General features: G+C 69.7%; 41 protein-coding genes (1 of these 41 only partly in view). 23 read left to right on the plus strand and 18 right to left on the minus strand.

Annotated features, from left to right (window positions below; translation table 11 throughout):
• Window positions 1-486 carry the beginning of an endopeptidase La gene (gene lon, locus ADK41_RS15175; protein ID WP_030834152.1) on the minus strand. Its footprint begins 1,929 nt before the window's first position, so 486 of the gene's 2,415 nt are visible here — the first part of the coding sequence; it begins with the start codon at window positions 484-486; its stop codon lies off the left edge, out of view.
• 151 nt (window positions 487-637) lie between these two features.
• On the opposite strand from lon, the gene ADK41_RS15180 reads away from it, so the two are divergent.
• The 7 genes from ADK41_RS15180 to ADK41_RS15210 all read left to right on the plus strand — a co-directional run bounded on the left by ADK41_RS15180 (window position 638) and on the right by ADK41_RS15210 (window position 10,105).
• The gene (locus ADK41_RS15180) at window positions 638-1,327 is read left to right on the plus strand and encodes a spermidine synthase (protein ID WP_030834150.1); all 690 of its coding nucleotides are present in this window, start codon (window positions 638-640) and stop codon (window positions 1,325-1,327) included.
• A gap of 124 nt (window positions 1,328-1,451) precedes the next feature.
• Entirely contained in the window at window positions 1,452-2,192 is a 741-nt protein-coding gene (locus ADK41_RS15185; RefSeq protein ID WP_030834147.1) for a response regulator transcription factor, read from the plus strand.
• Window positions 2,189-3,286, plus strand: coding sequence for a HAMP domain-containing sensor histidine kinase (locus ADK41_RS15190; protein ID WP_030834144.1), 1,098 nt, complete (start codon window positions 2,189-2,191; stop codon window positions 3,284-3,286). The genes ADK41_RS15185 and ADK41_RS15190 overlap by 4 nt, the downstream gene beginning before the upstream one ends.
• Before the next feature lie 306 nt (window positions 3,287-3,592).
• Window positions 3,593-7,396 carry a multifunctional oxoglutarate decarboxylase/oxoglutarate dehydrogenase thiamine pyrophosphate-binding subunit/dihydrolipoyllysine-residue succinyltransferase subunit gene (locus tag ADK41_RS15195; protein ID WP_030834141.1) on the plus strand — a complete coding sequence of 1,268 codons (3,804 nt, stop codon included), beginning with the start codon at window positions 3,593-3,595 and terminating at the stop codon, window positions 7,394-7,396.
• 78 nt (window positions 7,397-7,474) lie between these two features.
• Window positions 7,475-7,654, plus strand: a complete 180-nt coding sequence (locus ADK41_RS15200) for a DUF6104 family protein (protein ID WP_003992906.1) — start codon at window positions 7,475-7,477, stop codon at window positions 7,652-7,654.
• Window positions 7,655-8,193: 539 nt separating this feature from the next.
• A complete protein-coding gene (locus ADK41_RS15205; protein ID WP_030836090.1) occupies window positions 8,194-9,066 on the plus strand; it encodes a DUF4097 family beta strand repeat-containing protein in 873 nt (290 codons plus the stop codon).
• 1 nt (window position 9,067) lies between these two features.
• A complete protein-coding gene (locus ADK41_RS15210; protein WP_030836092.1) occupies window positions 9,068-10,105 on the plus strand; it encodes a helix-turn-helix transcriptional regulator in 1,038 nt (345 codons plus the stop codon).
• 148 nt (window positions 10,106-10,253) lie between these two features.
• Here ADK41_RS15210 and ADK41_RS15215 read toward each other — a convergent pair whose 3' ends face one another.
• The 4 genes from ADK41_RS15215 to ADK41_RS15230 form a co-directional block, all read right to left on the minus strand.
• Complete coding sequence (locus ADK41_RS15215; protein ID WP_030836095.1) at window positions 10,254-10,817, minus strand: Clp protease N-terminal domain-containing protein; 564 nt, start codon at window positions 10,815-10,817, stop codon at window positions 10,254-10,256.
• Window positions 10,817-11,026, minus strand: coding sequence for an HTH domain-containing protein (locus ADK41_RS15220; protein ID WP_030219802.1), 210 nt, complete (start codon window positions 11,024-11,026; stop codon window positions 10,817-10,819). Before ADK41_RS15220 ends, ADK41_RS15215 begins: the two co-directional genes overlap by 1 nt.
• A 107-nt stretch (window positions 11,027-11,133) precedes the next feature.
• A complete protein-coding gene (locus tag ADK41_RS15225; RefSeq protein WP_030836098.1) occupies window positions 11,134-12,099 on the minus strand; it encodes a zinc-binding dehydrogenase in 966 nt (321 codons plus the stop codon).
• A gap of 165 nt (window positions 12,100-12,264) precedes the next feature.
• Complete coding sequence (locus ADK41_RS15230) at window positions 12,265-13,503, minus strand: NAD(P)-dependent malic enzyme (protein ID WP_030836100.1); 1,239 nt, start codon at window positions 13,501-13,503, stop codon at window positions 12,265-12,267.
• Window positions 13,504-14,086: 583 nt separating this feature from the next.
• Here ADK41_RS15230 and ADK41_RS15235 point away from each other — a divergent pair.
• The 3 genes from ADK41_RS15235 to ADK41_RS15245 are packed head-to-tail and all read left to right on the plus strand — an operon-like array spanning window position 14,087 to window position 16,811.
• On the plus strand, window positions 14,087-15,052 hold the full coding sequence (locus tag ADK41_RS15235; RefSeq protein ID WP_030836102.1) for an ABC transporter substrate-binding protein: 966 nt from the start codon (window positions 14,087-14,089) through the stop codon (window positions 15,050-15,052).
• Between the two features lie 32 nt (window positions 15,053-15,084).
• Window positions 15,085-16,053, plus strand: coding sequence for an amino acid ABC transporter permease (locus tag ADK41_RS15240; RefSeq protein WP_030836104.1), 969 nt, complete (start codon window positions 15,085-15,087; stop codon window positions 16,051-16,053).
• Entirely contained in the window at window positions 16,050-16,811 is a 762-nt protein-coding gene (locus ADK41_RS15245; protein ID WP_030836106.1) for an amino acid ABC transporter ATP-binding protein, read from the plus strand. The genes ADK41_RS15240 and ADK41_RS15245 overlap by 4 nt, the downstream gene beginning before the upstream one ends.
• A gap of 60 nt (window positions 16,812-16,871) precedes the next feature.
• Here ADK41_RS15245 and ADK41_RS15250 read toward each other — a convergent pair whose 3' ends face one another.
• The gene (locus ADK41_RS15250) at window positions 16,872-17,642 is read right to left on the minus strand and encodes a class I SAM-dependent methyltransferase (protein ID WP_030836108.1); all 771 of its coding nucleotides are present in this window, start codon (window positions 17,640-17,642) and stop codon (window positions 16,872-16,874) included.
• Between the two features lie 100 nt (window positions 17,643-17,742).
• On the opposite strand from ADK41_RS15250, the gene ADK41_RS15255 reads away from it, so the two are divergent.
• Window positions 17,743-18,393, plus strand: a complete 651-nt coding sequence (locus tag ADK41_RS15255) for a CGNR zinc finger domain-containing protein (RefSeq protein ID WP_030836111.1) — start codon at window positions 17,743-17,745, stop codon at window positions 18,391-18,393.
• Here ADK41_RS15255 and sodX read toward each other — a convergent pair.
• Entirely contained in the window at window positions 18,276-18,710 is a 435-nt protein-coding gene (sodX, locus tag ADK41_RS39320) for a nickel-type superoxide dismutase maturation protease (RefSeq protein ID WP_030836114.1), read from the minus strand. The genes ADK41_RS15255 and sodX overlap by 118 nt on opposite strands.
• Before the next feature lie 146 nt (window positions 18,711-18,856).
• On the opposite strand from sodX, the gene sodN reads away from it, so the two are divergent.
• The gene (gene sodN / locus ADK41_RS15260) at window positions 18,857-19,252 is read left to right on the plus strand and encodes a superoxide dismutase, Ni (RefSeq protein ID WP_004983535.1); all 396 of its coding nucleotides are present in this window, start codon (window positions 18,857-18,859) and stop codon (window positions 19,250-19,252) included.
• 7 nt (window positions 19,253-19,259) lie between these two features.
• Here the strand turns inward: sodN and ADK41_RS15265 are convergent, their stop codons facing one another.
• The gene (locus ADK41_RS15265; protein WP_030836117.1) at window positions 19,260-20,414 is read right to left on the minus strand and encodes a tyrosine-type recombinase/integrase; all 1,155 of its coding nucleotides are present in this window, start codon (window positions 20,412-20,414) and stop codon (window positions 19,260-19,262) included.
• 21 nt (window positions 20,415-20,435) lie between these two features.
• Window positions 20,436-20,939, minus strand: a complete 504-nt coding sequence (locus ADK41_RS15270) for a helix-turn-helix transcriptional regulator (protein ID WP_030836120.1) — start codon at window positions 20,937-20,939, stop codon at window positions 20,436-20,438.
• Between the two features lie 120 nt (window positions 20,940-21,059).
• On the opposite strand from ADK41_RS15270, the gene ADK41_RS15275 reads away from it, so the two are divergent.
• The 6 genes from ADK41_RS15275 to ADK41_RS15300 all read left to right on the plus strand — a co-directional run bounded on the left by ADK41_RS15275 (window position 21,060) and on the right by ADK41_RS15300 (window position 28,777).
• Window positions 21,060-21,254 carry a helix-turn-helix transcriptional regulator gene (locus ADK41_RS15275; RefSeq protein ID WP_030836123.1) on the plus strand — a complete coding sequence of 65 codons (195 nt, stop codon included), beginning with the start codon at window positions 21,060-21,062 and terminating at the stop codon, window positions 21,252-21,254.
• A gap of 787 nt (window positions 21,255-22,041) precedes the next feature.
• A complete protein-coding gene (locus ADK41_RS15280; protein WP_420706787.1) occupies window positions 22,042-23,226 on the plus strand; it encodes a DUF3631 domain-containing protein in 1,185 nt (394 codons plus the stop codon).
• A 322-nt stretch (window positions 23,227-23,548) separates the two neighbouring features.
• Window positions 23,549-24,106, plus strand: a complete 558-nt coding sequence (locus ADK41_RS15285) for a hypothetical protein (RefSeq protein ID WP_030836130.1) — start codon at window positions 23,549-23,551, stop codon at window positions 24,104-24,106.
• A complete protein-coding gene (locus tag ADK41_RS15290) occupies window positions 24,096-25,778 on the plus strand; it encodes a relaxase/mobilization nuclease domain-containing protein (protein WP_030836132.1) in 1,683 nt (560 codons plus the stop codon). The genes ADK41_RS15285 and ADK41_RS15290 overlap by 11 nt, the downstream gene beginning before the upstream one ends.
• Before the next feature lie 696 nt (window positions 25,779-26,474).
• The gene (locus ADK41_RS15295) at window positions 26,475-28,358 is read left to right on the plus strand and encodes a hypothetical protein (protein WP_030836135.1); all 1,884 of its coding nucleotides are present in this window, start codon (window positions 26,475-26,477) and stop codon (window positions 28,356-28,358) included.
• A complete protein-coding gene (locus ADK41_RS15300; RefSeq protein WP_030836138.1) occupies window positions 28,355-28,777 on the plus strand; it encodes a hypothetical protein in 423 nt (140 codons plus the stop codon). Before ADK41_RS15295 ends, ADK41_RS15300 begins: the two co-directional genes overlap by 4 nt.
• A gap of 345 nt (window positions 28,778-29,122) precedes the next feature.
• Here the strand turns inward: ADK41_RS15300 and ADK41_RS15305 are convergent, their stop codons facing one another.
• From ADK41_RS15305 to ADK41_RS15320, 4 genes are all read right to left on the minus strand, one after another.
• Window positions 29,123-29,704, minus strand: coding sequence for an HAD domain-containing protein (locus tag ADK41_RS15305; RefSeq protein WP_030836143.1), 582 nt, complete (start codon window positions 29,702-29,704; stop codon window positions 29,123-29,125).
• A 30-nt stretch (window positions 29,705-29,734) separates the two neighbouring features.
• A complete protein-coding gene (locus tag ADK41_RS15310; protein WP_030836144.1) occupies window positions 29,735-30,427 on the minus strand; it encodes a class I SAM-dependent methyltransferase in 693 nt (230 codons plus the stop codon).
• 1 nt (window position 30,428) lies between these two features.
• Window positions 30,429-31,340: a phosphotransferase gene (locus tag ADK41_RS15315; protein WP_030836146.1), complete on the minus strand. Its 912-nt coding sequence runs from the start codon at window positions 31,338-31,340 to the stop codon at window positions 30,429-30,431.
• Window positions 31,341-31,421: 81 nt separating this feature from the next.
• A complete protein-coding gene (locus tag ADK41_RS15320; RefSeq protein ID WP_030836148.1) occupies window positions 31,422-32,171 on the minus strand; it encodes a hypothetical protein in 750 nt (249 codons plus the stop codon).
• A 227-nt stretch (window positions 32,172-32,398) separates the two neighbouring features.
• Between ADK41_RS15320 and ADK41_RS15325 the strand changes: the two genes are divergently transcribed.
• Entirely contained in the window at window positions 32,399-33,754 is a 1,356-nt protein-coding gene (locus tag ADK41_RS15325) for a hypothetical protein (protein WP_030836150.1), read from the plus strand.
• A 93-nt stretch (window positions 33,755-33,847) separates the two neighbouring features.
• A complete protein-coding gene (locus ADK41_RS15330) occupies window positions 33,848-34,291 on the plus strand; it encodes an NUDIX domain-containing protein (protein WP_234319155.1) in 444 nt (147 codons plus the stop codon).
• Between the two features lie 251 nt (window positions 34,292-34,542).
• On the opposite strand, the gene ADK41_RS15335 is transcribed toward ADK41_RS15330, so the two are convergent.
• On the minus strand, window positions 34,543-39,645 hold the full coding sequence (locus ADK41_RS15335; RefSeq protein ID WP_199822425.1) for an ATP-binding protein: 5,103 nt from the start codon (window positions 39,643-39,645) through the stop codon (window positions 34,543-34,545).
• Window positions 39,646-40,020: 375 nt separating this feature from the next.
• On the opposite strand from ADK41_RS15335, the gene ADK41_RS15340 reads away from it, so the two are divergent.
• The 3 genes from ADK41_RS15340 (at window position 40,021) to ADK41_RS44060 (ending at window position 41,284) form a co-directional block, all read left to right on the plus strand.
• The gene (locus tag ADK41_RS15340; protein ID WP_030836157.1) at window positions 40,021-40,443 is read left to right on the plus strand and encodes a helix-turn-helix transcriptional regulator; all 423 of its coding nucleotides are present in this window, start codon (window positions 40,021-40,023) and stop codon (window positions 40,441-40,443) included.
• Between the two features lie 9 nt (window positions 40,444-40,452).
• Window positions 40,453-40,881 carry a VOC family protein gene (locus ADK41_RS15345; protein WP_030836160.1) on the plus strand — a complete coding sequence of 143 codons (429 nt, stop codon included), beginning with the start codon at window positions 40,453-40,455 and terminating at the stop codon, window positions 40,879-40,881.
• 196 nt (window positions 40,882-41,077) lie between these two features.
• Complete coding sequence (locus ADK41_RS44060) at window positions 41,078-41,284, plus strand: hypothetical protein (protein ID WP_051843643.1); 207 nt, start codon at window positions 41,078-41,080, stop codon at window positions 41,282-41,284.
• Here ADK41_RS44060 and ADK41_RS15355 read toward each other — a convergent pair.
• The 4 genes from ADK41_RS15355 to ADK41_RS15365 all read right to left on the minus strand — a co-directional run.
• A complete protein-coding gene (locus ADK41_RS15355; RefSeq protein WP_037805296.1) occupies window positions 41,281-41,523 on the minus strand; it encodes a hypothetical protein in 243 nt (80 codons plus the stop codon). The genes ADK41_RS44060 and ADK41_RS15355 overlap by 4 nt on opposite strands.
• 9 nt (window positions 41,524-41,532) lie before the next feature.
• Window positions 41,533-41,763 (minus strand): hypothetical protein, encoded by a 231-nt coding sequence (locus ADK41_RS43155; RefSeq protein ID WP_078662211.1) that lies wholly within the window; start codon window positions 41,761-41,763, stop codon window positions 41,533-41,535.
• A 440-nt stretch (window positions 41,764-42,203) separates the two neighbouring features.
• A complete protein-coding gene (locus ADK41_RS15360; protein ID WP_051843644.1) occupies window positions 42,204-42,641 on the minus strand; it encodes a hypothetical protein in 438 nt (145 codons plus the stop codon).
• A gap of 3 nt (window positions 42,642-42,644) precedes the next feature.
• On the minus strand, window positions 42,645-43,331 hold a 687-nt coding region (locus ADK41_RS15365; protein WP_209438648.1), incomplete at its 5' end, for a cytochrome c oxidase subunit I.

Genomic DNA, 43,331 nt, shown 5'->3' on the forward strand with positions numbered 1-43,331 from the left:
CGCGGAGACGTCGTCGATGGCCTGGACGCGGTCGACGACCTGCCAGGCGCCGCGCTTGCGCAGCCAGGCGGTGGCGAGCGCCTTGTACTCCTTGACGAGTGCGTCCACCTGCCCCGGCAGCGGCTCGGGCACGCTCTCGTCGATGCGGGTGCCCTCCACCCACAGCGCCGCGCCCGGCCCGGTGGTCCCGGCACCGATCCGCACACGGCCCCGGCCGCGGATCAGGGCACCGGGATCGCCGTCGGCCAGCCTGCCGACCTGCTCGACCGTGCCCAGCACGCCGGTACCGGCGTAGGTCCCGTCGACGCGTGGCACCAGCAGCACCCTGGGCTTCCCCGAGGCCGTCCCGGCGGCGGCCTGGGCGGCCTCCACCGCGGCGCGCACCTCGGAATCGCTCAGGTCCAGCGGAACCACCATCCCGGGCAGCACGACCTCGTCGTCGAGCGGCAGTACAGGCAGGGCGAGCGATGTGGACTCAGCAGCCATGATCTCCCCTTCGGCAGTCAAGTTGAGCTATGCCGACTCAATGCAGCTGAGCCGCCGAATGTTCCCGAGGACGCGTTCGCTCTGAGCGATCATCGTCCCGGGGCGCCGAAGCCCCCGGCCGCCGCGTAAACGGAGCTGCCAGGATGAACGCATGTCCACCCCGTACGACATTCCCGAACCCCCCGAAGTCCTGGACCGCCGCGAGGGCCCGTACGGCGAGGTCGTGCTGCGCAGGCACGGCGACCTGCTGCAGATCATCGCCAACGGCTGCTTCCTGATGGACACCTCCGACGGCCGTTCGGAACGGCGGCTCGTCGACGCCGCCCTGGCCGCCCTCGACGCGCGCGCGGTGGACCCGCACGTCCTGATCGGCGGCCTCGGGGTCGGCTTCTCGCTCGCACACGCCGCCGGGCAGCCCCGCTGGGGACGGATCGCCGTGGTGGAGCGCGAACCGGCGATCATCGAGTGGCACCGCACGGGGCCGCTGGCCGGGCTCTCCGCGCGGGCCCTCGCCGACCCGCGCACGGCGATCGTCGAGACGGACCTCGTCCGTTACCTCGATGAGACGTCGGACACGTTCGACGCGCTCTGCCTCGACATCGACAACGGGCCCGACTGGACCGTCACCGAGGACAACGACGGGCTCTATTCGCCGTCCGGACTGGCCGCCTGCGCAAGGGTGTTGAGACCGGGTGGAGTGCTCGCCGTGTGGTCGGCGAAGCCGTCCCCGGAATTCGAGGGAACCTTGCGGAATGCCGGGTTCCAACAGGTGCGTACCGAAGAGATCCCCGTTGCCCGGGGCGTTCCGGACGTCGTGCACCTCGGCGTCCGCCCTGGATAGCAAAGCCGAGGTGACTCCCCGTACGCTGCTGCCCTGACGCGGTCATTCAAGCGTCAATCGCAGTGATGCGCAGACGACGGATCACCCCACGGATTCCGGAAAAAGCACACCTCAGGGGCGGGCGATGGAGCAGACACAGACCTCCCACAACGGCACGGCCACGGCCACTCCCGGCGCCCAGCGCCGGGTCCTGGTGGTCGAGGACGACGCGACGATCGTGGACGCCATCGCGACGCGCCTGCGCGCCGAGGGATTCCTGGTGCAAACGGCGGGCGACGGCCCGTCCGCGGTGGACACGGCGGAGGCCTGGCAGCCCGACCTGCTGATCCTCGACATCATGCTGCCGGGCTTCGACGGTCTGGAGGTCTGCCGGCGCGTGCAGGCCCAGCGGCCGGTGCCGGTGCTGATGCTCACCGCGCGCGACGACGAGACCGACATGCTGGTCGGGCTGGGCGTCGGCGCCGACGACTACATGACGAAGCCCTTCTCCATGCGGGAGCTGGCGGCACGCGTGCACGTGCTGCTGCGCCGCATGGAGCGGGCGGCCCTCGCCGCGACGACCCCGCGCAGCGGCATCCTGCGCCTGGGCGAACTGGAGATCGACCACGCGCAGCGCAGGGTGCGGGTGCGCAGCGAGGACGTCCACCTGACGCCCACCGAGTTCGACCTCCTGGTGTGCCTGGCGAACACCCCCCGCGCGGTCCTCTCCCGCGAGCAGCTGCTGGCCGAGGTCTGGGACTGGGCGGACGCCTCCGGCACCCGCACGGTCGACAGCCACATCAAGGCGCTGCGCCGGAAGATCGGCGCCGAGCGCATCCGCACCGTGCACGGCGTGGGCTACGCCCTGGAGACGCCGACGCCATGAGCGACGGTCCGGCCGGACGCAAAGGCCCCGGGGCGCGGCAGCCCTGGGGCGGTGTGCGCCCGTTCTCGATCAAGACCAAGCTCGGCGCGCTGGTCGTCGTCTCGGTCCTGATCACCACCGGTCTTTCGGTGATCGCCGTGCACACCAAGACGGAGCTGCGCTTCATCACGATCTTCTCGATGATCGCGACGCTGCTCATCACGCAGTTCGTGGCGCACTCGCTCACCGCGCCGCTGGACGACATGAACGCCGTGGCCCGCTCCATCTCGCACGGCGACTACACCCGCCGGGTGCGCGAGAACCGCCGTGACGAGCTGGGCGACCTGGCCCAGGCGATCAACGTCATGGCCGACGAGCTGGAGGCCCAGGACCGCCAGCGCAAGGAGCTGGTCGCCAACGTCTCGCACGAGCTGCGCACCCCCATCGCGGGCCTGCGCGCGGTGCTGGAGAACATCGTCGACGGCTTCACGCAGGCCGATCCCGAGACGATGCGCACGGCCCTGAAGCAGACCGAGCGCCTCGGACGCCTCGTGGAGACGCTGCTCGACCTGTCCCGCCTGGACAACGGCGTGATCCCGCTGAAGAAGCGGCGGTTCGAGGTGTGGCCGTATCTGTCCGGGGTGCTGAAGGAGGCCAACATGGTCGCCTCGGCCCGGGCGGGCATGGCCTCCGGATCGGGCAGCCACACCCGTACGGACGTCCATCTGCACCTCGACGTGTCGCCGCCGGAGCTCGTCGCGCACGCCGACCCCGAGCGCATCCACCAGGTCGTCGCCAACCTCATCGACAACGCGGTCAAGCACAGTCCGCCGCACGGCCGGGTGACGGTCCGGGCGCGACGCGGGGACCGGCCGGAGTCGCTGGAGCTGGAGGTGCTGGACGAGGGGCCCGGCATTCCGCGGACCGAGTGGCACCGCGTCTTCGAGCGGTTCAACCGGGGCAACGTCAACCGGCCGCACGGTCCGGGCAGCGACGGCGGCACCGGTCTCGGCCTGGCGATCGCCCGCTGGGCCGTGGATCTGCACGGCGGCCGGATCCGTGTGGCCGAATCCGAGCGGGGCTGCCGCATTCTCATCACTCTTCCGGGAGAGTGATCCACACTAAGTTGACGTAAAGTTCGAAGCGGAGCCGCACGATCCATCCGTGTTCGCACTGACGGACACGTGTGATCAGGCAGAGGCCCGCGTGAGCTGCGCGCCAGGGCCCGGCCGAGCGATCCCTGATGCGGCCCGTAGAATCAAAACCAGGGTTGTTTCCCGCCATTTCCCGCCCCGAAACACCCGCTGCAATGTGACTTACGCGACGATGAACGGGCCCGGCCTGACCTTCTCGCTCTCGGGGGCGTAGCCTTTATTTCCGCTGTCCATCATCTTGCGAAGCGGAAGAGGGCGGTTGACGCCGTGTCGCCACAGTCCCCCAGTAACTCGAGCATCTCGACCGACACCGACCAAGCGGGTAAGAACCCCGCTGCGGCCTTCGGTGCCAACGAATGGCTCGTCGACGAGATCTACCAGCAGTACCTCCAGGACCCGAACTCGGTGGACCGAGCCTGGTGGGACTTCTTCGCCGACTACAAGCCGGGCGCGCCTGCGACCTCGGCTCCGGCGGGTACCGCGGCCGCGGGGGCCGCGGGAACCACCACCCCCCCGGCGCAGCCGGCCGCTCCGGCCCAGCCCGCCGCGCCCGCTCCCGCGGCCGCGCGGCCCGCCGCCGCGCAGCCTGCCGCCCAGGCGCCCGCCGCCCCGGCGAAGGCTCCCGCCCCGGCGAAGGCCGCCGCGCCCGCCGCCAGGCCGGCCGCCGCGAAGCCCAAGGCCGAGCCCGCCGCCGAGGCGAAGACCGGTCCCGAGCAGGTCACCCTGCGCGGCCCGTCCGCCGCCGTGGCGAAGAACATGGACGCCTCCCTGGAGCTGCCCACGGCCACGTCCGTGCGCGCGGTCCCGGTGAAGCTGCTGTTCGACAACCGCATCGTCATCAACAACCACCTCAAGCGGGCCCGGGGCGGGAAGATCTCCTTCACGCACCTCATCGGCTACGCGATGGTGCAGGCCATCAAGGCCATGCCGGCGATGAACCACTCGTTCGCCCGGGTGGACGGCAAGCCGACCCTGGTGAAGCCGGAGCACGTCAACCTCGGTCTGGCCATCGACCTGGTGAAGCCCAACGGCGACCGCCAGCTGGTCGTCGCGGCCATCAAGAAGGCCGAGACGCTGAACTTCTTCGAGTTCTGGCAGGCCTACGAGGACATCGTCCGTCGCGCCCGCGACAACAAGCTGACGATGGACGACTTCACCGGCGTCACGGTCTCCCTGACCAACCCCGGCGGCCTCGGCACCGTCCACTCCGTGCCGCGCCTGATGCCCGGCCAGTCGGTGATCATGGGCGTCGGCTCCATGGACTACCCGGCGGAGTTCCAGGGCACCTCCCAGGACACCCTGAACAAGCTCGGCATCTCCAAGGTCATGACGCTCACGTCGACCTACGACCACCGGGTGATCCAGGGCGCCGCCTCCGGCGAGTTCCTGCGCGCGGTCGCCAACCTCCTGCTCGGCGAGAACGACTTCTACGACGAGATCTTCGAGGCGCTGCGCATCCCCTACGAGCCGGTCCGCTGGCTCAAGGACATCGACGCCTCCCACGACGACGACGTCACCAAGGCCGCCCGCGTCTTCGAGCTGATCCACTCCTACCGGGTCCGCGGCCACGTCATGGCCGACACCGACCCGCTGGAGTACCGCCAGCGCAAGCACCCCGACCTGGACATCGTCGAGCACGGCCTCACCCTGTGGGACCTGGAGCGCGAGTTCGCCGTCGGCGGCTTCGCCGGCAAGTCCCTGATGAAGCTGCGCGACATCCTCGGCGTGCTGCGCGACTCGTACTGCCGCACCACCGGCGTCGAGTTCATGCACATCCAGGACCCCAAGCAGCGCAAGTGGATCCAGGACCGCATCGAACGCTCGCACACCAAGCCGGAGCGCGAGGAGCAGCTGCGCATCCTGCGCCGGCTGAACGCCGCGGAGGCCTTCGAGACCTTCCTGCAGACGAAGTACGTCGGCCAGAAGCGCTTCTCCCTGGAGGGCGGCGAGTCCGTCATCCCGCTGCTGGACGCGGTGCTGGACTCGGCCGCCGAGTCCCGCCTGGACGAGGTCGTCATCGGCATGGCCCACCGCGGCCGGCTGAACGTGCTGGCCAACATCGTCGGCAAGTCGTACGCGCAGATCTTCCGCGAGTTCGAGGGCAACCTCGACCCGAAGTCGATGCACGGCTCCGGCGACGTGAAGTACCACCTGGGCGCCGAGGGCACCTTCACCGGCCTGGACGGCGAGCAGATCAAGGTCTCCCTGGTCGCGAACCCCTCGCACCTGGAGGCGGTGGACCCGGTCCTGGAGGGCGTCGCCCGCGCCAAGCAGGACATCATCGGCAAGGGCGGCACGGACTTCACCGTCCTGCCGGTGGCCATCCACGGCGACGCGGCCTTCGCGGGCCAGGGCGTGGTGGCCGAGACCCTGAACATGTCGCAGCTGCGCGGCTACCGCACCGGCGGCACGGTCCACGTGGTCATCAACAACCAGGTCGGCTTCACCGCCGCCCCGGAGTCGTCGCGCTCGTCGATGTACGCGACGGACGTGGCCCGCATGATCGAGGCCCCGATCTTCCACGTGAACGGCGACGACCCGGAGGCCGTGGTCCGCGTCGCGCGGCTCGCCTTCGAGTTCCGCCAGGCGTTCAACAAGGACGTGGTGATCGACCTCATCTGCTACCGCCGCCGCGGTCACAACGAGTCGGACAACCCGGCCTTCACCCAGCCGCTGATGTACGACCTGATCGACAAGAAGCGCTCGGTGCGCAAGCTGTACACCGAGTCCCTCATCGGTCGCGGCGACATCACCCTGGAAGAGGCCGAGCAGGCGCTGCAGGACTACCAGGGCCAGCTGGAGAAGGTCTTCACGGAGGTCCGCGAGGCCACCAGCCAGCCCGGCTCCATGGAGTCCTCCGACCCGCAGGCCGAGTTCCCGGTCGCCGTGAACACCGCGGTGACCACGGAGACCGTCAAGCGGATCGCCGAGTCCCAGGTCAACATCCCCGACCACATCACCGTCCACCCGCGTCTGCTGCCGCAGCTGCAGCGCCGCGCGACGATGGTCGAGGACGGCACCATCGACTGGGGCATGGGCGAGACCCTCGCCTTCGGCTCCCTCCTCCTGGAGGGCGTCCCGGTCCGCCTCGCGGGCCAGGACTCCCAGCGCGGCACCTTCGGCCAGCGCCACGCGGTCATCATCGACCGCAGCACCGGCGAGGAGTACACGCCGCTGCAGTACCTCTCCGAGGACCAGTCGCGGCTGAACGTCTACAACTCCCTGCTGTCCGAGTACGCGGCGATGGGCTTCGAGTACGGCTACTCGCTGGCCCGCCCCGACGCGCTCGTGCTGTGGGAGGCGCAGTTCGGCGACTTCGTCAACGGCGCGCAGACGGTCGTGGACGAGTTCATCTCGTCGGCCGAGCAGAAGTGGAACCAGACCTCCGGTGTGGTCCTGCTCCTCCCGCACGGCTACGAGGGCCAGGGCCCGGACCACTCCTCGGCCCGCCCGGAGCGGTTCCTGCAGCTCTGCGCCCAGAACAACATGACGGTCGCGATGCCGACCTCGCCGTCGAACTACTTCCACCTCCTGCGGTGGCAGGTGCACAACCCGCACCACAAGCCGCTGGTCGTCTTCACGCCGAAGTCGATGCTGCGCCTGAAGGCCGCGGCCTCGAAGGCGGAGGAGTTCACCACGGGCCAGTTCCGCCCGGTCATCGGCGACGCCTCGGTCGACCCGGCCGCGGTGAAGAAGGTCGTCTTCACGGCCGGCAAGGTCTACTACGACCTGGAGGCCGAGCGGCAGAAGCGCGGCGCGACGGACACGGCGATCATCCGCATCGAGCGCCTGTACCCGCTGCCGGGCACGGAGCTCCAGGCGGAGATCAAGAAGTACCCGAACGCCGAGAAGTACCTGTGGGCCCAGGAGGAGCCGGCGAACCAGGGCGCCTGGCCCTTCATCGCGCTCAACCTGATCGACCACCTCGACCTGGCGGTCGGCGCCGACCTCCCGCACGACGAGCGTCTGCGCCGCATCTCGCGGCCGCACGGCTCGTCGCCGGCGGTCGGCTCCGCGAAGCGCCACCAGGCCGAGCAGGAGCAGCTGGTGCGCGAGGTCTTCGACGCGTAACCGGCAGCCGTACGCGCGGGCCGCACCCCTCTCACGGGGGTGCGGCCCGCCCGTTTTCCCGCACCTATCCTTGTCCCCATGTACTTCACGGACCGTGGCATCGAGGAACTGGAGAAGCGGCGCGGGGAGGAGGAGGTCACCTTCGAGTGGCTGGCCGAGCAGCTGCGCACGTTCGTCGACCTCAACCCCGACTTCGAGGTCCCGGTGGAACGCCTGGCCACCTGGCTGGCCCGCCTGGACGACGAGGACGACGAGTAACACCCCACGGGGGGGCGGCACCCCCGCCCCCCACCCCCCACCACCACACACCCGCCCACCGCGTCGGCCGCGGGCCGCATCGGCCGTCTGCCGCGCCGGCCGTCTGCCGCGCCGGCCGCGGGCAGTCACCGCCGCCCCCACACTCCGCGGACAACCACCGCCACCCCCGCACTCCGCAGGCAGTCGTGCCGCCCCGCACTCCGCGGGCAACCACCGCCACCCCTGCACTCCGCGAGCAGCCGCCCCCGCACTCCGCGGGCAGTCGTGCCGCAGGGCGGCACGGGTGGGCGCGACGGCACCCCGCAAGCGCCGGGCCGCGCGAACACTCCCCGGCCCGCACCAGCACGGGGCACCCCATGAACGCCGGGCCGCGCACCCCAGCTCAGCACCAGCGCGCCGGGTCGACTTCGACCACTCCGCAAAAAGACCGGCCACCAGAACGAGTGTCTTGACTTTCCCCTGCCGCGATATATCGTGAATCACGTAAGACGCGATATGCCGCGTCATCGTCGACCGCTTCGTTCCCAGGAGGTCCCCCCATGCCCGAGTGGTCCGTCGCGGAACCCACGAAGCTCACCTTCGACACCCCCGTGAGCGACCTGCACGTCCGCATCGTCAACGGCGCCGTGAACATCGTGGGCACCGACGAAGGCCCCGCCCACCTCCAGGTCTCCGAGATCGAGGGCCCGCCCCTGGTGGTCACCCAGAAGGACGGCATCCTCACGGTGGCCTACGACGACCTCCCCTGGAAGGGCTTCCTCAAGTGGCTGGACCGCAAGGGCTGGCGCCGCAGCGCGGTGGTCTCCCTGGCCGTCCCGGCCCGGACCCGGGTCGAGGTGGGCGTGGTCGGCGCCGGCGCCGTGGTCTCCGGCATCCGGGGCCCCGCCGCGGTGAAGGGCGTCGCCGGCGACACCACCCTGGTCGCCCTGTCCGGCCCGGTCCGCGCGGAGACCGTGTCCGGGAACGTGGAGGCCCAGTCCGTCACCGGCGACCTCCGCTTCGCCTCCGTCTCCGGCGACCTCACCGTCGTCGAGGGCTCCGGCTCCTCCGTGCGGGCGGACACGGTCGGCGGATCCATGATCGTCGACCTCGATCCCGACGGCCCCGCCGACGTCAGGCTGACCAGCGTCTCGGGCGAGATCGCCATCCGGCTGCCGTATCCGGCGGACGCCGAGGTGGAGGCCAACACCGCGAGCGGCGCGATCTCCAACGCCTTCGACGACCTCCGGATACAGGGCCAGTGGGGCGCCCACAAGCTCACCGGCCGTCTGGGCGCGGGCAGCGGCAGGTTGCGCGCCACCACCGTCTCCGGCTCCATCGCCCTGCTGCGCCGTCCGGCCGGGGAGGACGAGCCCGAACCGCGGGACGGCTCGGGGGACAATGCCGGTACGACCGACAAGAAGGTGCTCTGACATGCCTCCCGTCTTCGCCCACGGACGCCTCCGCCTCTACCTGCTGAAGCTGCTGGACGAGGCCCCGCGTCACGGCTACGAGGTGATCCGCCTCCTCGAGGAGCGTTTCCAGGGGCTGTACGCACCGTCGGCGGGCACGGTCTACCCGCGGCTGGCCAAGCTGGAGGCGGAGGGCCTGGTCATCCACACCACCGAGGGCGGCCGCAAGGTGTACTCCATCACGGACGCCGGCCGCGCCGAGCTGTCCGACCGCAGCGGTGAGCTGGCCGATCTGGAGCTGGAGATCCGGGAGTCGGTCGCCGAGCTGGCCGCCGAGATCCGGGCCGACGTCAGCGGCGCGGCGGGCGATCTGCGCCGCGAGATGCGGGCCGCGGCCGGCAAGGCCCGCCAGAGCCGTACCGGCGGGGCCGCGCCCGAAGAGAAAGGCCCTTTCGGCGACTTCGGGGTCTTCGGCGACAAGGACGCCTGGCAGGCGGCCAAGGAGGAGATGCGCCGCGCCAAGCAGGAGTGGAAGGAACAGGCCCGCCGCGCCAAGGACGAGAGCCGCCGTTCCCGCGAGGAGGCGCAGCGCGCCCGCCGCCAGGCCAAGGAGGCCCAGGACAAGGCGCAGGAGGAGGTGCAGCGCATCGTGCGGCAGGTCCAGGAGCAGGTGCAGGGCCACTTCGCCCGGGGCGACTGGCCGACGGGTCTGCGCGAAGGCCTCGGTGAGCTGGCCAGGGAGATGGGCGAGTTCGGCAAGGACTTCACCTTCGGCCGCACCGGCGCGGGGGCCTCCGGCAAGGTCTCGGAGCCGTCGTACTCCCGGACTCCCGAGGACTTCCCCGCCGACTGCACCCCGTCCTGGGCCCACGAGGACGCCTCGGACTCCACCGGTGACCCGGCCCGCGACCTGGACCGCCTGCTGGACCGCTTCCGGGACGACATCCGTGACGCGGCCCGCGACCACGGGGTCACGTCGGACCAGCTCCGCGACGCCCGCCGCCATCTGTCCACGGCGGCGGCCCACATCGGGGTGATACTGCGCACCCCGAAGCAGTAGCCCTCCCGACCGGACCCGCGCCGGCCCACCCGAACCGGGCCGGCGTCCCGGGGTCTCCCACCCAGGTGTGCTCCTGACGAGCCCGGCAGAGGCGCACCGGGCCCGACCGGACCCTCCCGGGTCCCCTCGGGTCGGCCCTGCGCCGATGTCAGCCCGCCTTGGCCTCGCCGCTCCCGTACAGCACGCGGGTCACGGACTCGTACGTCACGCCGTGGTCGGCGAGGACCTCGGCGGGGACACCGGGGCGGACGGTGAGGGCGAGCAGAAGGTGCTCGTCGCCGATGCGGCGGTCGCGCAGGGCGGTGGCGGCGCGCAGGGCGCCCGTGAGGGCGTCCTTGGCCGCACGGTCGAAGGGCCGGTGTCCCGACCTCCGACCCCCGGCCTTCCGGTCTCCGGACAGCGCCCCGGCCCCGTGCACCTCCTCCACCCGCGCCACGATCTCCGGCACGTCGATGCCGAGCCCGGCGAGGGCGTCGGTCTCGGCCTGTGTCAGCCCGGCCCGTCGCCGGGCCTCCCCCAGCGCCGCCCGCACCGACTCCCGCCGTTCACCGGCGCCGAGGGCGGCCAGAGCGAACGAGGCCCGGCTCCCCTCCCGGTCGAGCAGAGCCAGCAGCAGATGCTCGGCGCCGACCCGCTCGGCTCCCGTCTCCTCCGCGTGCCCGACCGCCCCCTTCACCACGTCACGGGCGTCCTTCGTGAACCGCTCGAACATCAATGCCTCCCGTACTTCTTGTGCACGGCCTGCCTGCTGACTCCGAGCTCGGTGGCGATCTCCTGCCACGACCAGCCCTGATGGCGCGCGTTGCGCACCTGCACGGTCTCCAGTTGCTCCAGCAGCCGGCGCAGGGCGGCGACGGCCCGCAGGCCGACCCGTGGATCGCGGTCGCCCGCACGCTCGGCGAGGTCGGTTGCCTCAGTCATGATGTCAACGTACGTTGACACCTCCTTGTCGTCAACCCCGGTTGACATGCCGACGGCCGGCCCGGAGAGCCGGGCCGGCCGTGAGAAGGGCGGGTGGAACCCCGCCGTCAGGGATTCGTGAGCACGATCTTGCCGAACTGCCCCCCGGACTCCATCCGCTCGAAGCCCTCCCGCGCCCGGTCCATGGGCAGCGCCTCGTCGATGACGGGACGTACACCGGTGGCGGCGCAGAAGGAGAGCAGGTCCTCCAGCTCGTCCTTGGTGCCCATGGTCGACCCGACGACCTTGAGCTCCAGGAAGAAGATCCGGGTCAGCTCGGCGTGCGAGGGCCGGTCACCGCTGGTGGCGCCGGAGATCACCAGTGTGCCGCCGGGACGCAGCGACTTCACCGAGTGGGACCAGGTGGCGGCCCCCACGGTCTCGATCACGGCGTCGACCCGCTGCGGCAGCCGCGCCCCCGGCTCCACGGCCTCCACGGCCCCGAGCTCCAGCGCCCGCTTCCGCTTGGCCTCGTCCCGGCTGGTGGCGAAGACCCGCAGCCCCGCCGCCCTGCCGAGCACGATCGCGGCGGTGGCGACGCCGCCCCCGGCCCCCTGCACCAGCACGGAGTCCCCGGGCCGCACCCCGGCGTTGGTGAATAGCATCCGGTACGCGGTCAGCCAGGCGGTCGGCAGACAGGCGGCCTCCTCGAAGGAGAGCTCCTTCGGCTTGGGCAGCACGTTCCAGGTGGGCACGGCGACCTGCTCGGCGAACGTGCCCTGGTAGCGCTCGGTCAGGATGGACCGGGGCTCCTCGGGGCCGACCCCGTGTCCGCTCTGGCCGATCACGGAGTGCAGGACGACCTCGTTGCCGTCCTCGTCGACGCCGGCGGCGTCGCAGCCGAGGATCATCGGCAGCTTGTCCTGCGCGAGGCCCACGCCCCGCAGGGACCAGAGGTCATGGTGGTTGAGGGAGGCGGCCTTGACCGTGACGGTGCTCCAGCCGGGCCGGGACTCGGGAGCGGGACGCTCTCCCAACTCCAGACCCGCGAGCGGCTGGTCGCGGTCGATTCGGGCGGCGTAGACGGCGAACATGACCTTGACGATAGGTTCCCCGCCCCGCCGAAGGAACCATGCCCCGCTGTGAGACACGCCCTCTTGCCACCCGGCGGGTCCCGCCACCCGGGCGGCCCGGGCCCCCGGAAGAGGGAATCGGCCCCGTCCCGCCCGGGGACGGGGCCGACCGGCGCTCCGCGCGGCTCAGCGGCGGGCGACGCCCTCCGCCCGGGCGGCCGCGGCCACCGCCGCCGTCACCGCGGGGGCGACCCGCTCGTCGAACGGGGACGGGATGACGTAGTCGGCGGCGAGATCGTCGCCGACCACCGAGGCCAGCGCCTCGGCCGCCGCCAGCTTCATCCCCTCGGTGATCCGGGAGGCCCGCACCTGCAGCGCCCCCGCGAAGATCCCGGGGAACGCCAGCACGTTGTTGATCTGGTTCGGGAAGTCCGACCGTCCGGTGGCCACGACCGCCGCGTACTTGTGCGCGACCTCCGGGTGCACCTCCGGATCGGGGTTGGCCATGGCGAAGACGAACGCGCCCTCGGCCATCGACGCCACCGCCGGCTCCGGCACCGTGCCGCCGGAGACGCCGATGAAGACGTCGGCGCCGGCCAGCGCCGACTCCAGCGGCCCGGAGAGGCCGGCCTTGTTGGTGAACGACGCCAGCTCCGCCTTGACCGGCGTGAGGTCCTCGCGGTCCCGCGACACGACGCCCTTGCGGTCGGCCACGGCGACGTCGCCGATCCCGGCCTCGATCAGCATCCTGGCGATCGCCACGCCCGCGGCGCCCGCACCCGAGATCACGGCGCGCAGATCGCCGAGGGCCCGGCCGCTCAGCCGCGCGGCGTTCCGCAGCGCGGCCAGCGTCACGACCGCCGTGCCGTGCTGGTCGTCGTGGAAGACCGGGATGTCCAGCCGCTCCTGCAGCCGCTTCTCGATCTCGAAGCAGCGGGGCGCGGAGATGTCCTCCAGGTTCACCCCGCCGAAGGACGGGGCGAGCCGGACCACGGTCTCGACGATCTCGTCCACGTCGGTGCAGTTCAGGGCGATCGGAACGGCGTCCACGCCGCCGAACTGCTTGAAGAGGATGGCCTTGCCCTCCATCACCGGGAGGGAGGCCTCGGGCCCGATGTCACCGAGCCCCAGCACGGCCGTGCCGTCCGTCACGACGGCGACGACCTGCGACTTCCACGTGTAGTCGTGGACGAGGTCCGGCTGCTCGGCGATCGCGCTGCACACCTTCGCGACGCCGGGCGTGTACGCCAGGGACAGATCGTCCTTGTCACGGATCGGCACGGTGGCCTGCACGGCCATCTTGCCGCCGCGGTGCAGCGCGAACGCCGGGTCGAAGGAATCGAGGGGCTCGGCCCCGTCGTCCTGCCCTGTACGACCGTTCCGGCTTTCGCTGTCGCTGCGAGGATTGACAATCTCCGCTGCCACTTGGTTTTACCCCTTAAGTGTTCATGGTTTGAGGGTTGCCACTCCTGGTGAGGGGTGGGCGGGACCGCGCAAGGCCCGGAGGGTTGACACGTACGGGCCGAACACGACGGGCGCGCCGCACACGCGCCCTGATCCCCGGATGAGGGGTGTGAAGAACCTTCTTACCGGACGGACGCCGTCGGCGACGAGTCCATAACGCGAAGGTCACATGCCGAGGCCCCGCGTTGTCGCTCGATATCAGGACAAGGCCGAGGGGAAGTAGGAGCAAGCCCACAACCACGGCAAAAAACACGACGTACGGGTCCGCATCCCGGGATACGCCGGAGATCTTCCGGCCGGAATGGATGATTCCCGCAGACTGTCCGGCCAGATGTCCCGGAGTGGTGCGGTTCGGGTGTCGCCCGTTATCCGATTTTGACATCGCGAGTCCCCTGAATGGCGCAGTCCAAATGGCAAGATGCCGTAATCGCACGAGGTCGCGACACTCGAAGGCGTGTGTTCCCGTCGACCTGCGGCGCTGCCGATACCCGTCGGCAGTGGCCCACCCATCGGCATCTCCACCCATCCGCCGGAGGAACCCACCATGACCGCAAGCACCACCCGTCGTACCACCGCCGCGCGCTCCCGTCTTGCGGCGGCCGGCGCGATCGCGGTCGCAGGCGCGCTGCTTCTCACCGGCTGCGGTGACCAGACCGACGACAGCGGCAGCGCGGGCGCCAAGGAGACGGGCAAGTCCAGCTCGGCCCCCCTGTTCGACAAGCTGCCCAAGAAGATCCAGGACGCGGGTGTCCTCAAGGCCGGCACCAACGCCGAGTACGCCCCGATGGAGTTCCAGGAGGGCGGCAAGATCGTCGGCGTCGACCCCGACCTCGCCGCCGCGCTGGGCGAGAAGCTGGGCGTCGAGGTCGAGTTCACCTCGGGCTCCTTCGACGGTCTGATCAGCTCGCTGAACTCGGGCCGCTACGACATCGCGATGTCGTCCATCACGGACAACAAGCAGCGCCAGGAGGGCCTGGACGACAAGGGCAAGAAGCTCGGCCCGGGTGTCGACTTCGTCGACTACTTCGTCGCCGGCACCGCCGTGTACGTCCAGAAGGGCAACCCGAAGGGGATCAACTCCATCGAGGACCTGTGCGGCCGGCCGGCCGCCGTGCAGCGGGGCACCACGTACGAGAAGGCGCTGCAGACCCAGTCCCGGAAGTGCACGGACGCGGGCAAGAAGAAGATCACGATCCAGTCGTTCGAGAACGACACCGAGGCCCAGACCCGCGTGAAGTCGGGCGGCGCGGTCGCCGGCGTCAACGACTACCCGGTCGCGGTCGACCTGGCCCGCAAGGCGGACGGCGGCAACGCCTTCGAGATCGTCGGCGAGCAGGTGGACGCCGGTCCGTTCGGCATCGCGGTGAACAAGGACAACAAGCAGCTCACCGAGGCCCTGGAGGCGGCCGTCAACGCGATCATCGAGGACGGCACGTACAAGGAGATCCTGGCCAAGTGGGGTGCCGAGACCGGCGCCATCGACAAGGCCGTGGTCAACGGCGGCGAGTGACGGTCCCCGGCACGTACTGAAGGGCGGTCACAGTGACTGACAAATTCGACAAGGAGACGGACGGCGCCCGGTCGGCGGCCGCCGTCTCCAAGGACAGCGGGGCCGCCGTGCCGCCCGCGGCGATCAAGGCCATCCCGGTCCGCCACTACGGCCGGTGGGTCAGCGGTGTCGTCGTGCTGGCGCTGGTGGCCCTGCTCGTCAACGCCTTCGCCACCGCGGAGAAGATCCAGTGGCACGCCGTCGGCGACTACGTCTTCGACGGCACCGTCCTCGCCGGCGCCGGGCGCACCCTGCTGATCAGCGTCCTGGCGATGGTCATGGGTGTGGTCCTCGGCGTGATCCTCGCCGTGATGCGGCTGTCGAAGAACCCGGTGACGAGCTGGGTGGCCTGGATCTACATCTGGTTCTTCCGCGGTACGCCGGTCTACGTGCAGCTCCTGCTGTGGTTCAACCTGGCGCTGATCTTCCCGATGCTGAACCTCGGTCCGATCTACAAGGACGAGATGGTCGACGTCATGACGCCGTTCATGGCGGCCCTGCTGGGCCTGGGCCTGAACGAGGCGGCGTACATGGCGGAGATCTGCCGCGCGGGTCTGACGGCCGTCGACGAGGGCCAGACCGAGGCCGCGCACGCGCTGGGCATGAGCCACGGCAAGACGCTGCGGCGCATCGTGATCCCGCAGGCGATGCGGGTGATCGTGCCGCCGACCGGCAACGAGTTCATCAACATGCTGAAGACCTCGTCGCTGGTGTACGCGGTGACGTACAACGAACTGCTGCGCGCCACCTCGACGATCGGCTCCACGTCGTACGCCGTGATGGAGATGCTGTTCGTGGCGTGCATCTGGTACCTGGTCATCACCAGCGTCTTCAGCGTCGGCCAGTACTACCTGGAGCGCCGCTTCGCGCGCGGCTCGTCCCGGAACCTGCCGGCGACGCCGTGGCAGAAGATCAAGGTCAATCTGATGGCCTTCAGCCGCGAGAGGAGCAGCACGGTATGACGGCCATGGTGAAGGCGGAGGGCGTCCACAAGTCCTTCGGCCCCGTCGAGGTCCTCAAGGGCATCGACCTGGAGGTGCGGACCGGCGAGGTGTTCTGCCTCATCGGTCCCTCCGGCTCCGGCAAGTCCACCTTCCTCAGGTGTATCAACCACCTCGAGAAGATCAACGCCGGGCGTCTGTACGTCGACGGCGAGCTGGTCGGCTACCGCCAGAAGGGCGACAAGCTGTACGAGCTCAAGGACAGCGAGGTCGCCCAGCAGCGCCGGGACATCGGCATGGTCTTCCAGCGCTTCAACCTGTTCCCGCACATGACGGCCGTCGAGAACGTCATGGAGGCGCCGGTCCAGGTGAAGGGCGTGAGCAAGGCGCAGGCCAGGGAGCGCGCGACGCAGCTCCTGGAGCGCGTGGGCCTCGGCGACAAGGCGAGGAACTACCCCTCGCAGCTCTCCGGCGGCCAGCAGCAGCGCGTGGCGATCGCGCGGGCGCTCGCGATGGACCCCAAGCTGATGCTCTTCGACGAGCCGACCTCGGCGCTCGACCCGGAGCTGGTCGGTGACGTCCTCGACGTCATGCGCGACCTCGCCGAGTCCGGTATGACGATGGTCGTCGTCACCCACGAGATGGGCTTCGCCCGCGAGGTGGGCGACAGCCTGGTCTTCATGGACGGCGGTGTGGTGGTCGAGTCGGGCAACCCGCGCGACGTCCTGACCGACCCGCAGCACGAGCGCACGAAGGCGTTCCTGTCCAAGGTGCTCTGAGCGGACACGCGAAGGGGCGGTACGGCCGGGTCCGTACCGCCCCTTCGCGTTCCCCTCCGGTCACCTCAGCGCCAGCAGCAGGGTGTCCGACGGCGAGCACCACACCGGCCGTGCCTCGCCGAACCCCTTCTCGCGCAGCACGCGCGCGTGCCAGGCGGGCGGCGGCATGTCTCCGTCGGCGTGCTCGCCGTAGATCTCGAACCGGCGGGCCGTCGGCTCCGCGAGGACCGGGTCCTGGGCGGCGAGCCGCCACCACTGGGCCCAGTCGAGGGCGCCGTCCCGCTTCGCCCGGTCCATACGGGCGTGGCGCAGGGCGCGCTCGGCCGCGTTGATCCGGGGCGTCGCGTCGTCGACCATGTGGTCCGCGTTCATGAAGACACCGCCGTCGCGGACGAGCCCCGCGATGTGCCCGTAGAGGTCCGCGAGGGGGTCCCGGTGCAGCCAGTGGAGGGCGGTCGCGGTCAGCACGGCGTCGTAGGAGTCGTACGGCAGTTCCGCCGGCCACTCGGGGTCCTTGAGGTCGGCCGTCACGAAGGAGACCCGCCCGTCCCCCTCGAACGTGCCCTCCGCGATGGCGAGCAGCGCCGGGTCCAGGTCGACGCCGGTGCTGGTGGCGTCCGGGAACCGGTCGAGCAGCCGGGCGGTGATGCTGCCCGTGCCGCAGGCGAGGTCGAGCACGCGCGGCGAGGTGCCGACGAGGGCCTCCACCATGTCGAGCATGACCCGGAAGCGCTCCTCGCGGTCCGGCATGTACCACTCCTGCTGCCGGTCCCAGCTCTCCTGCCAGGCCCGCCAGTCGGCGGCGGCCGTGGTGGTGTCCGCGTCCGTCATCGAGCGTCTCCCTCACGTACGTCCCGTAATACCCTGGATGCGCGATCGTCCATTACAAGACCGCGCTCCTGACGATAGAGCTCCTACGTAAGGACTACAAGTGGAACTGGCCTATTACTCGGACTACGCCGTGCGTCTCGTCAACACCGAGGAACCGGCCCGGGGAAAGGACACGCTGACCTCGGTCGAGGCCGTCCGCGATCTGTTCGGCGCCAACCAGTCGGCGGCCCGGCGCACCACCGACGCCGACGTGACGCGGTTCCGCTCGGTCCGGGCCAGGCTCCGCTCGGTCTTCGAGGCGGCGGACGGCGGCGACGAGACCCTCGCCGTCGACCTGCTGAACTCGCTGCTGCTGGAGTTCCCGGTCAGCCCGCAGATCTCCGGCCACGACTTCCGCGACGACGACGGCCGCCCGCTGTGGCACATGCACCTGGCCGACCACCCGTCCAACGCGACCGCCGGCTACGCCGCCACCGCCGCGATGGGCCTGGCCTTCCACCTCACCGAGTACGGCGTGGACCGCCTCGGCCTGTGCGAGGCGTCGCCCTGCCGCAACGCCTACCTGGACACCTCCACCAACCGCTCCCGCCGCTACTGCTCCGACCGCTGCGCCACCCGCGCCAACGTGGCCGCCTACCGCGCCCGCAAACGCCTGGAGGCCGACCGGCCGGAGAGCACGGGCCGGGCCGACGACAGCGCCCAGCCCACCACGGCCAGCGGCGAACGCCGCTCGGAGCCGCGCGGCCGGTAACGGAACCGGACCCGGCCGAGCACCAGCTCGTCGGGCACCACCCCGTAGTCGGTGCTGTCGCCGCCCGCGAACGCGTTGTCCCCGAGCACCCACCAGCCGCCCTCGCGCCGCTCGGCGGCCCGCTTGACGACGAGCAGGTCCTGCTGGAACGGATGCCGCAGCACGATCACGTCCCCGCGTTTGACCCGGGCGCCGTAGTGCACCAGGAGCCGGTCCCCGTGGTGCAGCGTGGGCACCATGGACGGCCCGGTCACCTCGGCCACCCCGAAGGGGAGCGGCGCCCTCGCCCGTTCGGCGTCCTGCGACGGCTCCGGCATCACCCGGCACCTCCCCGGTTCGTCCTCCACCAGTCCCAGTCTCACCCCGGACTTTTGTCCTAAGCCCGCGGGGGCACCCGCGAAAAGCCCTCCGTCACGGAGTAATGTCCAGTGTGAGAAGACGATCACGAGGAAGGAAACGCTCCATGCTTTCCCGCCTGTTTGCCCCCAAGGTCAAGGTCAGCGCCCACTGCGACCTGCCCTGCGGCGTGTACGACCCGGCCCAGGCCCGCATCGAGGCGGAGTCGGTGAAGGCCGTCCAGGAGAAGATGGCCGGCAACGACGACCCGCACTTCCAGGCCCGCGCCACGGTCATCAAGGAGCAGCGCGCCGAGCTGGCGAAGCACCACGTCTCCGTGCTGTGGAGCGACTACTTCAAGCCCCCGCACTTCGAGAAGTACCCGGAGCTGCACCAGCTGGTCAACGACACCCTGAAGGCCCTCTCGGCCGCCAAGGCGTCCACGGACCCGGCGACCGGCCAGAAGGCCCTGGACTACATCGCCCAGATCGACAAGATCTTCTGGGAGACCAAGAAGGCTTGATCTTGAATCATGCCGCCTGACCTGCGGTTTCCTTGATCGCACGGTCTTCCGGTCCGCACCCGGTCCGCAGTCCGCCGAGCACGGCGTCCATGACGGACCGGGTGCGGTCTTCTTCACCCGGCCACAGGTGGGCGTAGATCCGCAGCGTGATCACAGCGGACGCGTGGCCAAGGACGATCTGGACCTGCTTGACGCTCGCCCCGCCGGCGATGAGCGCGGAGGCGTAGAAGTGCCGCAGGTCGTGGGTCACCATGTGCGGCAGCTCGATAGGCTTCCGGCCCTCACGTTCGGCTGCCTCGTTTTCCGCCACCTGGAGCGCCCTGCGGGCGCAGTTCCACTCCGTCTTCCAGCGGCGGTAGTTGAGGGGCTCGCCCTCCTCCATGGTGAAGAGCCACTCCTTGGAGGGCCGTGCGGCCAGGTGCGCCAGGAGGGCATCCGTGACGACCTCGCCGACCGGGACCGTCCGCCGGGACTTGGCGGTCTTCGGCGGGCCGATCTTCCCGGACTGGAGACGCTGCCGCTCGACGCGGATGGCGCCGGCCTTGAAGTCGACGTCCGACACCTTGAGACCGAGCAGCTCGCCTATGCGCAAGCCCGAGCCGGCGAGCGCGGCAATGGCGGCGCGGACGTACGGCGGCATCACGCGGGCCATAGCCTCGACCTGCGCGACCGTGGGCGGAGTGACCTCCTCATCCGGCATGGGCGGGAGGGTGATCCGGCGGCACGGGCTGGCCGGGATGACCTTGTCCTCGACGGCCGCGGTCATGACGCGCACGAGGACGTCGTAGACGTTGCGCACGCTGCCGGGGCCGAGCTGTTCGGACAGGCTCTTGAACAGCACCTGGAGGTCGTTGCGGCGTATCGCCGCCATGGCGCGGGAGCCGAGCGCCGGGACGAGGTGGAGCCGGAGCGCGTTGTCGGTGATGCGCTCGGCCGCCTCGCCCGCGATGAGGGACTCCTCCCACCTCTCCGCGTACTTCGCGAACGAGATCCGCCCGGCGCGAGGGTCGACGTACTGGCCGGTGACGATGCTGGCCGTGACCTCGTCGAGCCAGCGCTGGGCGTCGAGCTTGCGGTCGAAGTGGCGGGCATGCTCCTTGCCGTCGAGGTCTCGGTAGCGGGCCCGCCATTTGCCGTTGGGGCGCTTCTGGATGTTGGCCAAGTGGCTCCTCCCTCGGGTTGGTTATCGGTGGTAGCCGCCGCCCTCGATGTACTCGGTGAGGGTGCGGGCGTCGCGCTCGTCGCCCATGAGGCGAAGGCACTGCTCGTGGATGGCCCGTGAGCTATCGGGGTGGGTCTGGATGTGCTCGGCGATGCCGACGACGGCGTGGTGCAGGCGGTCCTCGGCGTCGCGGGTCTCGTAGTACGCCTCGACGGCTTCCTGGACGAGCCGTCTGCTGTTGAGGTCCAGCCCTTCCAGCGGCGGGGACATCAGCTCTTCGAGGGGCAGCTCGAAGACGCGGGCGAAGGCGAGCGCCTCGTCGACGTTGATGCGGCGGCGTGGGGTGCCGTTTTCGATGCGCCAGACCGCGGTCTGGTTCATCTTGACGCCGGCCTTGGACACCCGATCCGCCAGCTCGGACGTACTCCACCCCCTGACCTCGCGCTCCAGCGCCACCCGTGCGGCGATGTTGCCCTCGCTGTAGAGCAGCGGCACTTCGCTGCTGTCGTGCTTGTCGCCTGCCATCACGCCTCCGCCACGGTCATCGCTATCCCAATTGAAACACAACTTATCCGATTTGGTTAACCGGCGATCGTCAGGCACGCTTTATGCAGATCGAATCGCCACCTAGTCGATTGGGAATCGATGCGATACCTGACCACCGCCGAGGTCGCCGAGCGCTACCGCACGGCCGAGAGCACGGTCCGTTACTGGCGCCAGATCAAGAAGGGCCCGCGCGGCATCAAGGTCGGCAAGCGGGTGCTGTACCCCGAGGCCGAGCTGCTGCGCTATGAGCGCGAGCTGATCGATGGCCGAGACGAGTGGGGCCTGGCCTCATGAGCCGCCGACAGGCCCAGACACGCCAACGGCCCTCGGCGTGCGCACGCCGAGGGCCGGAGATTCCCCTGCACATCGCCCATCCCTGAACGAACGAACCGGTGAGGGGCGGGACCTTGCCCGTCCTGCCCCTCACCAGAGAGGAACGTCTATGGAGGACCCTACGTCCTCGGACGCCGCGAGTGCGTCCGCCGGTGCGGAGGTCGGGCCCAAGGTCGTCTGGCCGCCCGTGGCAGTCCCTGGACACGGGATGGTCCCGCGCAGCGGGGACCGTCGCAACGGGGACCGAGCCGAGTCATGGTCCCCACGTCAGGGGACCGGAGACGACCCCCGCGTCGAGTCCGAAGGCGGTCCCCACAGCGGGGACCGTCCCTCGGGACCTAACCCCGGAGATCGGTCCCCTCGTACAGGGATCGGGGACCAAGCGCACCACGGAGCTGCTCCGTGGCCGCCCGAGGGCGCCGCTCCGTTTCACGACCAGGCACGGACCGGGGACTGGATATCCGCTGACGCAGAAGAGGCGCAGGCCAGCGGCGTGGGGACCGGACCGCAGACCGGGGACCAGGAGCCCGGTCCCGCTCCCTTGGTCTCCGACATGGGGGCCGGTCCCCAGGACGCCGGCGTCGCACCGGGGGACCGTACGGCAGGGAACCGTGGTCCCCGACGGGGTGCGGGGACCGACGGTCCCGTGGGGACCGGAACCGGGCAGGGCGGGACTGCGGTCCCGGACGGCGGTTCGGGGACCGGGGACCGTGGAAGCGCCGACAGCGGGACGGCGGAGGACGGGGCCGTGCTGCTGGACGAGGTCCGGGCGGCGATCGGCCGGTACGTGGTGCTGCCGAGCGAGGAGGCGCTGACCGCGGTCACCTTGTGGGTGGCGGCCTCCCACATCCAGCCCGCCCTCCAGCACGCGCCGCGTCTGGCGGTGGTCGGCCCGACGAAAGGGTGCGGCAAGTCCCGCGTTCTGGACGTGCTCCACGAGACCGTGCACCAGCCGATGATGACGGTCAACACCTCCCCCGCGGTGGTCTTCCGCGTCATCGGCAAGAACCCGCCGACGCTGCTGGTCGACGAGGCCGATACCATCTTCGGCCCCAAGGCGGGCGAGAAGGAGGACCTGCGCGGACTGCTGAACGCCGGGCACCAGCGCAACCGGCCCGCCTGGCGGATCTCCGGGCCGGAGCACAAGCCGACCGCCTTCCCCACCTTCGCCATGGCCGCGCTGGCCGGCATCGGCGACTTGCCCGACACGATCATGGACCGGGCGGTCGTGCTCCGCATGCAGAAACGTAAGCCCGGCGAGCGAATCACCCCGTTCCGCTCGCGGTACTCCGTGCCCGAACTGAACGCGCTGCGCGACCGGCTGACTGCCTGGCTGACCCCGCTGCGTGGCACTGCCGCCGCTCTGGTGCCGACGATGCCGGTCGAGGACCGCGCCGCGGACACCTGGGAGCCGCTGGTTATCGTCGCCGACCTGGCCGGCGGACACTGGCCCGCACAGGCCCGCGTCGCCTGCCTGGCGTTGACCCGCAACGAGGTGGTCCAGGACGAGCAGACGACGCTGAAGACGCGGCTGCTGCGCGACATCCGCCGCGTCTTCGAGCAGGAGGGCGACAAGGAGGCCCTGCGCAGCCAGGACCTGCTCGCCGCCCTCGTCCAGGACGCCGAGGCGCCGTGGGCCGAGTACGGAACCAAGGGCCTGAACGCCTACCACCTGGCCAACCTGCTGCGGGACTTCGGCATCAGCCCGGCCAACCACCGCTTTGAGAACGGCAGGCAGACAAAGGCGTACGCCCGCAACCAGTTCCTCGACGCCTGGGCCCGCTACTGCCCCGACTCCGCCCCATCGGCACCCGCGCCTGGGCACGAGGTCGGGCCCGCACGCCCGGCCCGGGGAAAGCCGCCCGTCCCTCCGTCCGGGGCTCTGCCCGTCGGCCTGCCCGGCGGCACCACCGGCCCCAAGCGCACTCGCTGACCACCCTCCCTGGGTCCGTATCGCTCCGTCGCATCCGTCCCCGCGCAGGTCAGCGCGGGGACGGATCCCCGTGCCAATACGGATCACTCCGTACCTATGGCCGTATCCGTACCTGCCCTGACCAGCCACGCGACGGATGCGACGGACGCGACGAAACAAACCCCAGCCCACACCCCGGAGCGCCCCCTTGCCCGACACGACCACCGACAACACTCCCACCCGCCGCCGCAGGGGACTTCTCGGCCTGGGCCGCCGAACAGCAGCAAGCTGGAGCGAACGAGCCTCTAACGAGGCTTCGTCCGCGCTTGCCCCCGCCCCAGGGGTGGCGGAGGAGATGGCCGGGCGCCAGCGGGCACCCGAGCCGGAGGTGGGGACAACCGCGCCTTCCGCCGACTCCGCACCCGCCGAGCCGCCCATCGATGTCCCCCTGCCCATCGAGCAGCCCTCCTGGCGCGAGCCCGACGCCCCGGCGCTGCCCGCGCTGATGAACCGCAAGCGCACCACCGAGAAGCGCGACCAGGAGAAAACCATCCGTTTCACGCCGACCGCGGTCCGCATCATCGCCAAGGAGGCCGAGCGGCGTGGCCAAAAGTTCGCCGGCTTCGTCGGCGATGCCGCCCTCGCGGTTGCCCTGGGCAAGGCGGGCCTGGTCGGCAGCCCGGAGGACGACCCCATCCGCCCACTGGTCGAAGCCATCGAGGCGCACACCGTCGCGCTGAACCGCATCGGCAACAACCTCAACCAGATCAGCGGAGCCCTCCACCGAGGGACTGTTCCCGAGCACGCTGAAGCGGTGCTGGTCGGCGTCGAGACGGCGGTGGAGAGCAGTTACCAGCTCATCGACCGGTTTCTGAGGGAGGGCGACGCACATGGTGCCTGACGTCTCCACCGGCTCCAGCACGCTCGGCCTGATCAACTATCTCTTCGGCAAAGGGCGGCGCGACGAGCACACAGACCCCCACATCGTCGCCGCCTGGGACAAGGCCGGCGCTCCCGACCCCGGCCGCGATCCCGAAGCCATCTACGCCCAGCTCGCCAGGCGGCTCGACCACCATGTCGACCTGCGCACGCGTGAGCTGGGCGGCACGAAGCCGCCGCAGCACGTGTGGCACTGTCCCGTGCGCACCGCTCCCGGCGACCGCTACCTCACCGACACCGAGTGGGCCGAGGTCGCCCGCCGCATCGTTCACGCCACCGGTATTGCCCCCGAGGACGACGAGAAGGCATGCCGGTGGATCGCGGTCCGGCACGCCGACGATCACATCCACATCCTCGCGACCACCGTCCGCGCCGACGGCCGCCGTCCTCGCACGAACCGGGACGGCTGGCGGGCGCAGCAGGAATGCCGCAAGATCGAGGACGAGTTCGGGCTGCGCCGCCTCAAGTCCGGCGACCTCACCGCCCCACGTACCCCCACCGGTGCCGAGCGGGCCAAGGCCGAGCGCCAGGGCCGGGAGGTGACCGCGCGGGAGTGGCTGCGCGAGCAGGCGTACGCGGTCGCCGCCGCCGTACGCAGCATCGACGAGTACTTCGCCGTGCTGCGTTCCCTCGGCATCCAGGTCAAACCGCGCGTCGGCCCCGAGACCGGCGAGGTGACCGGCTACAGCCTGGCGGCCCCCGGCGACACCACCAGCGGCGAGCCGGTCTGGTACGGCGGTTCGAAGCTCGCCCCCGACCTGTCCTACAACCGTCTCTGCGAACGCCTCTCCACCCAGGACGTGGCCGACCGACCGCAGCAGATGGCCGACCCGGCCGAAACGTGGCGCCGCGCCCATACCGCCATCCGTTATGCCCAAGCAGTCCTCGCCTCCAACGACGACGCCGCGGCTCAGGGCCACATGGATGCCTTCGGTGACACCCTGCACAACCTGGCCCTCGCCGCCCACGGCGCGCATCGGGGCGAACTGCAGGCGGCGGCGAAAATGTTCGACCGCGCTCGCCGCTCGGCGATCCGGGCCGACCATCAGGCCGCCACCGCGCTGCGGGAAGCCGCCAAGGAACTCGCCTACGCCACACACGATCCAGGCGGATTCGCCATCGCCCTGCTCCTCGCCGCCCTCCACCTGGCGCGCGCCGCCGCCAAGTGGCACGAGCAACGCGGCCACGAACAGCAGGCAGCAGCAGCCGAACTGGCCCTCCGCCACCTGCAGGCGGGCTACCAGCAGGCCGCCCAGCCAGTACTGGCGGAACTCACCCGACGCGCCCCACGGACCACCACCATCCACCGCTTCGAGCAGGACCTGCGCGCGGCCCTTCCCGACCACGCCGACCGCGTCCTCACCGATCCCGCCTGGCGGGCCCTGACCACGACCCTCGCCCGCGCCGAGACCGCCGGCCACAGCCCCCGGCGCCTCCTGGCCGAAGCCGCCGCCCGGCGAGAACTCGAAACCGCCGAACATCCCGCCGAGGTCCTCAACTGGCGCATCACCGTCCAACCGAACAGGCGCGCACAGGCAGCACGCAGGCAAAAGACCCGCACCACCACGCCCACTCCGCAGCCGACGCCCACGACGGTGAGCGAACGGCCTACGAAGCGCGGGCGACATCGATAGCTCAAGGTGCGTCGACCCAGCGGAGCCAGCCTGATGCCCTAATGAGAATCCTTGAAAACGGTCAGGGCTACTCGTCGCCCCACTCGGTCCGCTGTTCAACGGGGTGAGGAGCTTCAGCGAGCGCCCCACATGTTGTCGGCCGTGGCCGCCCGCTCGTGGAGTGTGCGGGCCGCAGCGGGCGTGGGCAACTTGACGGCCGAACCGGATCCGACGGGCGGCCGATCCGCTCGCCGCGTAGCCCGTGCGGCGGTCAGGTCTTCGTGGGTGTCCTACATGATCGTTTGTTGGACAGCTACTGGCAGGCGCAGGGGCACCGGGAGCGGTGCCGTCCGGGTCGGTCATCGCCCTCCTCGAAGGCGGGTGAACCCCAGCCGGGCGGCGGTGGGCCTGCCGCAGACCGCAGCTTCGGCTCGACCTGCCACACCGTCGTGCTACCTTTATTGGATAGCTACATCATCGTCAGTTTGCTTTTCTAGTACGGTCGTTGCCATCAAGGTGGCCCGGCCGGACCAAGGCTCCACCCGTCACTGATCGGCGGGCGTCCTGAAGGAAAGGCAAGTTGGGTGGTGTGCGCCACAACCCTGGACGGCCACCCGGCCGGGAGGGCAGGTGGGGGCACGGTGCCGAGTCAGGTCCAAGCCCTCGCCCTCTGCTGACCATAGCGGTGAGCAGGTCGAGAGACTGAGGAAGACCCCCGTGTCCCAAGTACCCGCGTCGGCCGTCGAGTCGCCGCTTTCCTCCTTCACTGAGTCCGACATTGTCGATCACCGGCTCATCGGTGCGCGTCTGCGTCCGCCCGCCTCGAAGGCGGTGATCGACAAAAGCATCGCCGCCGGCGTTGCGGCCGGCCTGAGCCACGAGATGGCCGAGGTCCTGACCGCCTCCGCTGCCGACCAGCAGCAGCTTCGCCGGGCTCTGCGCTCGCCGAAGGCTCAGCGCTTCGGCTCCGAGGAGTTCACGTACATCGAGTTCGATGTCGTGACCTGGCGCATCCTGCCGTCGCCGGACAACATCCGGTTCGAGGACGAGCACGCCCGCGGCACGATCCGTATGCCTCGCTTTGGGGCCGTCAAGGGGGAGGCGCTGCTCACCTTCGAGATGGACTCGGCCGACAAGATGATCGACGCGATGGCCCCGCGGATCGCCGACATGGTGGCGAACAACCCGCACGTCGGCTCCATTCTGGACCGCGGTATCGAAACACCGGGATGGTTGAGCGCCGTCCGGCTGACCACCGACGTTGGCACGGTGACCAGGCTGGAATCCACGGACGGCTTCGGTCGCACCGTCGCCGCCCACGAGGGCCTCGGCATCACGTTCAAGGACGTCGCGTGGAACCTGCGCCCCCGTAGCCGTCGCGCGATCAACCTACTCAACGACCTCGTGGACTGGGCCGGAAGCGACATCGTCACCGACGAGCAGGCCCGTAAGGTCCGCTGCTCGATCATGCCCAACGCCCGGGTGATCATCGCCTTCTCGGCCCCCCGGGCGTTCGACCGGGCTCGTCGGCGGCTCGTGGCGCACCTGCACATGGCGCCGCCCATGACCTTCTCCACCGCGACCACGCTGAACGCCAAGGCGAACGCCGCGGTGGACAACCTCTACGAACGCGAACTGCTTCCCGTCCCCAACGGGATGACCGCCGAAGAGGTCCGCAACATCCTCGACGGCACGCAGCGCGAGCATAACCTTCTCCCCGACCAGGTCGCCGTCCTGGCTTGCGGGGCCCTTAACCCTCACCCGAACAAGCGCCAGGCCCGCGCGGTCAACGAGGCGATCGCCGACCTCACCGGCACGAAGCCCAAGCTGGAGGAGCGCACCCAATTGGCCGCCGAGGTCGCCTTGCGGGGCTTCCCCGCGGACAAGCGACTCACCGCCTTGCGATCCGCGCTTGAGCGGGCCTGGCGCTGGTCGGTTCTGCGCGGAGTCGAGCTGACCTGCCGCACCCCGCTCGACCTGCTGTCCGAGGCACTCCGCGAACTCGTACAGGCCGGGGACGCCGCCGGCCCGGCCACCGCCGAACTCGCCGCGCTTGCCAGCTACCACCTGGTCGGGGGCCGCACCCAGTTGCTGACCCGATCCGAGTTCGGCCGCCGCGGCAGCAACACCGAGCCCCAACAGATCATGCGACAGCTGACCAAGACCGACGCTGGCCTGCGGCAGCTGTGCCAGGTCGTGCTGGACGGCCGTGCCGGACGGAACCCGCAGGAGTTGGCCGACGGCACCATGCCGCAGGACGACCTCATCACGGACGCCGAGACCCTCACCCCCGAGCGACTGCACGAACTCGCCGACCTGTCCGACGGAGAGGGCATCACGCACGAGAGCCCCGAGGACCGATTCGCGGTGGCGCTCAAAGGGTTCCAGGACCGCCTCGACGACCTGCTTGCCGCAGCTCTGAGGGTCGGCGAGGTGACCGACCAGGACGGCATAGCTCTGGTGGACACGTTGGGGTACGAGAATTCCAACGTGCGGACCACGCTTGCCGAGGTCACTGACCTCGTCTCGGAATGGCGAGGCGCGCGCCGTCGAGCCAGCCGGATGCGGGCCGACCGGGACCAGAGCGGTGAAACCCGGTGAAGCGCTTCGCGTGCACGCTCACCCCGGAGAACTACGACACTGCGTGCGATCTCGCCGGATCCGCACTGCTGCGACGCATCCCGGCCGCCTCGACGATCCTGCAGATCACAGAGGGTGGAGCCTGGGACGCATTCCCGACGGGGATCTACATAGCCGCCGACTTCGAGAACGTCATCCGCTACACCGGAAGCGCGATCCGCGATGGGTCGATCGGTGACCGCGTCCAAGAGCATGTACTGTCTGGGCGCGCCGCACGGTGGACCCGCCTGATGGCGGTCCCGCTGGCAGCGGACACCGAGGAGGACCTCGTGCGCAGGATCGAGGGCCGGATCGGAGCGGTCCTGCGCCCGATCGACACAAAGCGGCTCCCCACTTTCGGCGGGCCCCGGCGACCTGCCCAGCGTAGGGCCTCTCGGTAACGGGACGGAGAGGGCGCAGCGAAGGCCCCCTACTGCCACCTGGGGGTCTTCGCGCTCAGAATCAGCGTTGCCCTTGCAGGACTTCAAGATCATCCCATTGCCCCTTTGAGCCGTGTCTCGGTCGTCCCGTTCGGCCACCCTGGACAGTCCGTCCCGCTCCTGGACCTGGCTGGCTATCGGGCGGCCCCTCCCTTGTGGAGCCTGTCCCCAGGTCAGGTGCCGGATGGGTAGGAAGATCCACTGAGCAGGTGTGGGGTCACCCCCGAGCAGGGGATGGCCGGTTTCAACGAGCGCCCTCAGCTTCGAGGTGGCGAGGGCATCAGTGCTTCCCGCGGCTCGTCTCCGCTACGCGGCTTCAGCTGCGCGGGGAGCACCTGGGGCATCGCTCTGGATGACGGGCAGCAGCGCTGCCCAAGCCAGGACCTCGACCAAATGCTCGGCTAGCAGCCCGACATGGGGGTCGGGCTGGACAAGGGCGGTCGCCCGGCCGCAGGCGGTGCGTTCCGCCGCCCATTCGTGGTCGAGGCCGGCGAAGTCGTCGTCGATCCAGATCGCGGGCGCGTCTCCGAGCCATGTGTCGGCGTGGTCGCGTTTCCAGAGGTAGCCGTCGGGGTGGCTGTTGGTGATCTGCGGACGCGGGAGGTCGATGTACGGCATGGGCGGGAGGCCGAGGAGCGGACCGATGAGGGTGGTGGCGTCCTGGCGCCAACTGGTGCACCAGACGGGCGTGACCAGGCCGGTCCGGATCACCTGCATCAGCAGGGGACCGTGGGCGGGGTTGAGCCAGACGGTGACCGGGTCGTCGGCGCTCCGGCCGACGGGCACGACGTCGTGGCGGGTGTGAGTCGCCGGGCTGTCCCCTCCGGCGTCCGGGAAAGGTACGAGGACGCCATCGACGTCGAGGAGCAGATAGGGCGGCGGGCGCATCGGTTTCTCCCAGAGAAGTCGAGACGAAGGTCAGAGCTTGCGCGCGGTGATCAGCAGGGCAGTGGGCCAGCGGCCGTGACGGGCGTCGTGGAACTCCTGGGCCGAGGTGAGCCAGAAGCCGGCGTGGCTGAGGTGCTTCTCCCACCGGTCCGTGGAGTACTCCCAGCGGGCGATGGGGAGCCGGGTGCGGTCGGGGAGGGTGACGTAGTCGCGGCGGGGTCGGTCGTCGCCGGAGGGGTTGCGGCCGCCGCGCTGCGGGTGGGGGATGGAGAAGGCGAGCACCCGGCCGGGCGTGAGGCGTTGGGCGATGGCCGGGAGCAGGAGCTCGGGGGCGACGAGGCCGACGGCGCCGAAGACGGAGTAGATCGCGTCGAACCGTTCGTCGGAGGCGCGCAGGTAGTGCAGGGCGTGGCCGGCGACGAAGGTGAGGTTGTTCAACCGTCCGTAGTGGGAGCGGGCGCGGCGGACCTGGAGGCCGACCAGGTCGACGCCGGTGACGTGGGCGCCGTGGCGGGTGGCGAGGTGGGCGGCGTTGTGGCCGGGGCCGCAGCCGAGTTCCAGGAGTCGCTTGCTGCGCAGGTCGGGGCCGAGGATGTCGGCGCCGGGTCCTTGGCCGGGTCTCGTGGTCCATTCCATCCGGGCGGGTACGGAGAGGGGTTCGGCGAGTCCGGCGGCGGTGCGCTGGAGGGCGTGGGCGTGCCATGGGGATGCCTGGGCGAGCACGTCAGATCTCCAGGAGGTGGAGGACGTCGGTGAGGTGGCGGCGGACGGCCTTGATGTAGGCGGGGTCGGTGGCGGGGTCGCTGATCCAGCGGATGGACTGCTCCATGAACCACTCGACGGCCCACATGCGGTGCCAGCCCAGGGCCCAGTTCTCGGCGGTGAGTCCGCCGCGCGGGGCGAGGGCGTCGGGGGTGCCGCCGGCGGTGACGTACTGCTCCAGGAAGACGCGAAGGCGCACGGGGTGCGGGGGTTCGATGGTGCCGTGCCAGCTGGCGAGGTCGAGCAGGCCGGGGCCGGTGAAGGCGCGGGCGAAGTCGAGCAACCGCCAGCCGCGCTTGCCGATGTGGAGGCTGGTTGGGTGGAACTCGGAGTGCACCCAGCCGAAGGGGGCGATCGTTGCTCCGGCCGAGAGGGCCTCGGCGGTCTGGGCGATCCGGTCGAGCGCGTCCTCGACGTCGTCGGCGTCGTGCCAGCGGTCGGCCTTGCGTAGCTGTTCGAGATGCTCCAGTGCCCGGGTCGGCAGCGTGCGCAGCCGGTCCTGGTCGAGGACCGGCAGGGCGGGAGCCGTACGGGTGCCGTGCAGGACCACAGCCGCGGCAACGCCGTCCAGGTCGTCGGCCTCGCGGACGGACGGCCCGAGGTCTTCCATGAGCATGCCGAGCCAGCCGTCCAGAACGGCGGAGGCGTGGACCTGGGGGACGGGGACGCCGAGGGTGTGGGCCAGGCGGAGGGCCTGGTCCTCGCTGTCGAACGGCTTCTTGGCGTACTTGAAGATAGCCGTGGAGCCGTCGGGGAAGGTCACGCGCTCGACTCCGGACATGGACCACACGCGCACCTCCTCCCGTACGGCGGTGGCCTGACCGGCCACGGTGAGCAGGTTGTCGAGGAGTTCGGCGCTGGGGTTCGTGGTCACGTGGAAGCTCCGGGGGGTGATGGCGGCGTCCGGGGCGGGCGTGAGATGCCGGCCCGCCCCGGAGCCTGATCGGGTGGTGGGTTACGCGGCAGGGTTCACGCGGTGGGCGTAGACCTGCTCGATCCAGCCCGCCTTGAACGCGGCAAGGTCGTCCCGGAAGTTCGCCATAGAGGCACCGTAGGGCGCGACCACGCCGCCGGACTGGTCCGGCACGGACTGGCAGCCGTGCACGAGCCGTCCGCCGAGCGCGGTGTGGGCCTTGATGGACTCGATCCGGCGGTGCTCGTTGAACCAGCCACCGTGATAGACCTCGTCCAGCATCCCGCCCATCTCGTCGTCCAGGTCGAAGACGACGGAGGTGGCGGCGGGGAAGAACCAGCACGGGCCGACGTTGGAGATGTGCCCGTCGAGCTCGACCTTGTTGAGCGCCATGAGCGTGGCCGCCTCGCGGAGCATCCGCAGGTGGTCGGCGGTGATCTGCGGCAGGCCGAGGCCGACCAGGTGCTCGTCGCGGAACAGGTACGCGTACACCTCGTACGCGGTGGTGAGGACGCGGGCGGCGTCGGAGGTGGACTCGCCGTGGTTCTTGATGAAGTCGAGCGCGAGCTGCTCGACCGCGCTCTCGGTCGTCTCGTCCACACTGAGGAGCTGGGACTTGATCAGCTCCCAGTCGGCGACGAGCCAGGTGTTGGACTCGAAGCGGAAGAAGTACTCGGCCGGGTCGATGGTGATGCGCCGGCCGTCAGCCTGGATGCCGGGCAGGCGGCTCCAGCGCGGGTCGAACGCTTCGGGCAGCTCGACCGTGATGGCCGTGGTGTCGATGGTGGTCACCGTGTCTCCGTCTCTGATCGGCCGGGTCCGGGCATAGGAATGCCCGAACCAGGAGTGGGCGTACGTACGGAACTTCGAGGAGCCGCCCGGACCAAGCGGGAGCCTGGAGCACGGTCGCGCCGTTCCGGGCGGCTGCTGATAAGTGAACCGGTGGTTACGCTCAGTGGGTACGGTGGAAGGCAGTTGAAGCGGTATACGCGGTTTACAGCTCCGGAGTGGAGGCGATCGTGGCGGCGCAGAGAGAACCCAACTCCCGTCTGCGCGACGTCATCGACACGGTCGGCTGCACCTACGAGGCCCTCGCCAGGGACGTGCGGCGCATCGCCGCCGAGAACGGCGAGATCCTCCAGACCAACAAGTCGGCCATCTCGCACTGGGTGAACGGCACCCGCACCCCTTCGGGCCGGGTAGGTCAGTACCTGGCCGAGGCGCTGTCCCGCCGAGCGGGACGCACAATCACCCAGACCGAGATCGGTCTCCATGCCGGTGATGCTGAAGAGCCGGCGGAATCCGATCCCGTCCTCGCCGTCACTGACCTGGGGCGCGCCGACGTCGAGCGCCGCCGCTTCCTCGCCATCGCGGCCTTCACCACCGCCGGCGTCGCCATGCCGCTCAACCACGACCATGAGGCCACCGCCCGCATGCTCCGTGCCCGCACCGGCACGTCCCTGGTCGGCAGAGAGGACGTGGACGTCGTACGCCAGATCACCGCGGCCTTCAGCGCCGCCGACGAGCGCCTCGGCGGCGGGCACGGCCTGACCACCGTCACCGCGTACCTCGCCGACACCGCCGCCCCCATGCTGCGCGGACGCTTCCCCAGCGAAGCCTTACGCCGGGCCGCCTTCGGCGCCGTCGCCGAACTCGCCTACCTCGCGGGGTGGAAGCACCACGACCTGGGCCAGGAAGGCGCCGCCCAGCGCTACTACCAGGTCGGCTACCAACTGGCCTGCGAAGCCGACCCCCACGGCCACGCCGCCTGGATGATGCGCGCCCTCGCCCACCAGGCCCTGAGCCTGAAGCAGCCCCACCACTGCGTCGACCTCGTCGAAGGCGCCCTGCGACGCGGCCTCGGCCATGTCGATGGCCAGACCGAAGCCCTCCTTCACATCACCCACGCCCGCGCCTACGCCGCCGTCAACGAGAATCCCCTGGCCGCGCGCGCCCTCCTCGCTGCCGAAGACGCCCTCCTACGGGACGACGGCCCCCAGCCCAGCTACTCCCTCGTCAGCGGCCCCGCCGCCGGCACCGTGGCCAGCCACACCGCCCGCACCCTGACCGACCTCGCCGACCACATCGGCACCGAACAGCAGCACCGAGACGCACTCACCCGCTGGGACCCCGAGAAGTACAAGCGCGTCCACGCGCTCACCTACGCCGACCTCGGCGACAGCCTCGCCGCCCAGGCCCGCGCCGACGAGGCCGTCGCCGCCTGGACCCAAGCCCTGGCCCTCATGGAGGGCATGACCTCCGACCGCACCCGCAAGGCCGTCACCTCGCTCCGCTCCACCTTGTCCGTCTACCAGCGCCGCAAAGTGCCCGGAGCCGCCGAACTCGCCTGCCGCGCAAGCGAAGCACTGGCCTAAGCTGCCCACCAACCGGCCGACGAAGGGACCCCAGCCGTGGCTCAGCCACAGACCGACGACCAGCCCAAAGCCCTGCCGCCCGCCCTTGGGTCCATGACCCTGCTGGTCGCCGCTGTCATCGTCCACGACAAAGCCACCAACCGGATCGTCCTCCTCCAGCGCAGTCAGAACGCCAAGTTCGCCCAGGACATGTGGGATCTGCCGGTCGGCAAGAGCGAGCCCGGCGAACCCATCACCGAGACCGCGGTCCGCGAGCTGTACGAGGAGACCGGCCTGACCGTGAAGCCGGAAGCCCTGAAGGTCGCCCACATCATCCACGGCGCCTGGGGCGTCGAAGCCCCAAATGGATTCCTGACGGTCGTCTTCGCCGCCCACGAATGGACCGGCAAACCCGAGAACCGCGAGCCTCGCAAGCACTCCCAGGTCTGCTGGGTCGACGCCAACGCCATCCCCGAAAATTTCGTAGATACCACCTCAAGTGCCCTCCACCATTATCTAGAGGGAGGCTCAGAAGTCTCCCTTGACGGCTGGCAATAGCAACAGGAAGCGGCCTGACTATTTGCCAAGGCGGCCATTCGCAACAGGTGTACGACAGCCACGGTCGTTCGCGCGTCATCAAGGCACCAAGGCCGTTGCCTCCCTGCTCAATGCCATCGTGCGTCCCGCTCACCGAATGCAACCCGCGCGACTTGCTGCCCCGTGCGGTACCGGCGCAATGTACTCACATGATCGGCCAGATGATCCCGCGATCCGGAAGTCTCACGAGAGGCCAGGCAGGCCCTGAGGCATCACCTGCTGTACGGCGCCAGCCCCTCATTTCCGGCGACGACCAACGAGTCGACGAGCATCTGCCACTCGTCCAATTCACCGAGTTCCTCGGCCGTCCTACGAATTTCCTTGAGCCAGCTGTTCGAGAGCCACGACTGCTTGACCGTGACACGTCCGTCTTGAATGCAGAGGTCGGAAACCCAATGCACGCCACGGGTAGCCTGGACTTCCTCCGAGAGCTTCCGCAGGATGCCGATGAGCGCGTCGACGGACTTGGCCTCCCCGCGAGCGGTCGGCAGCCAATCGTCGATCGACTCAACGAGGTCCTCAGCGCGAACCCAGTCGACGGGTTCACCGACGACCTCGTTGTACAGGCCCTGCGTCCATGGAAGAGGGTCCGGCAGCAAGGCAGCGGCAGCCCAGTCGCCCCAATGATGGTCACGGTAGGGGCTCGAGTCGTCACTCAGGTAGCCAATGGCATGGCGCAGCAACGACGGCCAGACACCTCGGGCAGCTTCAGCCAAGCGTTCGTTCTCTGCACCTGCCGCAGCAAGACCGTGAAGAAAATTCGTCATCAGCCCTGCACCTTCGCGAAGAACGTCGAGGTGTTCGAGCACCGGTTCGGCGTCACCGTTATTCGCGAAGCCTTCGAGCAGGGCCCGTGCGGCAACGAGCGTGTGCATCCCGCGGTCGTCCGCGGTCCAGCCCTCCTTCTCCTGCGCAACCATGGCGCGTCGCTCGACGTCGAGAAACGCGGCGAGGAGCGTGGCTGCGTCGTCGGTGCAACAGTGGTCCGTCGACGCGGCTGCCCCAAGTCCGCGAATGGCTGCGTCCAGAACCGCGATGTCTACGGAGTCACCCGGTAGTTCCTGGAGGCATTCGACAACGTCGCCAGCAATCTGGACATTCGGCTGTCGCTGGCCGTCCTGGTCCCATGGACCGATTTCTGCGCCTCGGGCGGTTTCAAGCAACCAGTTCAACGCTGTCCGGTGGATGCAAGGGTCGAAGTGGCATGGGGATCTCCAGACGACATCGCATCCACGCGCCAGGTACAGCCGAGTCTCCAAGGACGCCTTGCCTGCCATCGCAAGACCCGCCTGGGCAACATCTTCGGTCGAGCCACCGGCCGCTTCCAGCGGTGCGGCCAGTGCGGGTGTGAGGAACGCCGGCAGGGCTTGAGCCACAGCTCGGTCGGCACTGAGGTCGAAGTACTGGTCCTCGTGGCCCTGGTCCTCGGCGTCCTGGAACGATGATGCGATGCCGATGACGAGCTCAGCTGCGAACTGCGCTTCGCAGCCCAGCGCCTCCAGATCGCCAGCGGCGGCTCGTTCGACCGCTGCTCGGACGACGTGGGCAACAGCGTCCACAGGCCGGTTCGGCATCAGGTCTTCATCGGCTTCGATCAAGGCACGTCCTGTCGTCAGGTCCGCAGCGATCTCCTTCGACGAGGGCGGACAGTACTCCGCGTCATGCTTGGCCGAGCCCCAGTACCGATTCTGCAGGCGCAGGCTGGTCTGCACGATCTCCTGGTGAGCCTCGTGCGCTTCTTGCGCGGCTTGCAGCTCAAGCGGTGGTTCGACCTCGATGTAGACCTCATCCCCATGCCGCTTAACTCGATATTGCTCCGGGTCCAGGCTTGCGGCCCAGTTCTTCGTACGCTCCTGGCTAATGCTCAGTCGGTCGCCGTTCTCGACAAGCTTGTCGGCGACCTTCTTCAAAGCCTGGGCACGCTCCTGTCCGCCGTGCACCATCAGCCACATGGCTACCTCACGCGGTGTCCACTGGCGGCGTTCAAGGTTTGCGAGCCCTTCGGTTGCCGCACGCAGCCCTATGTACTCACTCGTCCTGCGGCCAAACTCCAACTCCCATACGACAGGTTCGGCGAGGAAAAGGTCGAGCTCGGTGCCGACTTTCTCAATGTGGCGCACTAGCAGACCGAATAGCATCCCCGGAATAGCCAGGTTCTCGCAGCCGTTCAAGAGTGTCTCGACAACCAACCTCGGTGACGCACCCTGACTCAACCATGTGTCGGCAAGACGCTCCATCGCCTGGAGTGCGCTCATAGCTGAGTATGGGCCAACTGACGTCCCCCGATACCAGCTCCACACATGACTGTCGCCGACGTACAGGCGGGCGGCGCCGTCAAGGTTCAGGACCGCACCGCGGTCTTCTCCTTCTCCGCTTTCTGTATCGACATCTACGCTTTCGTTCCGGGCGTGGACGGGCCCAGCAAATGCGTCAGGCGAACTAAGCCGCGACAGCGTCGCTACGCGCGCCCGCGCACCGCTGTTCAGGATGTCGTTCAGCACCCGCACCGATGTCGGCAACGGAGCTGTCTGGAACAGCTGCCAGAATCCACCGAAATAGTACTGGAAGAACGGTGGTCCGAAACCTGTCCACCGACCCTGATGCCCCCGGACACCCTCATCTCGGTGCCAACTCGGCTCGTCGTCGATGTAGTAGGCCGCCATCAACGTCGCCAGTAGCTCTGGGCTCTTCTGCGCCAAGGCTCGGGCGCTCAGCGGCGAATCCGCGGCCGGAGCCAGGAACGCTGGCGCGTCGTCCGCGATAGCCCGAAGGCACGCTTCGACGGCATCATCGATGTCCGGACCGAGCAGGGCCAACGTTTCGACGAACTCTTCCTTCGTCAGGTGGTAATCCAGCTCGCGTCGGCGTCGCCGACGCTGCGGCATCCACCCAGACGGTGTCTCCCCGCCGGTTTTGTGCAGAGGGAACGAGTTCCAGTAGGCAAGGAGACGGGCTCGAAGCCTGATTCGTAGCTCGTTGCCAGCCGGAACGTCCGCTAGGGACAAGGCTTGCAGCCAGTCCGCGAGCAGTTCGAACGACTCCTTCGACACGTCCCACGGCTCTTTGTCATCGAGGAGGAGTTGCACAACGGGCTTCGTGACTAGAGGGTCGACCAGCCCATTGACCTTATGCCGCTGCTGAACAACTCGGACTACGTCGCCGAGCACCAAGCCGACCGACTGGTCCGTGCACGCTGACTTCAGGCATTTGTACCCGAACGGTGTCTCCAGTACCGCCTCCACCGGAACGTCAGTCCACCGGGGTCCGCGTGCTGCCGCGAACACCTCGAATTGCGAGCTCAGTTCGATGAACTTTCGGACAGGCCGAGCGTCCGGTGCTTTCAGTAGTCCCTCGCACGCAAGAATGGCGGCCGACAGCGCCCACCGAGGCGCTCCCGCTGACTGCAGCAAATCGGTGGGGCTCTGACCACGGACGAGAAGGATGGCGGTCGCGTACCGCCGGACTTCGTCATGTGCAAATTCCGGCTGATTCCGATACCGGCTCGGTGGTGCGAGCAAATGGTCCCGACGCAGCGCGTCGACCGCTGCAGCATCAACGCCTGCGCCAGGTCGACGGTCCTCGGGCAGCTTCATGGTCTCTGCGGCTACTGCGAGCAACGTCTGTTCGCGTGCCTCCGCCGAGCCGACACCGGGCCGCCCATCGCCGCGAACAATCCGGCTCCACACCAGATCAAGGCATTCCCACTCACCCAGTGAACTTTCCGGCTCTGCCCCGGTCCGAGCCAGAAGGTCCAGTACAACGGGCCTTCTCAGCAGCGAGTTCGCAGGCAGGTCTCGCAGGACCGTACGCAAAAGCGGAAAGTGGTCTGAGACGACAGAGATGTCCTCATCGCCCAACGGCCGCATTTCGAAGGATGAAATGGACTTCGCGAACCCCAGCTCCACCTGTTCTCGCACGAAACCCAGTGCCACGTCAGATGTCACAACAACGAGCCCAACACCCGCCGCAGCCGCTGCCAGCACCAGGTCACTCAACAGGCCGGCAGATCGCTCCAGAGCAGCATCAGCCGCATCGATGACCAGGACCCGAGACGGTGCCGATGTCTCCGCGAGCACATCCTCCAGCGACATCCCGAGCGCAGCCCGCAGCTCCAAGCTCGACTGCGGCAAGCCGCGGAAGTTCACCACCACCCCCTGAAACCCAACGGGGTCTGCGGCTTCCAACTCTTCGACGGCCGACAGCGTCAGCGCGCTCTTACCGATGCCCGACTCGCCGGATACCAGCAGAGCCGAAACACGAGTACCTGCCTCGCGCAGGACCCCAGCGAGTTGCTCGCGACGGTCGGCGAACGAGATCTCGACCGGCCCGCCAGATGCCTCATCACCGATCGTGGTCCGCACACGGGCAACAGCCAGCTTGCGTTGTTCAGCGAGCACCGACCACGCGTGCCGGCTTCGAGTCGCGGCCGAGTCCAAGAGCACGTGAATGTCACGGCGAAGCACCTTGAGGTCCACCACGGCGCCCGTCGCGTCGTAGCGGGTTGCCTCGACCTCAAGCTGGTTCCGGACCACCACTCCGTCGGTGGCAGCTGAGGCCACGCCGTCCAGCGACGTTGCGACCGCCGCGCGGTCACCTTCGTCCGGGCTCTGGACCGCGAAACTGAGGATGTGCAGCCGACCAAGCAGCCGCCACGCCAGCCGCAGGACCTCTTTCGGTACTGTGCCGTCTTCGACGACCTTCTCGACCACCTTCAGAAAGTGCTTCTGCCGCTCACGCACCGGCTTCGACCAGCGGCCATCGACGTCCATGGACGCTTGGAATGACTCCGGGTCGGCATGGGCCCGCGCGATATCACAGAGCGTTGCGAGGTGGTCCCACTGATTGGACCGGCCGGCGGTTGCGACGGCGACCTGGTGAGTGTCTGTGTCGAACCTTTCGACTTCGGAAAGCAGCGACCCGACGAGCTTCACCGTCTCGTCATGGCTCGGGACGAAGTCCGGCGTTGCGCGGCATGCCACGGCAAGGGTGACCTCGCCTGACTCATCGCCGCACTCAACAAGAAGGTCATCTACCGGATGCGCCGGACCAGTTTGGAACGACACCCTCCGGACCGGCAGCTCAGATGCCTCCGTCCGTCGCACACCGGTCAACATGCCAGCGAGATAGACAGCCGCGACGCGATGCGCGAACGAAACACCACCGCCGCCCGTCGCGTAGGTGCTCGATCCTCGCGCACTTTCACCGGTTGCGGCTGTGGCGCCTCCGGCGGCCGCATCCTGGGGAGCAGCGGCGGGCTCAGATGCCGCCTCGCCCTCGGACCGAGCAGCAGCATCCGGGGCAACAGACTCGTTCATGTATTCCTCGGTGGCGTTGTGCTATCAGTGGCCGCACGGCTCACCGTAGCGGTGCGTCGTCAACCGTGCAGCGATATATCGCATCAATCCCTGTCCAGTCCGCACACAGTCCGCAGGACACCCGATCAAGACCGTCGCGCCCCATCGCCACCCATCACGAAAAGGCCAGGTCAGCAACCTGCAGTGATCATCTCCGCAGGTCACCGACCCGCCCCATTACTAGGAGACCAAGAAGGCCTGACCCGGCCTCCCTCCGCGACGGCGATCGGTGCACCCTCGCGGTTCGCGGGTGGGGGGAGGGGCCCCGCCGCTCCGTGCGGCGGGGTCCCTCGGCGTTTCCGTGACCGGTCACGCGGGGCGTGGGATGCTGGGCGGATGGAGCTGGAGGATCTGGTGCGGTTGCGGCGGGCCCGGGACCGGATGGACCGGGAGTACGCCGAGCCGCTCGACGTCACGGAGCTGGCGCGGACCGCGCTGATGTCGCCCGGTCACTTCCAGCGCAGCTTCCGCGCGGCGTACGGGCAGACGCCGTACGCCTATCTCATGACGCGGCGCATCGAGCGGGCCAAGGCGTTGCTGCGGCGGGGCGATCTCACGGTGACGGAGGTGTGCCTCGCGGTCGGCTGCACCTCGCTGGGGTCGTTCAGCTCCCGGTTCACCGAGCTGGTCGGGGAGACGCCGAGCGCGTACCGGGCCCGGTCGCACGAGGAGAGCGCGGTGATCCCGCCGTGCGTGGCCCGGATGTACACCCGGCCGGTCCGGGGCCGGCCCCGGCTCGATCCGGGCGGAACCTTCTAATGTGGGCGCATGGACACAGGAAACGACGTACGGCTCGCCCAGTGCTTCATCGCCGTCGACGACCACGACAAGGCGCTGGCCTTCTACCGTGACGTACTGGGGCTCGAGGTCCGCAACGACGTGGGGTTCGAGGGGATGCGCTGGGTGACGGTCGCCTCGGCGGAGCAGCCGGACGTGGAGATCGTGCTGGAGCCGCCCGCCGCGAACCCGGACGCCTCCCCCGGTGACAAGCAGGCGATGGCCGAGCTGCTGGCCAAGGGCATGCTGCGCGGGGTCAACTTCACCACCACCGACTGCGACGCCCTCTTCGAGCGCGTCCGCGCCGCCGGTGTGGATGTGCTCCAGGAGCCGGTGGACCAGCCGTACGGGGTGCGCGACTGCGCGTTCCGCGACCCGGCGGGGAACATGCTGCGCTTCATGGAACGCCCCCGGCGGTGAACGTCCGCCGGCCGTACGCCCTCATCGACCGTCCGGCGGCCGGGGCCGACCGGGCCGGCGGGTTCCGGACGGCCGTCACGGGCACGCGCCTGTCCGAACCGAGCGGGGGCGCCGGGGAGTTCGCGACCCCGCGGGCGGAGGGCGCCGACGCCTGCGTGGGGATGCAGCGGATCGTCTCGACTTCTCCTTCGACGACGTGCCCGGGTTCGTCGCGAACGCGCTGCGGCTGGGCGCGGAGACGGTCGGCGAGCACGAGGGGTGGGCCGTACTGCGGTCGCCCGCGGGGCAGTTGTTCCGCGCGGTGCCCTGGCACGGGGAGTCGGTACGGCCGCCCGTCGTGCACGGCGGCCGTCCGGGCCAGGTGCGCCCCGAAACGGGCGAGCCGGCCCGCCGGCCGGACTAGTCGGTGGTGACGCGACAGGCGATGGCCACCAGGCCGTCCTCGGCGCCCGGCGACGGCTCGGGGACGGGGCACCGCGTCTCCCAGCCCTCCGGGAGGACGGGGGTCGGGTCGGGCTCCGTCCTCTCCCAGCGGGCCGGGGACGGCGGTTCGGCCTCGTCCTGCAGCCACAGGGTCAGTCCGCCCCCGACGATCACGACGGCCGTCCAGATGCCCACGCCCCACCGCCACACCGCGCCCATGCCGCAACGCTAGCGCTTGGTGGGGGCCGGGCTCCCGGCGTCCTTCCGGATTCGGCCTGAACCGGAGGCGCCGGTCTCCCCGGCTTCCTCTGCTTCGCGGGAGCGGGATTCCCGGCATTCCGGGTTGCGGCACGGGCCGTGCCCCCACACCGGAACCCATGCGCCCAGCGTCTTGTGGCGCCGGACCACCTTCTCCACCGGCTGTCCGCAGGCGGGACAGACGGGCTGTTCGCTGTCCATGCCCCCAGGGTAGGCCCGGAACGGGGTCAGCGCTTCCTGCTGTACGTCCGCACGACGGGGTACGTCTTGACGACCGTCTCGTCGCGATCCCGTCGACCTCGTCGACCGGTTCACCGGCCCGGTCGGCCCCGGCGTGCGGGAGGCGACGTGTGCGCGCGGGTGGACGTAGGGGCTGGTGACGCCCTCCTGCGGGGCCAGGCCGCAGCCGGCCCGGCCCTGGACGATCGTGGTGAACCGCTTGTTCGGCAGGTGGTCGATGACGTACGTGAGCTTGCGCGACGCGGTCTCTTCCCGTGGGCGGCACTCGTCGTCGACGACTCCGGCTGTAGTGCTCCGAGCGTGGTGGCCACACGGGTTCATCGGGGCCGGGGCCAGACGGGAAACGGGATTCCGCATGGTTCGGTGCCGGGCTTCGTGCGGGGCGGTCGCCGCCGGGCGGCCTATCCGGGGTGCGGTCCCCAGCCGGCGACCGCGAGGAACAGGCTCACGACCATGACGGGCACGACCGCCACGGTGACCGCCACCCCGCGGGGGCGGCGGGCGTCGGCGGACAACGGCGCGTGCGGCAGCTGCGCCCACTGCCGGGCCGCCTCCCGCTGCTCACCGGCGCGTCGTACGGCGGCGCCGGCCCGCAGGGCGGCGGCGGCCGTACCGCCCGCGGCCGCCACCCCCACCGGCGCCCACCACGTCGTGGCCACGAGCAGCACCAGGGCGACCGTCCCGAGGGAGCCCCAGCCGGTCAGGCAGGCGATCGCCGCCGTGCGGCGGGACAGCGGCCGGTCGGCTCCGGCGCGCAGGTCGGCGAGGGCCGGCAGGTACCAGACGCAGCCGGCGGCCGTCACCGCCGCGCATCCCAGGGCCAGAACGGGTTGCGGCACGGCTCACTCCGCCGTCCCGGTCGCGGCGATCTCGGGGTGGTGCAGGTCGAACGCCGGGGATTCGCTGCGGATCTTCGGCAGGGTGCGGAAGTTGTGCCGCGGCGGCGGGCAGGAGGTCGCCCACTCCAGGGAGCGGCTGTAGCCCCACGGGTCGTCGACGCCGACCGGCTCGCCGTACTTGGCCGTCTTCCAGATGTTGTAGAAGAACGGCAGGATCGACAGGCCGAGCAGGAACGACCCGATGGAGGACAGGGTGTTCAGGGCGGTGAAGCCGTCGGCGGCGAGGTAGTCGGCGTAGCGGCGGGGCATGCCCTCGACACCCAGCCAGTGCTGGACCAGGAAGGTCAGGTGGAAACCGGCCGTGAGGGTCCAGAAGGTGATCTTCCCGAGGCGTTCGTCGAGCATCCTGCCGGTGAACTTCGGCCACCAGAAGTGGAAGCCGGCGAACATCGCGTACACGACCGTGCCGAAGACGGTGTAGTGGAAGTGCGCCACCACGAAGTAGGTGTCGGAGACGTGGAAGTCCAGCGGCGGTGAGGCCAGGATGACACCGGTCAGGCCGCCGAAGACGAAGGTGATCAGGAAGCCGATCGTCCACAGCATCGGGGTCTCGAAGCTGAGCGAGCCCTTCCACATGGTGCCGATCCAGTTGAAGAACTTCACACCGGTGGGCACCGCGATCAGGAACGT

The organism is Streptomyces caelestis, assembly GCF_001279005.1.
Lineage (GTDB): Bacteria > Actinomycetota > Actinomycetes > Streptomycetales > Streptomycetaceae > Streptomyces > Streptomyces heliomycini.

Coding starts and splice junctions, on each gene's coding strand:
- ADK41_RS15340 (WP_030836157.1), top strand. CDS start 40,021: ATGGAGCTGGAGGATCTGGTGCGGTTGCGGCGGGCCCGGGACCGGATG.
- ADK41_RS15200 (WP_003992906.1), top strand. CDS start 7,475: ATGTACTTCACGGACCGTGGCATCGAGGAACTGGAGAAGCGGCGCGGG.
- ADK41_RS15180 (WP_030834150.1), top strand. CDS start 638: ATGTCCACCCCGTACGACATTCCCGAACCCCCCGAAGTCCTGGACCGC.
- ADK41_RS15330 (WP_234319155.1), top strand. CDS start 33,848: ATGACCCTGCTGGTCGCCGCTGTCATCGTCCACGACAAAGCCACCAAC.
- ADK41_RS15355 (WP_037805296.1), bottom strand. CDS start 41,523: ATGGGCGCGGTGTGGCGGTGGGGCGTGGGCATCTGGACGGCCGTCGTG.
- ADK41_RS15250 (WP_030836108.1), bottom strand. CDS start 17,642: ATGACGGACGCGGACACCACCACGGCCGCCGCCGACTGGCGGGCCTGG.
- ADK41_RS15335 (WP_199822425.1), bottom strand. CDS start 39,645: ATGAACGAGTCTGTTGCCCCGGATGCTGCTGCTCGGTCCGAGGGCGAG.
- ADK41_RS15220 (WP_030219802.1), bottom strand. CDS start 11,026: ATGACTGAGGCAACCGACCTCGCCGAGCGTGCGGGCGACCGCGATCCA.
- ADK41_RS15305 (WP_030836143.1), bottom strand. CDS start 29,704: ATGCGCCCGCCGCCCTATCTGCTCCTCGACGTCGATGGCGTCCTCGTA.
- ADK41_RS15190 (WP_030834144.1), top strand. CDS start 2,189: ATGAGCGACGGTCCGGCCGGACGCAAAGGCCCCGGGGCGCGGCAGCCC.
- ADK41_RS15210 (WP_030836092.1), top strand. CDS start 9,068: ATGCCTCCCGTCTTCGCCCACGGACGCCTCCGCCTCTACCTGCTGAAG.
- ADK41_RS15275 (WP_030836123.1), top strand. CDS start 21,060: ATGCGATACCTGACCACCGCCGAGGTCGCCGAGCGCTACCGCACGGCC.
- ADK41_RS15345 (WP_030836160.1), top strand. CDS start 40,453: ATGGACACAGGAAACGACGTACGGCTCGCCCAGTGCTTCATCGCCGTC.
- sodX (WP_030836114.1), bottom strand. CDS start 18,710: ATGCCGGAGCCGTCGCAGGACGCCGAACGGGCGAGGGCGCCGCTCCCC.
- ADK41_RS15185 (WP_030834147.1), top strand. CDS start 1,452: ATGGAGCAGACACAGACCTCCCACAACGGCACGGCCACGGCCACTCCC.
- ADK41_RS15205 (WP_030836090.1), top strand. CDS start 8,194: ATGCCCGAGTGGTCCGTCGCGGAACCCACGAAGCTCACCTTCGACACC.
- sodN (WP_004983535.1), top strand. CDS start 18,857: ATGCTTTCCCGCCTGTTTGCCCCCAAGGTCAAGGTCAGCGCCCACTGC.
- ADK41_RS15215 (WP_030836095.1), bottom strand. CDS start 10,817: ATGTTCGAGCGGTTCACGAAGGACGCCCGTGACGTGGTGAAGGGGGCG.
- ADK41_RS15290 (WP_030836132.1), top strand. CDS start 24,096: ATGGTGCCTGACGTCTCCACCGGCTCCAGCACGCTCGGCCTGATCAAC.
- ADK41_RS15270 (WP_030836120.1), bottom strand. CDS start 20,939: ATGGCAGGCGACAAGCACGACAGCAGCGAAGTGCCGCTGCTCTACAGC.
- ADK41_RS43155 (WP_078662211.1), bottom strand. CDS start 41,763: ATGGACAGCGAACAGCCCGTCTGTCCCGCCTGCGGACAGCCGGTGGAG.
- ADK41_RS15245 (WP_030836106.1), top strand. CDS start 16,050: ATGACGGCCATGGTGAAGGCGGAGGGCGTCCACAAGTCCTTCGGCCCC.
- ADK41_RS15235 (WP_030836102.1), top strand. CDS start 14,087: ATGACCGCAAGCACCACCCGTCGTACCACCGCCGCGCGCTCCCGTCTT.
- ADK41_RS15225 (WP_030836098.1), bottom strand. CDS start 12,099: ATGTTCGCCGTCTACGCCGCCCGAATCGACCGCGACCAGCCGCTCGCG.